Annotated in this window: 49 protein-coding genes (2 of these 49 running past the window's edge); 32 read left to right on the forward strand and 17 right to left on the reverse strand. The window is 69.2% G+C overall.

The genetic code is table 11. The features are described from left to right. On the reverse strand, positions 1–637 hold the 5' portion of the coding sequence (locus M2352_RS18675; RefSeq protein WP_264666014.1) for a universal stress protein. 200 nt of this gene lie to the left of the window's left edge; 637 of the gene's 837 nt are visible here — the first part of the coding sequence; its start codon is at positions 635–637; its stop codon lies beyond the left edge, outside the window. Between the two features lie 32 nt (positions 638–669). Continuing rightward, the gene (locus M2352_RS18680; RefSeq protein ID WP_264666015.1) at positions 670–1362 is read right to left on the reverse strand and encodes a TetR/AcrR family transcriptional regulator; all 693 of its coding nucleotides are present in this window, start codon (positions 1360–1362) and stop codon (positions 670–672) included. Between the two features lie 139 nt (positions 1363–1501). Between M2352_RS18680 and M2352_RS18685 the strand changes: the two genes are divergently transcribed. Together M2352_RS18685 and M2352_RS18690 are read left to right on the forward strand one after the other, a co-directional pair. Continuing rightward, positions 1502–2725: an efflux RND transporter periplasmic adaptor subunit gene (locus tag M2352_RS18685; protein WP_264666016.1), complete on the forward strand. Its 1224-nt coding sequence runs from the start codon at positions 1502–1504 to the stop codon at positions 2723–2725. A 15-nt stretch (positions 2726–2740) separates the two neighbouring features. Next, complete coding sequence (locus M2352_RS18690; protein WP_264666017.1) at positions 2741–5875, forward strand: efflux RND transporter permease subunit; 3135 nt, start codon at positions 2741–2743, stop codon at positions 5873–5875. A gap of 68 nt (positions 5876–5943) precedes the next feature. On the opposite strand, the gene M2352_RS18695 is transcribed toward M2352_RS18690, so the two are convergent. Beyond that, positions 5944–6675, reverse strand: coding sequence for a GntR family transcriptional regulator (locus tag M2352_RS18695; protein ID WP_264666018.1), 732 nt, complete (start codon positions 6673–6675; stop codon positions 5944–5946). Positions 6676–6869: 194 nt separating this feature from the next. On the opposite strand from M2352_RS18695, the gene tcuA reads away from it, so the two are divergent. From tcuA to M2352_RS18725, 6 genes are all read left to right on the forward strand, one after another. Further along, positions 6870–8267 carry an FAD-dependent tricarballylate dehydrogenase TcuA gene (gene tcuA, locus M2352_RS18700; protein ID WP_264666019.1) on the forward strand — a complete coding sequence of 466 codons (1398 nt, stop codon included), beginning with the start codon at positions 6870–6872 and terminating at the stop codon, positions 8265–8267. Beyond that, positions 8254–9363 carry a tricarballylate utilization 4Fe-4S protein TcuB gene (tcuB, locus tag M2352_RS18705; protein WP_264666020.1) on the forward strand — a complete coding sequence of 370 codons (1110 nt, stop codon included), beginning with the start codon at positions 8254–8256 and terminating at the stop codon, positions 9361–9363. The genes tcuA and tcuB overlap by 14 nt, the downstream gene beginning before the upstream one ends. Before the next feature lie 44 nt (positions 9364–9407). Then, positions 9408–10727 (forward strand): MFS transporter, encoded by a 1320-nt coding sequence (tcuC, locus tag M2352_RS18710; protein ID WP_264666021.1) that lies wholly within the window; start codon positions 9408–9410, stop codon positions 10725–10727. Between the two features lie 161 nt (positions 10728–10888). After that, positions 10889–11461, forward strand: coding sequence for a GNAT family N-acetyltransferase (locus M2352_RS18715; RefSeq protein ID WP_319802051.1), 573 nt, complete (start codon positions 10889–10891; stop codon positions 11459–11461). Positions 11462–11515: 54 nt separating this feature from the next. Next, entirely contained in the window at positions 11516–13852 is a 2337-nt protein-coding gene (locus tag M2352_RS18720) for an Orn/Lys/Arg family decarboxylase (RefSeq protein WP_264666022.1), read from the forward strand. An 88-nt stretch (positions 13853–13940) separates the two neighbouring features. Continuing rightward, entirely contained in the window at positions 13941–14711 is a 771-nt protein-coding gene (locus M2352_RS18725; RefSeq protein ID WP_264666023.1) for an SDR family oxidoreductase, read from the forward strand. 10 nt (positions 14712–14721) lie between these two features. Here the strand turns inward: M2352_RS18725 and M2352_RS18730 are convergent, their stop codons facing one another. The 6 genes from M2352_RS18730 to M2352_RS18755 form a co-directional block, all read right to left on the reverse strand. Then, positions 14722–15510, reverse strand: a complete 789-nt coding sequence (locus tag M2352_RS18730) for an SDR family NAD(P)-dependent oxidoreductase (RefSeq protein ID WP_264666024.1) — start codon at positions 15508–15510, stop codon at positions 14722–14724. Between the two features lie 30 nt (positions 15511–15540). Further along, positions 15541–17256, reverse strand: a complete 1716-nt coding sequence (locus M2352_RS18735) for an FAD-dependent oxidoreductase (RefSeq protein WP_264666025.1) — start codon at positions 17254–17256, stop codon at positions 15541–15543. A gap of 109 nt (positions 17257–17365) precedes the next feature. Then, complete coding sequence (locus M2352_RS18740; protein WP_264666026.1) at positions 17366–18163, reverse strand: shikimate dehydrogenase family protein; 798 nt, start codon at positions 18161–18163, stop codon at positions 17366–17368. Between the two features lie 18 nt (positions 18164–18181). Next, on the reverse strand, positions 18182–20755 hold the full coding sequence (locus M2352_RS18745) for a branched-chain amino acid ABC transporter ATP-binding protein/permease (protein ID WP_264666027.1): 2574 nt from the start codon (positions 20753–20755) through the stop codon (positions 18182–18184). Continuing rightward, positions 20752–21621, reverse strand: a complete 870-nt coding sequence (locus tag M2352_RS18750) for a branched-chain amino acid ABC transporter permease (protein WP_264666028.1) — start codon at positions 21619–21621, stop codon at positions 20752–20754. Before M2352_RS18750 ends, M2352_RS18745 begins: the two co-directional genes overlap by 4 nt. 142 nt (positions 21622–21763) lie before the next feature. Next, positions 21764–23023: an ABC transporter substrate-binding protein gene (locus M2352_RS18755; protein ID WP_264666029.1), complete on the reverse strand. Its 1260-nt coding sequence runs from the start codon at positions 23021–23023 to the stop codon at positions 21764–21766. 173 nt (positions 23024–23196) lie between these two features. Between M2352_RS18755 and M2352_RS18760 the strand changes: the two genes are divergently transcribed. The 8 genes from M2352_RS18760 (at position 23197) to M2352_RS18795 (ending at position 32339) form a co-directional block, all read left to right on the forward strand. Beyond that, positions 23197–24330: a Gfo/Idh/MocA family protein gene (locus M2352_RS18760; protein ID WP_264666030.1), complete on the forward strand. Its 1134-nt coding sequence runs from the start codon at positions 23197–23199 to the stop codon at positions 24328–24330. A 69-nt stretch (positions 24331–24399) separates the two neighbouring features. Next, positions 24400–25275 (forward strand): IclR family transcriptional regulator, encoded by an 876-nt coding sequence (locus tag M2352_RS18765; protein WP_264666031.1) that lies wholly within the window; start codon positions 24400–24402, stop codon positions 25273–25275. Continuing rightward, on the forward strand, positions 25272–27011 hold the full coding sequence (locus M2352_RS18770; protein WP_264666032.1) for an FAD-dependent oxidoreductase: 1740 nt from the start codon (positions 25272–25274) through the stop codon (positions 27009–27011). Before M2352_RS18765 ends, M2352_RS18770 begins: the two co-directional genes overlap by 4 nt. A 34-nt stretch (positions 27012–27045) precedes the next feature. Then, positions 27046–27660, forward strand: a complete 615-nt coding sequence (locus tag M2352_RS18775; RefSeq protein WP_264666033.1) for an NIPSNAP family protein — start codon at positions 27046–27048, stop codon at positions 27658–27660. A gap of 14 nt (positions 27661–27674) precedes the next feature. Next, entirely contained in the window at positions 27675–28493 is an 819-nt protein-coding gene (locus M2352_RS18780; protein ID WP_264666034.1) for a sugar phosphate isomerase/epimerase family protein, read from the forward strand. 4 nt (positions 28494–28497) lie between these two features. Next, a complete protein-coding gene (locus M2352_RS18785; protein WP_264666035.1) occupies positions 28498–29313 on the forward strand; it encodes a universal stress protein in 816 nt (271 codons plus the stop codon). Between the two features lie 13 nt (positions 29314–29326). Beyond that, entirely contained in the window at positions 29327–30226 is a 900-nt protein-coding gene (locus M2352_RS18790) for an NAD-dependent epimerase/dehydratase family protein (protein WP_264666036.1), read from the forward strand. A gap of 427 nt (positions 30227–30653) precedes the next feature. Further along, on the forward strand, positions 30654–32339 hold the full coding sequence (locus M2352_RS18795) for a CHASE3 domain-containing protein (RefSeq protein ID WP_264666037.1): 1686 nt from the start codon (positions 30654–30656) through the stop codon (positions 32337–32339). A 50-nt stretch (positions 32340–32389) separates the two neighbouring features. Here M2352_RS18795 and M2352_RS18800 read toward each other — a convergent pair whose 3' ends face one another. From M2352_RS18800 to M2352_RS18815, 4 genes are read right to left on the reverse strand one after another with little or no spacing between them, the layout of a single operon-like run. Next, positions 32390–33163, reverse strand: a complete 774-nt coding sequence (locus M2352_RS18800) for a glucose 1-dehydrogenase (RefSeq protein ID WP_264666038.1) — start codon at positions 33161–33163, stop codon at positions 32390–32392. Next, positions 33160–33975, reverse strand: a complete 816-nt coding sequence (locus M2352_RS18805) for an SDR family NAD(P)-dependent oxidoreductase (RefSeq protein WP_264666039.1) — start codon at positions 33973–33975, stop codon at positions 33160–33162. Before M2352_RS18805 ends, M2352_RS18800 begins: the two co-directional genes overlap by 4 nt. 3 nt (positions 33976–33978) lie before the next feature. Further along, positions 33979–34311, reverse strand: a complete 333-nt coding sequence (locus M2352_RS18810) for an NIPSNAP family protein (RefSeq protein WP_264666040.1) — start codon at positions 34309–34311, stop codon at positions 33979–33981. After that, positions 34308–36074, reverse strand: a complete 1767-nt coding sequence (locus tag M2352_RS18815; RefSeq protein ID WP_264666041.1) for an FAD-dependent oxidoreductase — start codon at positions 36072–36074, stop codon at positions 34308–34310. The genes M2352_RS18810 and M2352_RS18815 overlap by 4 nt, the downstream gene beginning before the upstream one ends. A 163-nt stretch (positions 36075–36237) precedes the next feature. Here M2352_RS18815 and M2352_RS18820 point away from each other — a divergent pair, with 163 nt between their 5' ends. Then, a complete protein-coding gene (locus tag M2352_RS18820; RefSeq protein WP_264666042.1) occupies positions 36238–37146 on the forward strand; it encodes a helix-turn-helix domain-containing protein in 909 nt (302 codons plus the stop codon). A gap of 7 nt (positions 37147–37153) precedes the next feature. Here M2352_RS18820 and M2352_RS18825 read toward each other — a convergent pair whose 3' ends face one another. Next, entirely contained in the window at positions 37154–38044 is an 891-nt protein-coding gene (locus tag M2352_RS18825; protein ID WP_264666043.1) for an alpha/beta hydrolase, read from the reverse strand. Positions 38045–38060: 16 nt separating this feature from the next. Next, positions 38061–39713, reverse strand: coding sequence for an autotransporter outer membrane beta-barrel domain-containing protein (locus M2352_RS18830; protein ID WP_264666044.1), 1653 nt, complete (start codon positions 39711–39713; stop codon positions 38061–38063). Positions 39714–39968: 255 nt separating this feature from the next. On the opposite strand from M2352_RS18830, the gene M2352_RS18835 reads away from it, so the two are divergent. The 7 genes from M2352_RS18835 to M2352_RS18865 all read left to right on the forward strand — a co-directional run bounded on the left by M2352_RS18835 (position 39969) and on the right by M2352_RS18865 (position 48919). Further along, on the forward strand, positions 39969–42209 hold the full coding sequence (locus M2352_RS18835) for an ATP-binding protein (RefSeq protein WP_264666045.1): 2241 nt from the start codon (positions 39969–39971) through the stop codon (positions 42207–42209). After that, a complete protein-coding gene (locus M2352_RS18840) occupies positions 42206–42907 on the forward strand; it encodes a LuxR C-terminal-related transcriptional regulator (protein ID WP_264666046.1) in 702 nt (233 codons plus the stop codon). Before M2352_RS18835 ends, M2352_RS18840 begins: the two co-directional genes overlap by 4 nt. Before the next feature lie 340 nt (positions 42908–43247). After that, positions 43248–44060: an amino acid kinase family protein gene (locus tag M2352_RS18845; RefSeq protein ID WP_264666047.1), complete on the forward strand. Its 813-nt coding sequence runs from the start codon at positions 43248–43250 to the stop codon at positions 44058–44060. 14 nt (positions 44061–44074) lie between these two features. After that, positions 44075–44908: an amino acid kinase family protein gene (locus tag M2352_RS18850; RefSeq protein WP_264666048.1), complete on the forward strand. Its 834-nt coding sequence runs from the start codon at positions 44075–44077 to the stop codon at positions 44906–44908. A 165-nt stretch (positions 44909–45073) separates the two neighbouring features. After that, positions 45074–46090 carry a putative 2-aminoethylphosphonate ABC transporter substrate-binding protein gene (locus M2352_RS18855; protein ID WP_264666049.1) on the forward strand — a complete coding sequence of 339 codons (1017 nt, stop codon included), beginning with the start codon at positions 45074–45076 and terminating at the stop codon, positions 46088–46090. A 77-nt stretch (positions 46091–46167) separates the two neighbouring features. Continuing rightward, positions 46168–47226, forward strand: coding sequence for a putative 2-aminoethylphosphonate ABC transporter ATP-binding protein (locus M2352_RS18860; protein ID WP_264666050.1), 1059 nt, complete (start codon positions 46168–46170; stop codon positions 47224–47226). A gap of 4 nt (positions 47227–47230) precedes the next feature. After that, positions 47231–48919 (forward strand): putative 2-aminoethylphosphonate ABC transporter permease subunit, encoded by a 1689-nt coding sequence (locus M2352_RS18865; RefSeq protein WP_264666051.1) that lies wholly within the window; start codon positions 47231–47233, stop codon positions 48917–48919. Positions 48920–48927: 8 nt separating this feature from the next. Here the strand turns inward: M2352_RS18865 and M2352_RS18870 are convergent, their stop codons facing one another. Beyond that, positions 48928–49830 carry a LysR substrate-binding domain-containing protein gene (locus tag M2352_RS18870; RefSeq protein ID WP_264666052.1) on the reverse strand — a complete coding sequence of 301 codons (903 nt, stop codon included), beginning with the start codon at positions 49828–49830 and terminating at the stop codon, positions 48928–48930. Between the two features lie 93 nt (positions 49831–49923). Here M2352_RS18870 and M2352_RS18875 point away from each other — a divergent pair, with 93 nt between their 5' ends. Genes M2352_RS18875 through pbfA form a run of 4 tightly spaced genes read left to right on the forward strand, consistent with a single transcriptional unit; the run spans position 49924 to position 53516 of the window. Continuing rightward, complete coding sequence (locus M2352_RS18875; RefSeq protein WP_264666053.1) at positions 49924–51033, forward strand: 2-aminoethylphosphonate--pyruvate transaminase; 1110 nt, start codon at positions 49924–49926, stop codon at positions 51031–51033. A gap of 11 nt (positions 51034–51044) precedes the next feature. Continuing rightward, positions 51045–51875, forward strand: a complete 831-nt coding sequence (gene phnX / locus M2352_RS18880; RefSeq protein WP_264666054.1) for a phosphonoacetaldehyde hydrolase — start codon at positions 51045–51047, stop codon at positions 51873–51875. Next, positions 51872–52069, forward strand: a complete 198-nt coding sequence (locus M2352_RS18885; RefSeq protein WP_264666055.1) for an FAD-dependent oxidoreductase — start codon at positions 51872–51874, stop codon at positions 52067–52069. Before phnX ends, M2352_RS18885 begins: the two co-directional genes overlap by 4 nt. 13 nt (positions 52070–52082) lie before the next feature. After that, on the forward strand, positions 52083–53516 hold the full coding sequence (pbfA, locus tag M2352_RS18890) for a (R)-1-hydroxy-2-aminoethylphosphonate ammonia-lyase (protein ID WP_264666056.1): 1434 nt from the start codon (positions 52083–52085) through the stop codon (positions 53514–53516). On the opposite strand, the gene M2352_RS18895 is transcribed toward pbfA, so the two are convergent. Beyond that, positions 53480–54199, reverse strand: a complete 720-nt coding sequence (locus M2352_RS18895) for a GntR family transcriptional regulator (RefSeq protein ID WP_264666057.1) — start codon at positions 54197–54199, stop codon at positions 53480–53482. The two genes, pbfA and M2352_RS18895, sit on opposite strands and share 37 nt — an antisense overlap. 189 nt (positions 54200–54388) lie before the next feature. On the opposite strand from M2352_RS18895, the gene M2352_RS18900 reads away from it, so the two are divergent. The 4 genes in view from M2352_RS18900 to M2352_RS18915 are tightly spaced (at most 45 nt apart) and all read left to right on the forward strand, a layout consistent with a single transcriptional unit that may run on beyond the window. Continuing rightward, positions 54389–55183 carry an ABC transporter ATP-binding protein gene (locus M2352_RS18900; protein ID WP_264666058.1) on the forward strand — a complete coding sequence of 265 codons (795 nt, stop codon included), beginning with the start codon at positions 54389–54391 and terminating at the stop codon, positions 55181–55183. A 45-nt stretch (positions 55184–55228) separates the two neighbouring features. Further along, complete coding sequence (locus M2352_RS18905; protein WP_264666059.1) at positions 55229–56227, forward strand: ABC transporter substrate-binding protein; 999 nt, start codon at positions 55229–55231, stop codon at positions 56225–56227. Continuing rightward, the gene (locus tag M2352_RS18910) at positions 56227–56991 is read left to right on the forward strand and encodes an ABC transporter permease (RefSeq protein WP_264666060.1); all 765 of its coding nucleotides are present in this window, start codon (positions 56227–56229) and stop codon (positions 56989–56991) included. Before M2352_RS18905 ends, M2352_RS18910 begins: the two co-directional genes overlap by 1 nt. A gap of 39 nt (positions 56992–57030) precedes the next feature. Continuing rightward, on the forward strand, positions 57031–57671 hold the 5' end (the start) of the coding sequence (locus M2352_RS18915) for a DUF3604 domain-containing protein (RefSeq protein ID WP_264666061.1). 1717 nt of this gene lie beyond the right edge of the window; 641 of the gene's 2358 nt are visible here — the first part of the coding sequence; it begins with the start codon at positions 57031–57033; the stop codon falls past the right edge of the window.

Genomic DNA, 57671 nt, shown 5'->3' on the forward strand with positions numbered 1-57671 from the left:
GGGCCAGATGACGGGACATGTCGGCGCCGGGGTCGGCGCCCAGCGGGCCGTTCAGGTGCCCGTCGGGAACCACCGCCAGATGCACCGTTTCCGCCGCCATCAGGAAGGGCATGGCGTGCGCGATGGCCGTCGTCGCCTCGCGGCTGCCGTTCCACCCCACCACGATCCGGCGGGGCAGCCGCTCCGGTGGCCAGTCCAGCGGCAGCAGCAGCGTCGGGCGGCCCGAGGCGAAGATCACCTCCACCGCCAGGCCGACCACCCGCTTGCGGCCCGTGGACCGCGGCGGCGGACCGACGATGGCGAGGCTGGCGTGACGGGCGTGCAGCATCAGCCCGTCCTCGTCCTCGTGGGTCGCCACCCGCCATTCGGCGCTGAGACCCGCGGCGGCGGTGATGGTGTCGAACCGCTGCTGCGCATGGGCCGCCGCCGCGTGGGTCGCGGCGTGGTGCCGGCGCAGCATGGTCTCCAGCCCGGCGCCGCGGGCAAAGGCGTTGGCGGGGACGAAATCCAGCCGCCCGGCGGCGAACACCGCGGTCAGGTGCGCCTGCCACCGTTCCGCCAGGGCGGCGGCATAGGTCAGGCGGGCGGTCTGTTCCTGTTCGTCCTCGATGAAGACAACGATGTCCTTGGGCGCCACGGCAATCCTCGGCAAAGCTTGGGGTGAGAAACTCAGTGACCGGCGGGGCCGATACCGTGGAGAACCATGCGCACGCAGGCGCGCACATAGCGCTCCACCTCGTCCATCGCCACCGGGGCGTCGGGCAGGATCAGCCGCTTCAGCAGCAGATGCCCCACCACCATCCCGCCGAACGCGCGGGCCGCCACCGCCGGGTCGTCGATGCGCAGGTGCCCCGCCGCCGCCAGATCCTGGAAACAGCGGGTCAACTGTTCGTCGGTCTGTTCCGGGCCGACGTGGAAAAAGGCTTCCACCAGATCGGGGATGCGCCCGCCCTCGGAAATCAGGGTGCGCAGGATCGCCATGGTTTCCGGCGTGTATAGGGTGCGGGCCAGATGCAGGCCGAACCGGGTCAGCCGCTCCTCCGCTCCTTCCGCCCCGGTGCCGGACGGGCGGGCGGGGGTGCGGGCCATCCCCTCCACAACCTGGGCGCAATGCTCCTCCATCATCGCGCGGAACAAGCCTTCCTTGTCACCGAAATGCTTGTAGAGCGTGGTGCGCGACCCGCCGGCCTGACGCAGCACATCGGTCAGGGAGGTGGCGGCGAACCCCTTTTCCACGAACAGCGCGGCCGCCGCGTCCAGCAGCGCCCGGCAGCGCGCCCAGCCCCGCGGGCGCGCCGGTGCCGCCGCGGCGGCTGCCGCCCTTGGGCCGTGTCTGGTATGGTTCAGCCCTGTTCCGGGCATGACAGAACCCCCTTGCGCGGTGCATCGTCCAGAATGTATCGTCCAGTACAGTGTACTGTATGAGACAGTACGTCTGGACGTCAAGGCCGGCCGGGGACAGGCCCGATCAGGGATACGGACGAGGGACAGGGACTGAACGATGGTCAAACCCAACCGAGCGATTCATCTGGCGCTTCTGGCGGCCCTGGCCGCCGCGCTGGCCGGCTGCCAGGACAAGAAGCAGGCTGCCGGCCCGGCCCCCGCCCCCGGCCCGGCAGAGGTGACCGTCACCACCATCCAGCCACAGGATCTGCCCGTCACCACCGAACTGCCGGGCCGCACCGCCCCGTTCCGCGTGGCGGAAATCCGCCCCCAGGTCAGCGGCATCGTGCTGAAGCGCTTCTTCCAGGAAGGCAGCGACGTCAAGGCGGGCGAGCAGCTCTACCAGATCGACCCCGCGACCTATGAGGCCGCACTCGCCAGCGCGCAGGCCGACGTGCAGAAGGCGGAGGCGAACCTGCAGGCCGCCCGCAACAAGGCCGGGCGCTACGGCGATCTGGTCAGGAACAGCGTGGTCAGCAAACAGGATTACGACGACGTTCAGGCCACCTTGAAACAGAACGAGGCGCAGTTGGCCGCGGCCAGGGCCTCGCTCAATCTGGCCCAGATCAACCTGAATTATACCAAGGTGTTCGCCCCCATCTCCGGCCGCATCGGCAAATCGTCGGTGACCGAAGGGGCGCTGGTCACCGCCAATCAGGCGACGGCGCTGGCCACTGTCCAGCAGTTCGATCCCATCTATGTGGACGTGACCCAAACGGCGTCGCAGTTGATGGCACTGCGCGAGGCCATGGAAAGCGGGCGCATCCGCCCGGCGGAACCGGGGAAGATCCCCGTCTCCCTGCTGCTGGACGGCAGCGGCACCCCCTACCCCATCCGGGGCGACCTGCAGTTCGCCGGCGTCACGGTGGATCCCGGCACCAGTTCGGTGCAGTTGCGCGCGGTCTTCCCCAACCCCAAGCAGGATCTGCTGCCCGGCCTGTTCGTGCGGGCGCGCATCGAGCAAGGCATCGCGGCGGGGGCCATCACCGTGCCCCAGGCCGCCGTCAGCCGCGGCCCCGACGGGTCGGCGCGGGTGTGGGTGGTCGGCGACGGCAACAAGGTGGCGCCGCGCACCATCAAGACCGAACGCCCCGTCGGCAACGCCTGGCTGGTGTCCGAGGGGCTGACGCCTGGCGAGCGCATCGTGATCGAAGGGCTGCAAAAGGTGAAACCGGGGGCGGAGGTCAAGCCGGTGCCCCCGCCCAACACCGTGGCCGCCCTGCCCGACGGGGCGGGACCAAAGCTGCCCGACGGGGCCGGACCGAAGCCGGCGGCGAAGTAAGGCGGGACCATCCCCATGTCGAAATTCTTCATCGACCGCCCGGTCTTCGCCTGGGTCATCGCCATCGTCATCATGATGGCCGGCGCGCTGGCCATCCTGCGGCTGCCCGTCGAACAATACCCCAAGATCGCCCCGCCCACGGTGTCGATCACCGCCAGCTACCCCGGCGCCTCGGCCAAGACGCTGGAGGACACGGTCACCCAGGTCATCGAGCAGAAGATGACCGGGCTGGACAATTTCCGCTACATGGCGTCCACCAGCGACAGTTCGGGCAACGTCACCATCACCTTGACGTTCGAGCCGGCGGCCAACCCCGACATCGCCCAGGTGCAGGTGCAGAACAAGCTCCAGCTTGCCGTGCCCCTGCTGCCGCAGGAGGTGCAGCAGCGCGGGCTGCAGGTGTCCAAGGCCGGCAACGACTTTCTGATGGTGGCCGGCTTCGTGTCGTCCGACGGGCGGCTGACCCAGGGGGACATCGCCGACTATGTGACCTCGAACCTGCAGGACATCATCAGCCGCGTGCAGGGCGTGGGCGACGTCACGGTGTTCGGGCCGCAGCATGCCATGCGCATCTGGATCGACCCCGACAAGCTGAACAGCCATCAGCTCACCACCACCGACATCACCACCGCGGTCAAGGCGGAAAACGCGCAAGTCTCCGCCGGCCAGTTGGGCGGTGCCCCCGCCGTGCCCGGCCAGCGCATCAACGCCACCATCACCGCCCAGTCGCGGATGCAGACGCCCGAACAGTTCGGCGCCATCCTGCTGCGGGTGAATCCCGACGGGTCGCAGGTGCGGCTGCGCGACGTGGCACGGATCGAGATCGGGTCGGAAACCTATGAGATCGCCGCCCGCTACAACGGCAACCCCGCCGCCGGTCTGGGCATCAAGCTGGCCACCGGCGCCAACGCGCTGGACACGGCGGCGGCGGTCAAGGCGCGCATCGCCGACCTGTCCGCCTTCTTCCCCGCGGGGCTGGAGGTCATCTACCCCTATGACAGCACCCCGTTCGTGCAGCTGTCGATCCACGAGGTGATCAAGACGCTGGTCGAGGCCATCGTCCTGGTGTTCGTGGTGATGTACCTGTTCCTGCAGAACTTCCGCGCCACGCTGATCCCGACCATCGCGGTGCCGGTGGTGCTGCTGGGCACCTTCGGCATCCTGTCGTCGTTCGGGTTCTCCATCAACGTGCTGACCATGTTCGGCATGGTGCTCGCCATCGGCCTTCTGGTGGACGATGCCATCGTGGTGGTGGAAAACGTCGAGCGCGTGATGAGCGAGGACAAGCTCGCCCCCCGCGACGCCACCCGCAAATCCATGGACCAGATTACCGGCGCCCTGATCGGCATCGCGCTGGTGCTGTCGGCGGTGTTCGTGCCCATGGCGTTTTTCGGCGGGTCGGCGGGCGCCATCTACCGCCAGTTCTCGCTGACCATCGTGTCGGCCATGGGGCTGTCGGTGCTGGTGGCGCTGGTGCTGACCCCGGCGTTGTGCGCCACCCTGCTGAAGCCGCTGCCCGAGGGGCACGGCCATCACCGGGGCGGATTCTTCGGCCTGTTCAACCGCGGCTTCGACGCCACCTCGCGCGCCTATGTCGGCGGCGTGCGCGGGGCCGTGGGGCGGATCGGGCGCTATTTCTTCGCCTATCTGCTGATTTTGGGCGGGCTGGGGTATCTGTTCATGCAGATCCCGTCGTCGTTCCTGCCCACCGAGGACCGCGGGCAGCTGTTCGTGCTGTGGTCGGCCCCGCCCAACGCCAGCGCCGAACGCACGGCGGAAACCGCCGCCGCCGTCACCGACTATTTCCTGACCCGCGAAAAGGACACGGTGGAGGGGCTGTTCACCATTGTGGGATTCAACTTCGCCGGGCGCGGGCAGAACTCCGGCATGGCCTTCGTCCGCCTGAAGGACTGGAGCGTGCGCCCGTCCCCGGCGCAGAAGCCCCAGGCCATTGCCGGGCGGGTGATGGGCGCCATGTCCAAGCTGAAGGACGCGGTGGTCTTCGCCTTCCTGCCGCCGTCGGTGCCGGGTCTGGGCAACGCCACCGGCTTCGATCTCCAGCTCGTGGACCGTGGCGGGCTGGGGCACGACCGGCTGATGCAGGCGCGCAACCAGTTGCTGGGCATGGCGGCGCAGAATCCCAAACTGGTGGGCGTGCGCCCCAACGGGCTGGAGGACACGCCGCAGTTCCGGCTCGACGTGGACCGGGAAAAGGCCGCGGCCCTGGGGTTGTCGCTCAGCGACATCAACACCACCCTGTCGGTGGCGTGGGGGTCGTCGTACGTCAACGACTTCATCGACAACGGCCGGGTGAAGAAGGTCTATCTGCAGGCCGACGCCCCGTACCGCATGCAGCCCAGCGACATCAACCGCTGGTACGTGCGCAACGCATCGGGCCAGATGGTGCCGTTCTCCGCCTTTTCCATGGGGCAATGGATCTACGGCTCGCCGAAGCTGGAGCGGTACAACGGCGCGTCCTCGGTCAACATCCAGGGATCGGCGGCACCGGGCATCAGCTCGGGCGAGGCGATGGCCGAGATGGAAGCCATGATGACCAAGCTGCCCCCCGGCATCGGCTATGAATGGACCGGCCTGTCGTTCGAGGAGCGGCTGAGCGGGTCGCAGGCGCCGGCCCTCTATGCCCTGTCCATGATCATCGTGTTCCTGTGTCTGGCAGCGCTCTATGAAAGCTGGTCGGTGCCGGCGGCGGTGATCCTGGTGGTGCCGCTGGGGGTGATCGGGGCGGTGACGGCGGCCCTGCTGCGCGGCCTGCCCAGCGACGTGTATTTTCAGGTCGGCCTGCTGACCACCATCGGCCTGTCGGCCAAGAACGCCATCCTGATCGTGGAGTTCGCCAAGGCGCTGTACGACCAGGGCATGGACCTGAAGGACGCCGCCATCGAGGCGTGCCGCCAGCGTCTGCGCCCGATCATCATGACCTCCATGGCCTTCATCCTGGGCGTGCTGCCGCTGGCGATCGCCAGCGGGGCCGGGTCGGAAAGCCAGAACGCCATCGGTGTGGGCGTGATGGGCGGCATGATCTCGGCCACCGTGCTGGCGGTGGTGTTCGTGCCGGTGTTCTTCGTCCTGATCTACCGCCTGTTCGTCCGCCGCGCCGCCCCGGTGCCGCAGCCGGCGGCGGGGGACTGACGGCAAAGCAACGGTGTTTTTCCATGCGGCCGGTTCGAACCTTTCCGTTCGAACCGGCCGTCTCTTTTTTATGAGCCGCCCGGCGTATCGGCGCCCCACGCCGCCTCTTCGGCCATGATTTGCAGGCGGGCCTGCTGGGCGGCGCGGATGTGGGTGCGGGCCACCCGTTCGGCCCGTTCGGGATCACGGGCGCGGATCGCCTCCACGATCGCCTGATGCTCGGGGTGGGCCGCCGTACGGCGGCCGGGCAGAAGAAACGTGGTCTTGCTGAGCAGCGACAGCGGATCCTGCAGCGCGTTCAGCGTTTTCAAAAGATAACGGTTGTGGGCGCTGCGGTAGATGGCTTCGTGGAAACGCCGGTTGTGTTCGGCCATGGCCGCGGCATCGTCGGCGAAGCGTTCCTCCATCAGCAGCAGATGTTCAAGATTGGCGATTTCCGCATCCGACGCGTGGCGGGCGGCCATGGCCGCGGCGGTGCCCTCCAGCACGTCGCGCATGGAATAGAGTTCCATGATCATCTGATAATCCAGGCGCGCGACGACGATTCCCTGGCGCGCCTCGTACACCAGCAGCCCTTCGGATTCCAGCCGGTGCAGCGCTTCGCGCACCGGGGTGCGGCTCATTTCCAACTGGCGTGACAGCTCGTCTTCGAGGATGCGGTCCCCCGGCGCGTAGTGGCCGGTGCGGATCGCCTCGCGGATCTTGCGGTAGGCGACGACGCTGAGCGGCACTTTGGCCGTCACCTCCTCCAGCGCTGCGCTCTGGGGGGTGGCGTCCTTCGGCTTGGGTGCGCGGGCCACGGCTGAATGCTCCTGCTTCCTGTTGCCGGGGCACGATAAGGCTTTTCCGTACATCGGTATACAAAAGTATCGCGCCCGTGCGGTGGCCGGCGGCGGCGGTGCGCGCCCACGCCCAATCATGGAATTGACGGCTTGCGCACCAGCGTATACAAGCGTGCACAAAGAACGACGAACGCACACTGGGATGGGCGCTCATGGCGGATTTTTCAAAAACCTACGATGTTCTGGTGATCGGCGGCGGCAACGCGGCGCTGTGCGCGGCGATTTCGGCGCGCAAGCAGGGGGCCAGCGTGCTGGTGCTGGAACACGCCCCGCGGGCCTTCCGCGGCGGCAACAGCCGGCACACCCGCAACCTGCGGGCCATGCACACGGCGCCGACCTCGGTGCTCACCGAGTCCTACGGCGAGGACGAGTATTGGGAGGATCTGGTCCGCGTCACCGGCGGCAACACCGACGAGACGCTGGCGCGCATGACCATCCGCGCCACGGCACAGGTGCTGCCGTGGATGGAGGCGTGCGGCGTGCGCTTCCAGCCGTCCCTGAGCGGGACGCTGAGCCTGTCGCGCACCAACGCCTTCTTTCTGGGGGGCGGCAAGGCGCTGCTGAACGCCTATTACACCACGGCGGAACGGCTGGGCGTGGAGGTTCTCTACGACACCGAGGTGGTGTCGCTGGATCTTGACGACGGCCTCGTCCGGTCGGTGTCGGTCACCAGCCGCGGCTTTCCCGCCACCGTCCGGGCCAAGGCGGTGGTGGCGTCGTCGGGCGGTTTCCAGGCGAACATCGGCTGGCTGAAACGCTATTGGGGCGACGCGGCGGACAATTTCATCATCCGCGGCACCCCCTATGCCAAGGGCCGGATTCTGGAAAACCTGCTGGCCCAGGGCGTGCAGCAGGCGGGCGACCCCACCCAATGCCACGCGGTCGCCATCGACGCGCGGGCGCCGGCCTTCGACGGCGGCATCGTCACCCGGCTGGACTGCGTGCCCTTCAGCATCGTCGTCAACCGCGATGCCCAGCGGTTTTATGACGAGGGCGAGGATTTCTGGCCCAAGCGCTACGCCATCTGGGGCCGGCTGGTGGCGCAGCAGCCGGGGCAGATCGCCTATTCCATCATCGATTCCAAGGCGGCCCACCTGTTCATGCCGTCGGTGTTCCCGCCGGTGACGGCGGACAGCATCGCCGAACTGGCGGCCAAGCTGGGGCTGGACCCGGCAGCATTGGAACGGACAGTCACCGATTACAACGCCGCGGTTCAGACCGGCACCTTCGACACCACCCGTCTGGACGATTGCCGGACCGAGGGGCTGACCCCGCCCAAGACCCATTGGGCGCGCACCGTCGATACGGCGCCCTTCACCGCCTATCCGCTGCGGCCCGGCATCACCTTCACCTATCTGGGCGTGAAGATCGACACGCAGGCCCGCGTGCAGATGCAGGACGGGCGCCCGGCAAAGAACCTGTTCGCGGCGGGCGAGATCATGGCCGGCAACATTCTGGGGCGCGGCTATCTGGCGGGTTTCGGCATGGCGATCGGCACGGTGTTCGGCCGTATCGCGGGGAAGGAGGCGGCGAGCTATGCGCACCACTGAGGCTTTGGAAGACGCCCGCCGGGCGATGGAGATCTGCAACGCCTGCCGGTATTGCGAGGGCTTTTGCGCGGTGTTTCCGGCCATGGAGCAGCGGCGGGATTTCACCAACGGCGATCTCAGCTACCTCGCCAACCTCTGCCACAATTGCCGCGGCTGCTATCACGCCTGCCAATACGCCCCACCCCACGAATTCGGCATCAACCTGCCCAGGAGCTTTGCCGAACTCCGGGCGGAAACCTACGAGGAATACGCGTGGCCGCAGCCGGTGGCCAAACTGCTGCGCCGCAACGGCCTGGTGGTGTCGGTGGTCACCGCCCTGGCCCTGGCCGGGGTTCTGCTGGCCGCCATGCTGCTGCGTTCCCCTGGCCTGCTGTACGGGGTCCACACCGGCCCCGGCGCGTTCTACGCCGTCATCCCCCACGATGCCATGGCGGTGCTGGGATCGGTGACGTTCCTTTACGCATTGCTGGCGCTGGCCATGGGGTTCGCCAATTTCTGGCGCGATGCCGGGGCGCGGGATGCCGATCCGCTGCGCCGCCGCCCGCTGGCCCAAGCGCTGTCGGACATCCTGACCCTGCGCCATCTGGGCGGGGAGCACGGCTGCAACGACCGTGACGAGACGTTCTCCACGGTGCGGCGGCGGTTTCACCACGCGCTGTTCTACGGCTTCTTCGCCTGCTTCGCGTCCACGGGCGTGGCGACGCTCTATCATTTCCTGTTCGGGTGGGAAGCCCCCTACGGCGTCTTCAGCCTGCCGGTGCTGCTGGGCACCGCGGGCGGGCTGGGCATGGTTGTCGGCACGCTGGGGATGCTGTGGCTGAAGCTGGCGGGCGATCAGGCCCCCACCGCCCGGACGCTGCTGGGCACCGACGTGGCCTTTCTGGTGCTGCTGTGCATGACGGCGCTGACCGGCCTGCTGCTGCTGGCCGTGCGGGCGACCGGGGCCATGGGCATGGCGCTGGCGGTGCACCTGGGCTTCGTCCTGTCGCTGTTCCTGCTGATGCCCTACAGCAAATTCGTCCATGGCGTGTACCGCTCGGCGGCTCTGCTGCGCTACGCGCTCGAAAACGGTGCGGGCCGTGACTCCGGTCACTGACCCGGCCCCCCAATCCTGAAAAAACAAAGTACGGGAGAAACGCAGTGCTGACACCCGCAGAGCGCCGAGCAAAAATCGGTGCCGTCCTCCGCGTCTCGAGCGGTAATTTTCTCGAGATGTACGATTTCATGGTTTACGGCTATTACGCCAATTACATCGCCAAGACCTTCTTCCCCTCCGACAGTGAATTCGCCTCGCTCATGCTGTCGCTGGCGACGTTCGGGGCGGGGTATCTGATGCGCCCGCTGGGTGCGATCCTTCTCGGTTCCTACATCGACCGCAAGGGGCGGCGCACGGGGCTGATCCTGACGCTGGGGCTGATGGCCATCGGCACCGTCACCATCGCCGTGACACCGGGCTATGACGTGCTGGGACCGGCGGCACCGCTGCTGGTGGTGATCGGACGCTTGTTGCAAGGGTTGTCCGCCGGCGTCGAACTGGGGGGCGTGTCGATCTATCTGTCGGAAATCGCCACGCCGGGCAACCGCGGCTTCTATTGTTCGTGGCAGTCGGCCAGCCAGCAGGTGGCGGTGATGTTCGCGGCCCTGATCGGGGTGGCGCTCACCACGATCCTGCCGCCGGAAGAGATGGTCCTGTGGGGCTGGCGCGTGCCGCTGCTGATCGGCTGCATGATCATTCCGCTGATCCTGTTCCTGCGCCGCTCGCTGCAGGAAACCGAGGAGTTCCAGCACCGCAAGCACCGCCCGAGCGCCGGCGAGGTGCTGCGCGTCATCGCCGCCAACTGGCGGCTGGTGGGGATCGGCATGATGCTGTCGGTGATGACCACCACCACCTTTTATCTCATCACCGCCTATACCCCGACCTTTGGCCGGCAGGCGCTGCATCTGGCGGTTCAGGACAATCTGCTCGTCACCTTGTGCGTGGGCCTGTCGAATTTCCTGTGGCTGCCCATCGGCGGGGCGCTGTCCGACCGCATCGGGCGGCGGCCGCTGCTGCTGCTGATCCCGGCCCTGGCCCTGGTCACCGCCTATCCGGCGATGTCGTGGCTGGTGGCCGACCCCAGCTTCGGCAAGCTGCTGCTGGTGGAACTGTGGTTCTCGTTCTTCTTCGGAATCTACAACGGCGCGATGATCCCGCTGCTGGCGGAAATCATGCCGGTGGAGGTGCGCACCGCCGGTTTCTCGCTGGCGTTCAGTCTGGCGACCGCGGTTTTCGGCGGCTTCACCCCGGCGGTGTGCACGTACCTCATCGAGACGACCGGCAACCGGGCGTCCCCCGGCCTGTGGCTCAGCCTGGCCGCGGGCATCAGCCTGATCGCCGCGTTCGCCGTGCGCAGCCGGGCCAGGGCGGCACAGGACGCCAACCGGCTGGCCGCCGCCGCGGCCATGGCCGGCGGGGACTGAGAACCAGCCTCGGACGAAAAATGGGTTCCGTGGAATGGGGTGGGCCGGTTGCGGCCCGCCCCAAACTGTTTTCAGCCGTCCACGAACCCGCCCCACCGTCACACACCTGTCATGACCATCTTGTATGGTCGCCCCGGCAAACCCAGGCCGAGGTCGCACCGGTGGTCCAGTCGTCACCCCCGCCCATCATCATCCGCCCCTCCACCGAAGAGGATGTGGCGGCGATGCTGGACATCTACAGCTATCACATCCAGCACGGGCTGGGTCCGTTCGACATCGAGCCGCTGCACGCCGACGAATTGAAACGCCGGCGCAAGGTGATGCTGAAACGCCGGCTGCCCCATCTGGTCGCCGACGCCGGGGGCGTGGTGGCCGGCTATGCCTATGCCGCCCCGTTCCGCAAGCGCCCGGCGTACCGCTACACGGTCGAGCACTCCATCTATATCCACAAGGATTATCAGGGGCTTGGCATCGGCCGCCGGCTGCTGCCGGCGCTGATCGAGGCGTGCACGACCGCCGGCTGCCGCCAGATGGTGGCGGTGGTGGACAGCGCCAACACCCCCTCCTTGCGCCTGCACCTGTCCTGCGGCTTTCAGCAGGCGGGCATCCTGACATCCGTGGGCTTCAAGTTCGGGCGCTGGACCGACAGCGTGTTCATGCAGCGCGCCTTGGGCTTCGCCGACATCGCACCGCCCGACGACCACCACGGCGGCATGGTCCAGGCCGGCGACTGACGCCCCCGTCCCTTCTGATTTTTCCGTCTTCTCCCAACACCGGAGCCTCCTGGCATGGACTTCTTCCGCCGCTTCACGTTCCTGGTCTGCGCCCCGGCCTTCGAGGCCGACGAACTGGAGGGCATCCGCCTTCAGCAGATCACCGCCGAGATCGAACGGATGGGGTTCGAGGTGATCCGCGCGCGCCGGGTGGACGACGCGGAACTGGCCATCCGCACCGACGCCGCCATCGGCTGCATGGTGGTGGATTGGGGCAAGCGCGGGCTGGACGGCAAGACGGCAGCCCTGATCGCGCTGGCCCGGCGGCGGGGCCTGGAGATGCCCATCATCCTGCTGGTCCGCCGCCAGCGGCTGGAAAACATCCCCGTCGATGTGCTCAATCAGGTGGACGGTTACGTCTTCCTGGCCGAAGAAACGCCGGAATTCATCGCCAAGAATCTGGTCAGCCGGCTGAAGCAGTACGCCGACACGCTGAAGACCCCGTTCTTCGGCGCGCTGGTGGATTACGCGGAGGAGGGCAACCAGCTGTGGACCTGCCCCGGTCACAACGGCGGCATCTTCTACAGCCGCAGCCCCATCGGGCGCATCTTCGTCGAACATCTGGGCGAGGCGGTGTTCCGCGACGACATCGACAATTCGGTGCTGGAGATGGGCGACCTGCTGGTCCACGAGGGGCCGGCGCTCCAGGCGCAGAAGGAGGCGGCGCGCATCTTCGGGGCCGAGCGCACCTATTTCGTGCTCAACGGCACCTCGGCGTCCAACAAGATCGTGCTGTCGGCGCTGGTGGCCGAGGATGATCTGGTGCTGTTCGACCGCAACAACCACAAGGCCGCCCACCACGGCGGGCTGTTTCTGGGCGGCGGCATCCCGGTCTTTCTGGAAACCGGCCGCAACGCCTATGGCCTGATCGGCCCCATCGACCCGGATGCGCTGGACGAGGAGCGCATCCGCGACAAGATCCGCCGCAACCCGCTGGTCAAGGATCCCGATGCGTGGCGGCGCGAGCGCCCGTTCCGCGCCGCGGTGATCCAGCAGTGCAGCTACGACGGCACCATCTACAACGCCGAAGCCATCCTGGCGAAGATCGGCCACCTCTGCGACTACATCCTGTTCGACGAGGCGTGGGCGGGGTTCCTGAAGTTCCACCCGCTGTTCAAGGGCCATTTCGCCATGGGGCTGGACGGGCTGGGCGACAGCCACCCCGGCATCATCGCCACCCAATCGACCCACAAGCAGCTTGCCAGCTTTTCCCAGGCGTCGCAGATCCATGTGAAGGACAGCCACATCAAGGGCCAGCGCCGCCGGGTGGAGCACCGCCGCTTCAACGAGACCTTCCTGCTGCACGCCTCCACCTCGCCGTTCTACCCGCTGTTCGCGTCGCTGGACGTCGGCGCGCAGATGATGAAGGGCCGCTCGGGCGAGGTGCTGTGGGACGACACCATCCGGCTGGGCATCGAGCTTCGCAAGAAGATCCGCGCCATCCGCCGCGAGTTCGAGGAGCGCGAGACCGACCCCGCCCGCCGCTGGTTCTTCGACCCCTTCGTGCCCGACCGGGTGACGGTGAACGGCGAAGCCGTGGCGTGGGAGGACGTGCCCACCGACGCGCTGGCCGCCAACGTCCGCCATTGGGAATTCGGCCCCGGCGACCATTGGCACGGCTTCGCGCGGGTGGAGCCGGGCTATGCCATGACCGATCCCAACAAGCTGACCCTGCTGACCCCCGGCTTCAACCGGCAGACGGGGGCCTATGAGGATCACGGCATCCCGGCCCCGGTGCTGGCGCAGTACCTGCGCGAAAACCGCATCGTGCCGGAAAAGAACGACCTGAACTCCATCCTGTTCCTGCTGACGCCGGGGGTGGAATCCAGCAAGGCCGGCACGCTGCTGAGCGGTCTGGTGGCGTTCAAGCGGCTGCACGACGACAACGCCCTGCTGGACGAGGTGATCCCGGAATTCGTCGCCCGCCGGCCCAAGCATTATTCCGGCCGCCGCCTGCGCGACCTGTGCAACGCCATGCACAGCTTCTACCGCGAGCGGGGCACCAGCACGCTCCAGCAGAACATCTTCAAGCGCGAGCACCTGCCGGAAATGGCGATCCCCCCGCGGGAGGCGGTGCGGCATCTGGTGCGCAACAACGTGGATTACCTGCCCATCGACCAGGTGATGGGCCGCATCGCCACCACCCTGTTCGTGGTCTACCCGCCCGGCATTGCCACCATCGTGCCCGGCGAACGGCTGGACGAGCGCGCCCGCCCGATGATCGCGTATCTGCAGATGTTCCAGGAGGGTGCCAACCGCTTCCCCGGTTTCGACAACGAGATCCAGGGCCTCTACCGCGAGACGGAAGCCGACGGGCGCATCCGCTTCTACACCTACGTCGTGCGGGAGTAAGGCCGGCGGGTGTGGCGGTTCTCGGCAAGAAAGCGTATAGATCAGCGCTCACTTCTGAAACAAACCGCCATACCCGAGGGAGGCTCCGTTGACCGAACCCACGCCCCACCCCACCCCGGCCCAGGACGTGGTTCTGGTCACCGGCGGCAGCCGCGGCATCGGCGCCGCCGTGGTGCGCAAGGCAGCGGCGCTGGGGTACGCCGTCGGCTTCAGCTATGTGCAGGACACCGCCGCCGCCGAAACGCTGGTGGCGGAACTGACGGGGGCCGGGGCGCGGGTCCACGCGGTTCAGGGCGACGTGGCCGACCCCGCCTTCGCCCCCCGCTTCTTCGACGCGGCCACGCGCGCGTTGGGCACCCCCACCGCGCTGGTCAACAACGCCGGCATCACCGGGCGCCACGGCCCCTTTGCCGACTTGCCGCTGGAGGTGATGCGGCGGACGCTGGACGTGAACCTTCTGGGCACTCTGATGATGGCGCAGCAGGCGGTACGGCGGTGGCAGGCGGCGGGCATCCCCGGCCGCATGGTCAACCTGTCGTCCGCCGCCGCCACCCTGGGATCGCCCGGCGAATACGTGCATTACGCCGCCACCAAGGGCGCGGTGGACACCCTGACCATCGGTTTGGGCAAGGAGGTGGCACCGCTGGGCATCCGGGTGAACGCGGTGGCGGCGGGCACGGCCTACACCGGCATCCACGCCGCCGGCGGCGTCCCCGACCGCCCGGCCCGCGTGGTCGGGCGCGTGCCGCTGGGCCGCATCGCCGAACCGGACGAGATCGCCGACGTGGTGCTGTGGCTGCTGTCGCCGGAATCCGCCTATGTCACCGCGACCGTGGTGCGGGCGACGGGGGGATTGTAGCCGGACGGGATCACTTCCCCGCCCGCGGCAACCCCGGCATGTGCCCCAGGATCGAACTGGAGAAACCGCCGTCCACGGTCACATTTTCCCCCGTCACGTGGGCGCTGCGCAGCAGGAAGGCCACCGCGTCGGCCACGTCGTCGGGTTCGGCCACGCGGCGCAGGGGCACCAGACCGGCGCGGCGTTCCGCCACCTCGGCATTCGCATAGATGTGGCGGGTCAGCGGCGTGCGGGTCATGCCGGGGGACACGGCGTTCACCCGCACCCCCTGCGGCCCCCATTCCTGCGCCAGTTGCCGGCACAGCATGATGAGTGCGGCCTTCGACGCGGCATAGGCACCGCCGTTGGGATGGGGATGGACGCCGGACATGGACGCCACCGCCACCATCGCCCCGCCGCTGGCGGTCAGGGCGGGAAACGCCGCCTTCGCCAGCAGCCACGGCGCCCGCACGTTCACCGCAAACACCCGGTCCCAGTCGGCCACATCCGCCGCGGCCAGCGGCCCGCCCGCCCCCATCAGACCGGCGTTGGACACCAGCGCGTCCAGACCGCCGCAGAAATCCACCGCCGCGGCCACCACACGGGATGCGGCGTCCGGGTCGGACAGTTCCGCTTCCAGCGGCAGGACACGCGCCCCCATCTCCTGCAAGGTGGACACCAGCTCGTCCACATCCGGGCGGAAGCTCCGCACCGTCAGCACGATGGCGGGGGTTTCCCCCCGCATCACCGCATCCGCCGCCAGCCGGCGGCACACCGCCCCGCCGATCCCCTGGCTGCCGCCCGTCACCAGCGCGCGCATGGCCTGTCTCCCTGTCGTCTGTCTCACGGGTCACGCGGCCCGGCGGGCGGCGTGGCGGGCGGCGATGTAGGCGAAGACCAGCCCCGGCCCGATGGTGATGCCCGGTGCCGGATAGACCCCGCCCATGATGGAGTTCATGTCGTTGCCGATGGCGTACAGCCCGCCGATGGGCCGGTCGTCCGTACCCAGCACCTGGGCGTCGGCGTCGGTGACGAACCCCGTGGCCGCCCCGATGTCGCCGGGGTAGAGCCGCACGGCGTAGAACGGCGCCTGCCCGATGGGGCCGAGGTTGGGGTTGGGCAGACCGCGGGTGCCGTCGCCGTTGACCCGGTGGTAATCGGTGGTGCCGCGGCCAAAGTCGGTGTCGATGCCGGTCTGGGCAAAGCGGTTCATGGACGCCACCGTCTCCGCCAGCCCGGCGGCGTCGATGTCCAGCCGGCGGGCCAGATCGGCCAGCGTCGGGGCCTGCACCAGATAGCCTTCGTCGATGAACGGTTCCAAGCCCTTTCCGCCGGGGCGCACCATGCCCAGCCCATAGCGGCGCAGGCCGTCGGCGTCGGTGATGAGGTAGGCCGGGACCGTCGGCACCGTCTTGTGCGATTCATACATGGCCCGCACGAACAGGTGGTAGGAGGTGGATTCGTTGACGAACCGCCGCCCGGCCTTGTTCACCGTCACCGTCCCCGGCTTGCCGCGGTCGAGGATGAAGTGGGGGAACACCGCCTGGGTGCCGTCGGGCCGGCGGCGCACCGACATGGGCGCCCAATAGGAATTGTCGAGGTTGGCCGTGCCGTAGCGCCCGCCCGCCGCCAGGGCCAGATCGTGCATTTCGCCGGTGTTGCCGGGGGCGATGGGGCTGTGTTCGGGCACCGGGGCGTGCAGCATCTTGGCCCGCAACTCCTTGTGCCGGCTGAACCCGCCCGACGCCAGGATCACGCCGCCGCGCGCCAGCACCGTGCGCCGCGTGCCGCCGCGGCTGAGCGTCACGCCGTCGATGGTATCGCCGTCGCGGTTCAGGCTCTCCACCGTGGTGCCCACCAGAATGTCCACCCCCCGCGCGTTCAGGGAATAGAGCAGGCGCGCGATCAGCGCGTTGCCCATCACCAGCCGTGTGCCGCGCGGGTGACGCAGCCGGTCCGAGGCATGGCGCCCGATCAGCTTCAGCGCGTGGCGGAAGGAGGCGAAGGATTTGGTTAGCTTCAGCAGATGGCCGATGTCGTCGCGGTCGATCATCATGCCGCCCAGCACGGTGAATTCCGGGATCGGCGGGCGGATCAGCGCGAAGTCCCGCCCCAGCCGCCGCCCGTCGAAGGGCAGCGGTTCCAGCGCGCGGCCGCAGACGGTGGAGCCTTCCAGTTCCGAGATGTAGTCGGGGTGGACCGGGCGGGCGCGGTATTTGACCTCGGAATTCGCCTCGATCACCTCCACCGCCTTCGGCCCGGCCTCCAGGAAGGCGCGGCGCAGGGCGGACGAGGAATGGTTGCCCACCGCCAGATCCAGGAAGCGGGCGGCCTTCTCCACGCTGTCCTTGGTGGGGGTGCTGGCCAGATGATGGGTGTTGGGCACCCAGGTGGTGGCGGCGGAATAGGCCGTCGTGCCACCGACGAAGGGGGTGCGCTCCACCAGCAGCACCTTCAGCCCTTCGATGGCGGCGAACAGGGCCGCGGACATCCCGGCCCCCCCGGCGCCGACGACAACCACGTCGTACACCGCCCCTTCGACGATCTTTTCCAGCTCTACGGTCATGGCACGGCTTCTCCGTTCCCGCCACACGAGGACGGCGGCGGGGTGTGTTCGACAAAGTGAGGAATGGTCTGTGAATCCCCCTCTCCCCGGGGGGAGAGGGGGGATTTCTTTAATCCGCCGGCTGGAGCAGGTGATCCACCATGCGGGCCAGCAGGGTTTGGAACATGTCCTTGCCCACCTGGGTGTTGCACCCCAGACGGCGCGCCGCTTCCACCAGCGGGCTGGCCGGGGGGGCGGTGATGACGCAGCCGACGAAGGTGGACGGCGACAGCCGCTCCACCATCACCGGCAGCGGGTCTTCCGGCTTCATGCCCATGGGCGTGGCGTTGGCCACCACATCGAAGCCCGCCGGGTCGGGTGATCCCACGCGCACCCGCCCCGGAAAACGCTCAGCCAGACGGCCCACCAGCGTGTCGAGACGGGCGGTGTCGGCGTCATAGATCGCCAGTTCGCCCGCCCCTTCCTCCAGGAACGACAGGGCGATGGCGGTGCCGGCGCCGCCGGCCCCCACCAGCAGCACCCGCTTGCCCGGCAGGTCCACGCCCTTGGCCTTCACGCTGCCGACGAAGCCCAGCCCGTCCACCATGTCGCCGTACCAGCCGTCGGACGTGCGGCGCATGACGTTGACGGCACCCAGGAATTGGGCGCGCTCGGTCAGGCGGCTGCAATGGCGCGCACAGGCGAACTTGTGCGGGACGGTGACGATCAGACCGTCCACGTTGCGGGCCAGCGCCACCCCCGCCATGAAGCCGTCGAGATCGGCGGGCGTGACGTTGATGGGGGCCAACAGGGCGTTCGCCCCCCGTTCGACGAAGGATTGGGTGACGAAGGCCGGCGACTGCACCTGGGCGATGGGATCGCCCAGGATGAAGTGCATCCGCGTCGCACCACTGAGGTTCGGTTGCATGGGACAGATTCTCCGGGTTCAGGACCGGGATGCGGCCACCGGGCCGGTCCCGTGGGAATGGGTGTTGTCATCGCCGTGGACGATGCCGAGCAGGCGCTGTTGCAAGGCAACGTCGCGCTCCAGCACCTCCGCCGCCCCTTCGAAGGCGACGCGGCCGTTGACCAGCACATAGGCGCGGTCCACCAGCGGCAGCACGGTTTCGGCGTGGTGTTCGACGATCACCATGCCGACGCGCCCGCGCAGCTTGGCCACCGCCTCCATCACCTCCTTCACCACCGCGGGCGCCAGCCCTTCGAACGGCTCATCCAGCAGCACCACGCGGGCCGGCACCATCAGGGCACGCGCGATGGCGACCATCTGGCGTTCGCCGCCCGACAGGTTTTCCGCCTTGGCCTTCTGCCGCGCCTCCAGCCGGGGGAACAGTTCGTACGCCTCGGCCACCGAGATGCCGCCGGGACGTTCGGCAAGGCGCAGGTTCTCATACACCGTCAGGTTGGGGAACAGGCGGCGCCCCTCCGGCACCATCGACACGCCCATGCGGTTGATCTCGTAGGGCTTGGCGCCGGTGATGTCGCGCCCGTCGAAATGCACCGTGCCGCCGCTGATCTGGCACGCCCCCATGATGGCGCGCAGGGTCGTGGTCTTGCCCACCCCGTTGCGGCCCAGGAGAGCCAGCGCCTCGCCCTCGTTGACGACCATGGACAGGCCGTCGAGGATGCGGCTGCCGGCATAGCCCGCCGACAGGTTGTCCAGCCGCAGCAGCGGGCGCGGAGCCACGGCAGGGGCCGCGGTGCGCTCGATGCGCGGGGCGGCGGCCACGGTGTCGTCGTCCTTGGACTTGCCGAGATAGGCGGCCACCACGTCGGGGTTGGCGGCCACGTCCGCCGGGCGCCCGTCGGCAATGAGGCGGCCCTGGTGCAGCACCGTCACCCGGTCGGACAGCGACAGCACGCGGTCGATGTCGTGCTCGATCAGCAGCACGGCGTGACGGCTGGCAAGCTGACGGATCAGGGTGGACACCACCACGCGGTCGGCCTCCGCCAGACCGGCCAGCGGCTCGTCGAGCAGCAGCAGCTTGGCGTCGGTGGCGAGCGTGATGGCGATTTCCAGCAGACGCTGTTCACCGTGGGACAGGTTGGTGCAGGGTTCCGCCGCGCGGTCCTCCAGCCCCACCGCCGCCAGCAGCGACCATGTGCGGGCGTTCACGTCGTCCAGATCGTGGGCGTCGCGCCACAGGTTGAAACGCGCCGGGCTGCGGGCCTGCACCGCCACGCGCACGTTCTCGAACACCGTCAGATTGCGGAACACCGACAGGATCTGGAACGACCGGCCCATGCCCAGACGGATGCGGCGGTGCATGGGCAGGCGGGTGATGTCATGCCCGTCGAACACGATGCGTCCGGCATCCGACGGCAGCACGCCCGTCAGCATGTTGAAGAAGGTGGTCTTGCCCGCCCCGTTGGGGCCGATGAAGCTGTGAAGCTGGTTGGGCATCACCTCAAGGCTGATGTTGTTGGCGGTGACCAGCGAGCCGAAGCTCTTGCTCAGCCCCGTGATCGCCAGCAGCGGGCGGTTGGGGTCGGCGTGGGTCTCGGCACTGCGGTAGGGGGCGATCACGTCGGGGCGGCGCGGGATGCCGGCGCGGGTCAGCGTCCAGCGCTCCCGCCGCAGCACGCGCTGCGCCAGCCCGTGGATGCCCTCCGGCGACAGCAGGGCGAAGGCCATGACGATGGGGGCGAAGATCAGCCACCAATGCTCGGTCAGGCTGCTCAGCTTGTCTTCCAGCAGGATGAAGGCGATCGCACCCCACAGCGGCCCGAGGAAGTGATGCACGCCGCCCAGCACCGTCATCAGCAGGCTGTCGCCCGCGTGCTGCCAGCTCAGATTGTTGGCATAGGCACCCTGGAGCATGAAGGCCAGCAGGCCGCCGGCATAGCCGATCACGCCCGCGGAGATCACGAACACCACCAGCTTCAGCCGATAGGTGTCGTAGCCCAGGCTGATGACCCGCTGTTCGTTGTCGCGCATGGCCTGCAGCGTGCGCCCGAACGGCGCGTGGACCAGCCGCCACAGGAACCACACCGCCAGCGCCACCGTGACGATGGTGAAGACGTGGAACGCCGGCATGGCCGCCAGCATCGGGCGCGGCACGTTCTGCAGCCCGTTCTCGCCCCCCGTCACCGCGGTCCATTTGAAGGCGATCTCGAAGGCGATCTGCGAGCAGGCCAGCGTCAGCAGCGAAAAGTACAGGCCCCGCCGCTTCAGCACCACCAGCCCCAGCACCAGCGCCAGCACGCCGGAGAAGGCCACCGTCAGCGCCAGCCCCGTCACCTCGCCGCCGAAGGCGCCGAAACCGTGGATCATGGCCAGCGCCGCCACATAGCTGGCGGTGCCGAAGAACACCGACGCCCCGAACGGCACCAGCCCGGTGTAACCCAGCAGAAGGTTCACGCCCAGGCCATAGAGCGCGTAGATGGCGATCTGCGTCACGCGGCTGAGCGGGGTGCCGGTGAGTTCCACCGCCACCGACAGCCCGGCCAGCACCAGGACCAGAACGGTCAGAGGATGAGAGAGATACGTGCGCGCGGTCATTCGAAACGCTCCCAGCGCTCGCCGAACAGCCCGCGCGGGCGCACCAGCAGGATGACGGCCATCAGCACGTACATCGCGGCGGCCGAGGCTTCCGGCATGAACTGAATGGTCAGGGCGGTGACGATCCCCACCAGAAGGCCGGCGACGATGGCCCCCAGGTACGAACCCAGACCGCCGATGGTGACGATGACGAAGGCCGGCATGATGGCCCCCGCCGCCATGGACGGCGTGATGGTCCACAAGGGGGCGGCCAGCACCCCGGCGCAGCCGGCCAGGAAGCAGCCCAGCCCGAACACGCCCGTCAGCACCCGCGGCAGGTTGATGCCCAGCATCCCCACCATTTCCGCGTCACGGCTGCCGGCGCGCAGGATGCGCCCGAACGGCGTGTGGTTGAGGAACAGCCACAGCCCCACCAGCAGCGCCATGGTCACCACCAGCACCGCCAGACGGTATTTGGTGATGAGGATGGGGCCGTATTCGACGATGCCGGCCAGGAACGGCGGCGGGCTGAACGGGTGGCCGCCGGCCCCCCAGACCAGCCGCACCAGCGCCTCGATCAGCAGCGAGAGCGCGAAGGTGAGGATCAGGCCGATCAGCGGTTCCTTGCCGTACAGGCGGCGGATCAGCAGGAATTCCACCGCCATGCCCAGCCCCCCGACGATGAAGGGGGCCAGGATCACCGCCGGCCAGCCGAACCATTGATAAAGAGACAGCGCGAAATAGGCCCCCAGCGCAAAAAACGCGCCGTGGGCGAAATTCACCACGCCGAGAAGGCCGAAGATGATCGACAGACCGACGGCGATGAGCACGTAGAGAAAGCCCAGCACCAGACCGTTGGCGATCTGCGGCAACAGGATATCAAGCATCGTCCGTTCCTTTGAGGAACCGGCAGCCGCCGGCAAGAGTTGCGCGCACCCGTTCGCGGGTGCTGCGCAACGCTCCCGTCGTCAAAAGAGACCCGTGATGTCAGGCGGCTGTCCGCGGGCCGTCAGGCCCGGAGGGTGATCTTTACAGGGATTCCATCTGGCAGCCGATTTCCTCGCGGCTGCCGAACTGCGCCTCCAGGTCTTCCGCCCGCTCGGGCGACACCTTCAGCACGTCCATCCAATCCCACTTGTCGGTGATGGTGTCCTTCACCTTCACCACCAGCATCTTGCGCAGCATCTGGTGATCCCAGGTGCGGTAATGGGCGGGGATGCCGCCCTCGTCGATGCTGACGCTTTCCAGGCCACGGACGATGGACGCACCGTCCAGCCCCTTGGCCTGTTCCATCCCCAGCAGCAGCGAGCGCATGGAGAACCAGCCCAGCCACGCCTTGTCCGACGGCGGCTTGCCGTGGGCCTTGGCGTAATCGGCGGTAAAGGCGCGGTCTTCCTTGGTGTTGTTGGGGTCGCTGAAATGCCACGGCTTGCCGTAGATGCCGGTGGCCGCCGCCGGGCCGATGGACCACAGGTCGGAATCGCCGATGATCGGGCAGGCCACCGGGATCTTGCCCTTCATGCCCATGTCGGCGAACTGCTTGAGGAAGGCCGACAGGTCACCGCCCGGCAGGCCGGCCACGATCACGTCGGGCTTGGCCTGGCGGATCTTGAGCAGGAAGGAGCTGAAATCGGTGGTGCCCAGCGGCGTCATATCGACGCCGGCTTCCCGGCCGCCGAACTGGTCGAGCTGCGCCTTCATCTGTGCGTACACATCCTGGCCATAGGCGTAGGAGGCGCAGATGAAATACCACTTCTTGCCCACCGTGGCCAGATAGGGGGCCAGCGCCCGGCTCGCCACCGGGGTGGTGGTCAGCACGCGGAAGGTGAAGGGGTTGCATTCCTTGCCCGTGATCTCGCGGGCCGCGGCGTTGGGCGTGATGTAGGGCATGCGCAACCGCTTGGCGATGGCCGCCATGGCGAGCGACGTGCCGCTGTTGGTGCCGCCCAGAATGGCGGAGACCTTTTCCTCTTCCACCAGCTTCTGGAAATTCTGCTGGGCCGCCTGGGGGCTGGGTTCGTCGTACCACACCAGATCGACCGGGCGCCCCAGAACCTGCCCCTTGGCCTGGGCCAGCGCGATGCGGGCACCGTTGACCAGCATTTCGCCCTGTTCGGTCCAGGTGCCCTGCTTGGCAAAGACCATCCCCAGCTTCAGCGGGGTTTCCCCGCGCGCCGACAGGATGAAGGGGCCGCCCGCCGTCAGCGCCGCCGCACCCAGAGCCACCTTCCCGGTATCCGCCAGGAAATGCCGCCGGGTCCGGCCGGACCCGTTCGCATTCTCGGACATACGCATCTCCTCTCTCTCAAGACATTTTATTGCCGGGCGGCCGTAACCGCCTTTCTTGTTGGTGAGGAGGTTATAGCTTGAAACTGGAACGCCATTCCAGTATCAAATTTGAAAAATGAAACGGCGTTCCAGTTTTGCGCCGCACCAAACCATCCCAAGGAGGAAGCGCCGTCATGACGGACGCTGGAACCAACGCAACCACCGCCACCGCCGCCCCGGATGTGCGTCTGGCGCTGATCGGTGCCGGGGCCATTGGGCGCATGCACATGGATGTTCTGGCCCGCGGCGGGTGCGGCACCCTGTGCGGCATCGCCGATCCCAGCGACTCGGCCCGCGACCTGGCGGCGCAGGCCGGCGTGCCGTGGTTCGCCGATCACCGCGACCTGCTGGAGTCCGTGCGACCCGACGGCGCGATCGTCGCCACGCCCAACGATTCCCACGCGCCGGTGACGCTGGACTGCATCGCCCGCCGGGTGGCGGTGCTGGTGGAAAAGCCGGTGGCCGAAACGGTGGAGGCGGCGCGCACCATGGCCGCGGCGTCCAGTGCGGCGGGCGTGCCGGTGCTGGTCGGCCATCACCGCCGCCACAACCCGATCATCCGCCGCGCCCGCGCCGCCATTCAGGACGGGCTGCTGGGCCGCCCGGTCAGCGCCACCGTGATGGCGACCTTTCTGAAGGGCCAGTCCTATTTCTCCGCCGCGTGGCGGCGGCAGGCCGGCGGCGGGCCGGTGCTGATCAACATGATCCACGACATCGACCTGCTGCGCTTCCTGCTGGGCGAGATCGCCGAAGTCCACGCCATCCGCTCCAACGCCGTGCGCGGCTTCGACGTGGAGGACACGGCGGCGGTGGTGTTCCGCATGCGCTCGGGCGTGCTGGCCACCGTCACCCTGTCCGACACCGCGGCCTGTCCGTGGAACTGGGATCTGCTGTCGGGGGAATGGGATTCGCTGGTCAAGAGCGAGGGCGCCGATTCCCACTTCATCACCGGGACCGAGGGGTCGCTGACCCTGCCGCGCCTGACCTTCCACCATTACCGCGGGGTGACGGGGGAACCGGGGTGGCGCTCGCCGCTCAACACCGAAACCCTGCCGGTGGAGCACGGCAGCCCCTATTTCCTCCAGCTTCGCCATTTCGCCCGCGTGATCCGGGGAGAAGAGGCGCCGGTCATCACCGCCGCCGATGCCGCCCGCACGCTGGCCGCCGCCACCGCCGTGCTGACCGCGGCCGATTACGGGCCGCAGGTGTTCGCCGACGACGGGCTGTCCACCAGCCCCGCCGTGTTTGGAGAGCGGGTTTGCCTTTGACCGCCGCCTTGCGTTATCTGCCGGGAGCCCCCTTTCCGATCCCTCTGAACGAACAGGCAGGATTCAACCATGGCGCGCACCTCCACCGATTCGACCCAGCCGGCCGCCCGCGACCGCAGCGGCATCCTCGACCGCGTTCTGGCGATCATCGAACTGCTGGCCAGCAACACCCAGGGGCTGCCGCTGCATGAAATCGCCGCCCGGCTGGACATCCCGCGCAGCGCCGCCCACCGGCTGCTGAACGACCTGATCGAACAGGGGTACGTGTGCCAGGACGGCGACCGCGGCGATTACATGCTGACGGCCAAGCTGGTCTCGCTCAGCTTCACCTATCTGTCCGGGTGCGGGGTGGTCGATCTGGCCCAGCCGATCCTGGACCGGCTGGCGCTGAAGACGGGCGAACTGGTGCGGCTGTCGGTGGTGGACACCGACCGCCTGACCTGGGTCGCCAAGGCGCAAGGGGCGCGCACCGGCCTGCGCTATGACCCGGACATGGGGATGGAGGCGCCGCTCTACTGCACCGCGTCCGGCTTCGCATGGCTGTCGTGCCTGCCCGACGACGAGGCGATGGCGCTGATCGAGCGGCAGCGCGCCCGCATCCCCGACCATGACGAAGGCCCCAACCGCCCCCGCAGCGACGCCGAGATCCTGGAGCACCTGCACCAGACCCGGCAGCGCGGCTACAGCATGACCATCGAAACCTTCGCCGCCGGCATGAACGCCATGGCAGCACCCGTGCGCCGCCGTGACACCGGGCAGGTGAAGGGTGCCATCAGCGTTGCCGGCCCGCACGTGCGGGTCAGCGAACAGCGTCTCCACGACATGGCCCCCGACCTGCTGGCGGCGGCGGCGGAACTGGCCGCCACCGGCCTCGGTTCGCCGGCGTTCAGCCGTCCGCGGCGTGACCGCGACGGGGCCGACATCTTCATCGGACCAACCCCATGACCCTGCCCCCTGCTGTCTTAGCCTCTCTTCACGCCCCGCCCCCGCCCGACTGCGACGTTCTGGTGGTGGGGTCCGGGGCCGGCGGCCTGTCGGTCGCCGTCACCGCCGCGTGGCGCGGCCTGAACGTTCTGGTCGCCGAAAAGGAATCCGTGCTGGGCGGAACCACCGCCTGGTCCGGCGGCTGGCTGTGGATACCCCGAAACCCCCTGGCGGTTGAGGCCGGCATCCGCGAGGATGCGAGCGAACCGCGGCTCTACCTGCAATCCATCCTCGGCAACGCCTTCGACCCCGCCCGCATCGACGCCTTTCTCGAACACGGGCCAAGGATGGTGGCGTTCTTCCGCGAACACACGTCGGTGCAGTTCGTCGCCGGCAACGCCGTGCCCGATTTCGACGATTCCATGCCGGGCTCGGCGAACGGCGGCCGGTCGGTGTGCGGCGCCCCGTTCGACGGGCGCGACCTGGGGCCGATGGTCCACGCGCTGCGCCGCCCGCCCGAGGAGATGACGCTGCGCGGCATGGGGCTGGCGTCGGGGGCCGACCTCTGGCACTTCCTCAACGCCCGCCGGTCGCTGCGCTCGGCGCTCTACGCCGGCAAGCGGATCGGGCGCCACGCGCTCGACGTGGTGCGCCATGGCCGCGCCATGCAACTGGTGAACGGGGAGGCGCTGGCCGGACGCCTGCTGAAATCGGCCCTGGATCTCAAGGTATCGTTCCGCACCGACGCCCCCGTGGTGCGGTTGCTGACCAACGACGACGGGTCGGTGCGCGGTGCCGTGCTGCGCACCCCCGGCGGCGAGCGGGAGGTGGTGGCCCGGCGCGGCGTGGTGCTGGCCGCCGGCGGCTTCCCCCACGACGCCGAACGGCGCCGTGCGCTCTACCCCCACGCCCCCACCGGGCGGGAACACTGGTCCGCCGCCCCGCCGTCCAACACCGGCGACGGGCTGCGGCTGGGCGAGACCGCCGGTGCGGCGGTGGACGACACCCTGTTCGACGCCGGGGCGTGGGCGCCGGTGTCGCGGGTGCCACGGGCCGACGGCAGCGTGATGAACTTCCCCCACCTGGTGGACCGCGGCAAGCCGGGGCTGATCGCCGTCACCGCCGACGGACTCCGCTTCTCCAACGAAGCCAATTCCTACCACGCCTTCATGCGCGACTTCTTCCGCGCCGTCCGCCCGGAGCACGAGGCCGCGGCGTGGTTCATCTGCGACCATAAATTCCAGCGCCGCTACGGGCTGGGCGCCGCCAAGCCGTTCCCGGTGCCGCAGGGTCCGTTCCTGCGCTCAGGATACCTCAAGCGCGGGTCCACCATCACCGAACTGGCGGCGGCCTGCGGCATCGACCCGGTGGGGCTGGCCGCCACCGTGACCAGCTACAACCGCCACGCCCACGACGGGCACGATCCCGTGTTCCACCGCGGGGAATCGGCCTACAACCGCGCCCAGGGCGACCCGGCCAACCTGCCCAACCCCTGCGTGGCGCCCATCGAGACCGGCCCGTTCTACGCCGTGAAGATGGTGCCGGGCAGCCTGGGCACCTTCAGCGGCCTGCGCACCGACGAAAACGCCCGCGTGCTGGACGGGGCGGGGGCGCCGATCCCCGGCCTCTACGCCGCCGGCAACGACCTGTCCAGCATCATGGGCGGCCATTACCCCAGCGGCGGCATCACGCTCGGCCCCGCCATGACCTTCGGCTATCTGGCGGCCCTGCACATGAGCGGCACCGCCGCCGCCTGACCCACCCCGATTTCCTGAAAAAACGAGGATTCCCATGGAACGCTATGAATTGGCGACGCTCACCGTCAACCTCGGATCCGCAATCAAAGCTGGTGAAAATGCCGCAGAATTCTGCAAAAGCGGAGAGGCCGGCGGCAATTTCCTCGGTTGCTGGGTGACCGAGATCGGCAAGCTCAACCAGATTTTCGTGCTGCGCGGTTTCCAGACCGCCGCCGAGGCCGACGCCGAGCGCCGCCGCACGCTCTTGCACAGCAACCCGTTCCACAGCGCCGACCTCATGACCGGCCTGACCCTGGAAAGCATGATCCCCTTCCCCGATCTGCCGCCGGTGGAGCCGGGCGCCTTCGGCCCGATCTATGAGTTCCGCACCTATGTGCTGAAGCACGGCGGCATCGCGCCGACGCTGGAAGGCTGGGCGGAAAAGCTGCCGGCCCGCACCGCCATGTCCAAGCTGCTGCTGGCCATGTACCCGGTGGACGGTTCCCCCCGCATCACGCACATCTGGCCGTGGGCCAGCCTGGAAGAGCGGGCGCGCATCCGGGCGGAATCGGTGAAGGTCGGCGCATGGCCGCCCAAGAGTGCCGTGTGGGTCAGCCCGGACATGACCTCCACCATCGCCCTGCCCCACGCCGTGTCCCCCCTGACCTGAACGGAGCGCCGGCCATGGCCCCCATCTTTTCCCTGGCCCATCTGACGGTGCTGGATCTGGCCCCGCCGCAGATGGTCGCCCTTGCCGCCCGCGTCGGGTATCAGGCCATCGGCGTGCGCCTGCTGCCGGCCACGCCGGGCGGTGCCGCCTATCTGCTGGACGATCCCGCCATGCTGCGGGAGACGATCAAGGCGTCGGAGGACACCGGCGTCAAGATCTTCGATCTGGAGATCATCCGGCTGGAGCCGGCGACCGACGTGTCGTCCTTCGGGAAGTTCTTCGAGACCGGGGCGGCGCTGGGGGCCAAGGCCATCCTGACCGCCGGCAACGATCCCGATGAGGCGCGGCTGACCGACACCTACGCCGCCTTCTGCGATGCCGCCGCCCCCTATGGGCTGACGGCGGATCTGGAATTCATGCCGTGGACGGACGTGCGCGACCTCGCCACCGCCATCCGCATCGTCAAGGCCGCCGATCGGCCCAACGGCGGCATTCTGGTGGACGCCCTGCACTTCGACCGTTCCGACAGCCGGCTGGAGGATCTGACCGGCCTGCCGCGGTCCTGGCTGCACTACGCCCAGATGTGCGACGCCCCGGCGGAAAAGCCGGCGACGGTGGAACAGATGATCCACACCGCGCGGGCCGAGCGTCTGTTCCCCGGTGACGGCGGCATCGACCTGCCGGCCATCTGGGAACGGCTGCCGTCGGACCTGCCGGTCAGCCTGGAAATCCCCACCGACACCCTGGCCCGCACCGTCGGTCACGAGGAGCGCATCCGCCGCGCCCTGACCGCGGCGAAAGCGGTGCTGGCCCAAGTCCCGGAAAGGGTGTGAGGCCATGACCATCAAGACCCTGCTGGTCCATCTGGACCACGACGACCCGTCGGCGCGGCTGGATCTGGCCGTGTCGCTGGCCCGCCGGCACGACGCCCGCCTGATCGGCCTGTTCGCCGAACGGGCCAAGGCCCACACGGTGGGGGTGGTGGCCCATTGGCCCACCCCCGCCTACCGCGCCGCCTCCGCCGACAGCCGCGCCCGGTTCGAGGCCGCCACCGCGGGCCTCCGCGCCCAATGGCGGGACGCCGACCGCGGCGGTGCGGCGGAGGTGATCCGCGCCGTCAGCGCCGCCGCCCACACCGCCGATCTGGTGATCCTGGCCCAGGACGCCGGCGATGGGCAGCACCACGCCGCCGCCCCCACCGGCATGGCGGAACAGGTGGTGCTGAACGCCGGGCGCCCGGCGCTGGTGATCCCCGGCTCGGGCCGCTTCACCGAGGTGGGCCGCCGCCCGCTCATCGCCTGGAACAACAGCCGCGAGGCGGCGCGGGCGGTGCGCGATTCCCTGCCCCTGCTCCGCGGTGCGGACGAGGTGGTGGTGGTGTCGTTCGCCGGCAAGGACGGCGGGGAGGACGACGGCGGGTCCGCCGACTGCCTGGCCTATCTCGCCGACCACGGCATCGCCGCCCGCGCCGAACGGCTGGTGGTCGAGGGGGTGGGCGTGATGGACATGCTGCTGAGCCGGGTGTCCGACTGCGGTGCCGACCTCTTGGTGATGGGCGGGCACGGGCATTACGCCTTCCCCCACCTGCCGCGTGGCAACGGCGCGCGCCATGTGCTGACCCACATGACCGTACCCGTCCTGATGTCCAACTGAGGGAGGGAATCCCGTGCGCGTTCTCGTCACCGGCGGCAACGGCTTCATGGGCGCGTGGATCATCCGCCGCCTGCTGGCCCGCGGCTGCCACGTCCGGGTGTTCGACCAGACCGAAGACCGCCGGCTGGTGGACGCCGTGGCCGGCCACGGCGCCGCCCACGGCGTCACCCATGGGGTCTCATGGCACACGGGCGACATCGCCCGAAGCGCCGACGTGGCCGCCGCCATGGACGGCTGCGGCGGGGTGGTCCATCTGGCCGGGGTGCTGACGCCGTTCTGCGCCGCCGACCCGGTGCGGGGAGCGGAAATCAACCTGATCGGCACGCTGAACGTGTTCGACGCCGCCATCGCCCACGGGCTGGACCGGGTGATCTACACCAGCAGCGCCGGGGTGTTCGGCCCCGACGATCCGGTCAACCCGGCACCGGCCAGCCACTACGGCGCCTTCAAGCTGGCGTGCGAGGGCAGCGCACGCGCCTATTGGACCGGGCGGGGGATGCCCAGCGTCGGCTTCCGCCCCTTCATCGTCTATGGGCCGGGGCGGGAAACCGGGGTCAGCGCCGGCCCGACGCTCGCCTGCCGCGCCGCGGCACAGGGGGAGAGTTATACCATCCCCTTCACCGGCACCGTCGGCATGGTCTATGTGGAGGATGTGGCCGCGGCCTATGAATCCGCCCTGTTCGGCCCCTGCACCGGCGCCCGCGTGGTCAATCTGGCGGGCGAACCGGCCTCCATGGACACCATCGTCGCCCTGATCCGGGACCAGATCCCGGACGCCGCCCTTTCCTGCGCCGGGCCGCCGCTGCCCATCACCCCCGGCGTGGTCTCCGACCCGATGGATGCACCCGCGACCCCGCTTGCCGAGGGTCTGGCCCGCACCATCGCCTTCTACCGACAGGTGGCTGCGCACTGACGTCCACGCGCCACCAACCTTGCCCCCGTCCCGGCGCGGTTCCCCGGCTGCCCCGTCTCCTCCCTGGGGACAGCCTGGGCCCTCCCCGCGCGCTACCGGGACGGGGGCATTTTTCTGTGATGGCATTGCTGCATTCAAATGAATGAAAGAGACTGCATAGCTCACGAAAGCAATACGACAGATCATGCTCCTGTAGCATTACTATGATAAATGCATAGATCATCAATCGAAAGATTGATAAGGATCTCTATGACTTGAGAATCGTCTAGACTCTCAAGCCACATCGATATATAAACGGCATTATAAAATAAAAATTCATAGATAGCACATAATGGGTAATGCCCATTATTTTTGCGATGTGGCTGAAGTCCACTCTTGATCGACTTTTAAACGTGCCTTCTCCACCGCAGAAATCAGGAGCCTGACAATGGAAACCTTCAAGAATTGGCCGCTTCCCAAGAAGCTCCTTGTCGTGTTTTCATTTTTGGTTTCAATATCGCTGGCTGTTTCTCTGACAACTTACGCCAATTTATCAAGTATTGAGAAATCAAATAATTGGAATAGCCACAGCCATGAAGTCTTGGAAACAAGCGAGAAAGCCATTTCCTTCATAATAGACCAGGAAACTGGCCTTCGTGGATACATCATAGCAGGAAACGAAAAATTTCTTGATCCGTATTTGTCTGGGCGTCAGAATTTCTCGAAATCTTTTGAACGTTTGAAAGACCTGACATCCGACAACCCCCTTCAGCAGCAACGGCTGAACGACATCCGCGGTCATGTCGAAAAATGGTGGTCCGATATTGCGGAGCGGGAAATATCGCTGATGGCGAAGCCCGAAACCCGCCCGCAGGCCAGCGCGCTGGAGGCGTCGGGCGCCGGCAAGGCATACATGGATTCCATCCGTGAAATCTTGAACACCTTCGACGATGCCGAGCGGGCCTTGCTCCAGAAACGGGCCGAGGAACAAGCCCGTGCCTTTTCGCTGTGCTACACGTTCAATCTGCTTGGCGGCGGCATCCTGCTCGTCATGGCCGCCGGCATGGGCTTCCTGCTCACGCGCAGCATTGCCACACCGATCCGCACCATGACGGCGATCATGAAGGAATTGGCCGCCGGCAACGACAACGTGGATGTTCCCGGCCTGGGCCGCCGCGACGAGGTGGGCACCATGGCGCAGGCGGTCGAGGTCTTCAAAAGAAACGCCATCGAACGCAGCGCCCTGGAGGAACGGGAAAGGCAGGAACAGGCCCGGCGTGCGGAACGGGCCCGGACCATCGAAACCCTGACGGCGCGCTTCGACAAGACCGTGACGGAAACCCTGGGCGTCGTGGCCGGGGCCAGCACCGAGCTTGAGGCGACGGCCACATCCCTGTCCTCCACGGCGGGGCATTCCACCGCGCAGGCCACCGCCGTGGCCGCCGCCGCCGAACAGACGTCGGCGAATGTTCAGACCGTCGCCACCGCAACCGAAGAGCTGTCCTCGTCCATCCGGGAAATTGCCCGCCAGATCGCCGAAGCCGCCTCAATCTCCGAGGAGGCATCGAGCAAGGCCGCCGTCACCAACCAGCTGGTGACCAGCCTGGCGGCCGCCGCCGACCGGATCGGCGAGGTGGTCCGGCTGATCAACGACATCGCCAGCCAGACCAACCTGTTGGCGCTGAACGCCACCATCGAGGCCGCCCGCGCCGGCGAGGCCGGAAAGGGGTTCGCCGTGGTGGCCAACGAGGTGAAGAATCTGGCCAACCAGACGGCACGGGCCACCGACGACATCAGCCAGCAGGTGACGGCGGTGCAGGAGGAAACCCGCAACACCGTTGCCGCCATTCAGGACATCTCCACCACCATCGAGCAGATCCGGCGGATCTCCACCGGCATTTCCTCGGCCATCGAGGAACAGGGGGCCGCCACCGCCGAAATCGCCCGCAACGTGCAGCAGGCGGCCCAGGGAACCCAGCAGGTGAGCAGCAACATCGACGGCGTTTCGCAAAGCGCCGCCGCCACCGGCACGGCGGCCCAGCAGGTTCTGTCCTCCGCCGGCCAATTGTCCAAGAACGCCGACCACCTGCAGCGCGAGGTCGAGGAATTCCTCACATCGGTGCGGGCGGTCTGAGGCGGCTTCTTCGGGGCGCCCGTCACGGCACCCCGAAGAAGCCGCATGCCTCAGCCGGCGGCGTCTCCGGCATCGCCGAACGCCTGCCACCCGCCATCGACGGTGAGCGTGGTGCCGGTGATGTAGCCGGCCTGGGGCGAGGCCAGGAACCACGCCGCCTCGGCGATGTCCATGGGATCGGCCACCCGGCCCAGCGGAATGCGGCGCTTCAGCCGGGCCATGTCGATCTTGCCCGTCTGCTCCAACCGGCGCACCAGATCGGTGCCCACGTACCCCGGTGCGACCGCGTTGACCCGGATGCCGGCCCCCGCCCATTCGCACGCCATGGAGCGGGTCATGGACAGGATCCCCGCCTTGGCCGCGCCATAGGCATTGCGCCGCGGCAGCCCCACCAGCCCGGCGATGGAGCCGATGTTCACGATGGCCCCGCCGCCGTGGCCCATCATCACCCGCACCGCTTCCCGCGAAGCCAGGAAGGTGCCGGTCAGGTGAATGTGCAGGATGCGTTCGAACGTGCCCACCGTCTGCTCCAGCGTCGGCAGCAGGCTGTCGCCGATGCCGGCGTTGTTGATCAGCGCGTCGATACGACCGTAACGTTCGGCCACCGTTGCCACCATGGCCGTCACATCCTCCTCCCGCGCCATGTCGGCGGTGACGGCCATGTGACCGCCGGGGGAGAGGTCTTCCAGTTCGCCGGCCCGCTCGATGGCGCGGTCATGGTCGATATCGACGATGGCGATGCGGTGGCCCCCGGCGGCGAAGCGCCGGGCCATGGCCCAGCCGATACCGTCGGCGGCACCGGTGATCAGCGTGACGGGGGTCATCGGGCGGCTCCTTCATAACCGGGGCGGGGGATCAGGTTCATCAGGCCGCGGGTGAAGCCGCCGTCCACGGTGACCGCCTCCCCGTTGACGTAGCTTGAGCGCGGGCTGGCCAGAAAGGCGACGGCATCGGCGATGTCCTGCGGCTGGCCGATGCGGCGGGTGGGCACCACGGCACAGCGCGCCGCCATCACGCCCGGCGCCTCGTAGAAGCTGCGGGTCATGGGGGTCTGGATCATGCCGGGAGCCACCACGTTGCTGCGCACCCCCTGCGGCCCCCATTCCAGCGCCAGTTGCCGCGACAGCATCGCCACCCCGGCCTTGCTGACGCTGTAGGCGCCGCTGAACCCCTGGGGGTGGTCGGCGGCGATGGAGGCGATGTGGACGATGCTGCCCCGCCCCATCGCCCGCATTCCCGCCCCGAACACCTGTGCAGCGAGGAAACAGCCGGTCAGGTTCACCGCCAGAAGCGCGTTCCATTCCTCCAGCGGCAGGTCCGCCAGCGGCCCCGGACGCAGCAATGCGGCGTTGTTCACCAGCACCCCGCACGGCCCCAGCGTGTCCGCGATGCGCGCCGCCGCGGTCTCCAGGCTGCCGCGGTCCGACACGTCGCAGGCCAGCGCCAGGGCGGAGCCGCCCGACGCGATGATCTCCCCCGCCGTCTCGTGCGCCGGGCCTTCGGAACGGTCGAGCACCGCCACGCGGGCACCGGCGGCCGCCAACGTCACCGCCACCGCCCGCCCGATGCCGCCGCCCCCGCCGGTCACGGCGCACACCGTGCCGGACAGACCCAGCCAATCCTGTTGCTCGGCCATGGCTTACCCCTCCCGCCCGGTGACAGAGGGCAGCAGCGCCCGCCGGACGATGCGGTTTTCCTGCGCCACGATCAGCGAGCCGGACGCCTTCAGATACGCCGGCCAGTCGGGGTCGGCATTGCGCGCCTCGCACCGCCGCTCCATGTCGGCCAGGCTGTCGTATTCCCACAGATGGACCACCTGGTTGAGCGGCCCGAGGTCGCTGACATAGAAGCCGATGGGCGGGTTCAGGTGGCGGAGCTGCACCGGCATCGCCAGCCGGTCGAAGATCTCCAGGAATTCCGGGATGCGCCGCAGGGCGATGGTGTAGGTTCGCAGATCGACAACGGGCTTCATGCGGTGATCTCCGCAGAGGTGGGGGCGGCGGCGGGGGTGGTGTCGGGCAGTGTGATGGCGTCGCCGGCCAGATGCCGGCCCAGCACATAGCCGAAGGTCATGATCGGCCCCAGCGTGATGCCGGCGCCGGGGTAGTTGCCGCCCATGATGCTGGCGGCGTCGTTGCCCACGGCGTACAGCCCGGCCACCGGCGCCCCGTCCTGCCCGATCACCCGCCCGCAGCGGTCGGTGCGCACCCCGGCGAAGGTGCCGAGGTCGCCCATCAGCAGCTTGACCGCGTAGAACGGCCCCTGCCGGATCGGCCCGACGCACGGGTTGGGATGGTGGTCGGGATCGCCGAGATAGCGGTTGTAGGCGGTGGTGCCACGCCCGAAATCCGGGTCGCTGCCCTGGCCGGCGGTGCGGTTGTAACGCTCCACCGTGCGTTCCAGCCCGGCGGCGTCGATGCCGGTGGCGCGCGCCAGATCGGCCAGCGTCCGCCCCCGCACCAGATAGCCCGACCGCAGATAGAGGCTGAGCGGCAGCGGGAACGGCTTGGCGAAACCGATGCCGTATTTGCGCACCGTGGGATGGTCGCAGATCAGCCACGCCGCGGTTTCCCGCTCGCCCGCGCAGGTGCGGATCATCGCCTCGCCCACGTCGTGGTACGAATGGCTTTCGTTGACGAAACGCTCGCCCCGGCGGTTGACGGCGATGACGCCGGGCTTGAAGCGGTCGATCAGGTGGGGGAATACCCCGGTCGTGGTGGCCGACAGCCGCACCTTCGACACCGGAATCCACGCCGCCGGGTTGGACAGCCGCTCCACGAACGCCGCCCCGGCCCCCAGCGCCATGCGCACCCCGTCGCCGGTGTTGGCGGCGGGGGCCGGCGACACATGCTCGCCGCCGCGCTGCACATGGGGGAAGTGCTTGGCCCGCAGCGCCGCGTCCTGGGGGAAGCCGCCGCAGGCCAGCACCACGGCACGGTCGGCGGTAATGCGCACGTTGCGGCCCTGGTGCTCCACCACCGCCCCGGTCACGCGGCCATCGGTGCGGATCAACTCGCGGGCCGGCGCCTCGGTCCAGATGGGAATGCCGAGGTCCAGCGTCGATTTCGCCAGCCGGGCGGCCAGCGCGTTGCCGCTGGTCAGCCGCATCCCCCGCCGGTGCAGCAGCAGGTCGCGCCCGTGCCCGGCCAGCCGGCGGATGACGTACAGCAGCGACGTCAGCGACTTGGTGGCGTTGAAGAAGTGCTTCACCTCGTTGCCGGAATTGAACATCATGCCGACGAAGGTGATGGTGCGCAGCGGCGGGCGCAGCCGTTTCAGCTCATCCCCCAACTGGCGGGCGTCGAACGGCTTGGCCAGCACCGACCGGCCCCCCGCCACCCCGCCCGGCGCGTCGGGGTGATAGTCGGGAAAGGTCTCGGCGGCGGTGAACGACACGTCGGTTTCCCGCTCGAAGAACTCCAGCATCTGCGGGCCGTAGGTGAGGAAGGTTTCCACCCCCTCGGCGTCGTAATGGGCACCGGCCTCGTGGCGCAGATAGGTGCGGGCGGCGTCCGGCGTGTCCTTCACGCCCGCGGCCTTGCATTGGGGGTTGCCCGGCACCCACAGGAAGCCGCCGGAAAACGCCATGGTGCCGCCGAAATAACGGTCCTTTTCAATGACGATGACGTTCAGGCCGCGTTTGCGCGCGGTGATGGCGGTGGACAGGCCACCCGCGCCGGCCCCGATGACGAGCACGTCGCAACGCGCCTCGTCCTGGCACTTTTGCGTGGACATGGTTTGGGGTTTCCTCTTGGAAAACGGCGGCGTGGCCGGTGTGTCCGGGCGGCACCGCTCGCATTTTTTCCAAGGATAGCGATGAGGGATGGACGAGGGCCATGCACGGAACCCAGAATCTCTGGTACTTTTTCCCGTCACCCACTTTTTTGCTCGGATACCCATGGCCCGCCCAGCCGGCATCGAACGCACGGGGATCGAACGCTACGGCCTCTACGGCGAACCCGCGCGGGAGGCGGAGGTGCGCTTCATGCACGTGGAGCGCATCGCCAAGCGCAGCGGCGCCCATCAGTGGTCGATCCGCCCCCACGCCCACGCCGATCTGCACCAGATCCTGCTGCTGACCGGCGGCGGCGGGGCCATGCCGGCGGAAGCGGCGGTCCACCGTTTCACCGCCCCGGCCCTGGTGACGGTGCCGGCGGGGATGGTCCACGGCTTTGAATTTTTCCCCGGCACCGACGGGCTGGTGGCGACGGTGGCGGAAACCTTCGTCACCGACGCCACCCGCGGCGACCCGCTGATCGCCGATTTCCTGAAAGCGCCCTTCGCCCTTGGCCCCGCCGGCCCCGAACTGGCCGCCCACGCCATCCCCGATGCGTTCGAGGCGCTGGCGGCGGAATTCACCTGGGCCGCCCCCGCGCGCATGGTGATCGTGGAGGCGCACCTGATCCGCATCCTGGTCGGCGCCGCCCGGCTGGCGCTGAACCACGGCCCGGTGGAACGGCAGGAACCGTCACCGGACACGGTGCTGGTGGAACGGTTCCGCCGGCTGATCGAGCAGCATTACCGCGACTCCCTGTCCCTGCCCGATTACGCCGCCCGGCTGGGGGTGACCGACAGCCGCCTGACCGCCGCCTGCCGCCGGGTGCATGGGGAACCGGCGGTCAAGCTGATCCTGCGCCGCCGGCTGGTGGAGGCGCAGCGGTCGCTGCTCTACACCAACCTGACGGTCAGCGAGATCGGCTTTTTCCTGGGCTTCCAGGATCCGTCCTATTTCTCCCGCTTCTTCCTGAAGCTGACCGGCGAATCCCCCTCGCAGTACCGCGCGCGGCGGCGGACGGAAGGGGGGTGAGCGGTCCCTAACGGGCACCGCAAACGGGCAAGGGCCGCGCCACCAGCATGGGCCACGCCGCGGCCCAGCCGCCGGTGTGGCCCGCCTCCACCCGTTCCAGGGCGATGCAGGACGGGGAACCGCCCGCGGCCCCCAGCGCACCGGCAAAATCCACGGCGATACCCGGCGGCACCACCCGGTCGCGGAGGCCGGAGAAATGGATCTGCGGCACCCGCGCCAACCGCCCCGCCTGGGCCGCCGGCGACAGGGTGCCGGGGGGTGTTTCCACCCCATGCAGCCGGTTCACCCACGCCGGCTCCAGATTGCCGGCCACCGTGCGCAGGCTGGCCACGTCGTCCCGGCGGGCGGCCAGCAGGGCGGCCAGGGCGCCGCCGCCGGAAAACCCGACGAGGTGCAGATGTCCGGCCCCTGCCCGCTCCTTCAGGATACTGGCCGCCTGATCCACGGCGGCCAGGGTGGCGGCGGTGAAGCGGCGCTCGGTCCACCAGCGGGGATCACCGCACAGGGGCTGCGGCTGCACCGCCGCCCCGCGGTACTGGCAGGGGCGGGCCAGCACCGCCACAGCCGGGGCCGGATCCAGCGCCGCCAGACGCAGCGCCACCGGCTCCACCGGCGTGGGATCGGGGGAGGGATGCGCGCGGTCCAGCCACGCCAGCCCGTCCCCCTCGATGTAAAGGGTCAGCGCCGGCGCACGCACCGGCCGCTGCCAGACGGCCAGTTCGAACGGCCCGGCGGGGACCGATCCAGGCATCAGCCCCGCCGCCGCCGCCAGGGCGTCGGCGCTGTCCCGCCGGGCTGCCGGCCCGGCGCAGGACGCCACGGCCAGGACCATCGGCAGCACCGCCCCCCACCCGCTCCGCGGAGAGGAACGGCCCCCATGCCGCCGCCGTCCGGCCATGGCGCCCGTCTCCCGGTCAATACTGGATGCGCACGCGCACCCCGCCGCCGTGGGCCTGGAAATCCTCCCTCAGCCCATAGGTGTAGGCCAGATTGACCGTGACGTTGCTGGCGGTGGCGAGATCCAGACCCAGGGTGACATCACCGCCGAAACGGGCGGGATCGGCCCCGCGGGTGACGAACGCCGCGCTGCCCGCCGGCAGGAACCGGGCCGTGGTCTCGGGCCGCTTGCCGATGACATCATAACTGGCGACGGCCTGGAGATAGGGGGTCCAGGTCAGCCCATCGCCGGTGTGGTCATAGGACACCCGCCCGCCCAGGCTGCCGGTCAGGGCGTTGTTGCGGGTGTCGTCCACCGACAGGTTCAGCGCCCCGGCCCCGGTTTCGGTGTAGCCGTTGACCCGGCTGTGGACATAGGCAAGCCCGGCCATGGGCGTGGCCTGCCACCCGCCGCCCAGCGCCAGCGGCACGCCGCCGTCCACCCGCACGCCCACCTGCCAGCCGCGGTAATCGGCGTCGGCGGCCTGTCCGGTCAAGGGGATGGAGCGGCGGCTGTCGTAGCCGCTGATGCCGGCGCTGACCTGCCCCACCACATAAAAGGATGGGGCCTCGTACTGGGCGTAGAGGCTGGCGTTGCCGCCCTTCACGCTGGTGCGGTCACCGCTGGATCCGCCCCGCCCGTCGATGGCCGAGGCGAGATAGGTCAGGGCCAGCCCCACGCGGGTCTGGTCGGCCACCCGCACGTCGGCGCCCACCGCCACGCCCAGCGTGCGGTCGAGGTAACCGTCCTGCCCGTCGCGGTGATCCTGGCGGGCGCCATAGCCGAACGGCTGCACCCACAGCCCCAGCCCGTCCGTCAGGTCGCCGGTGGACACCCCGGCCCCGCCGCGCACCGACAGCGCCCGGCCCAGAACCGTGGTGGCGACCGCCTTGGCGGTGGCGACGGCGTTGGTGGCGGTGGCCGACGGGGTGGCCGGCTGAAGCTGGCGGGCCGCCGCGGCGCGGTCGGCGTCGCTGGCCAGCGCCGACAGCGCCAGGAACACCGGCTCCAGCCCGGCGGCGGGGTTGCCGGCCAGCCCCTGAAGCGCCAGCGCCACGCCGTCGCCCGGCATCAGCGCCGACAGCGCCCCGGACTGAACCCACGCCCGCGTCTGCTCCGCCGCCGTCCGCGGCGTGACGGTCACGCTGGTCACCGTGTTGTCCGGCAAGGTGGCCGTCTGGGTGACCGTGGTGCCGGTCGTGGTGCCGGTCGTGGTGGTGGTGGTGGCCGTCGTCGTCGTGCCGGTGGTGGTGCCGGTCGTCGTGGAACTGGACGACGAGGAGCCGCCCAGCGCGTTCTGGCAGGCGCCGGACCCGGTGACCGCCTGGGTCGCGGTGTTGACGCGGCAGGTCACCGCCTCCGTCACGCCCTTGTAGGTGTAGGTGCCCTGATACACGATCTCCGACGCGGAATAGGAGATGTTGGTGTAGTTGACCACCATCGGCTGCGTGAAATCCGGTCCGCCGCTGACCGTGACGCGGATCGAGGTGGGGCTGAGGACCGCCGTCTCGATCGTCGTGCCGTCGGGACGGGTGACGGTGGCGGTGGCCTGCGCCAGCGCGTCCGGCCCGTTCGCCGCCGCGGTCAGCAACACACCCGCCATCAGACCGCTGCGCACCAGTGATGCCATGCCCATTACTCCCCCAAGCCCGGCGGCGGTAAGGCCGTCCGTCTCCGTTAATCCGATTGGGCCGGGCTTATCATGGCAACCGCCGGCGGCTGTATCCCCGGAACAGGGGATGTCCCAAGCGTCAAAGCGGCAAGATGTAGCAATCAAAAGAGAAATTTTATGATGGTCGGCGGGTGCGATGCGGTATCCTGGGCTTACCGTTCCTTAACCAATCCACCCTTGGACCGGATATCCTTAACCAAGAACGAGGGGGACATGACGGTCCGCCGTTGGGGCAGCCCGGTCGGCAGCCCGGTCGCGATGATGGTCGCGGCGACGCTGTTCGCCCTGTTGTGCGCCGCTGCGGCCACGGGGCTGGCGGTCCTTCAGCCATCGCTGGGGCTGTGGCTGCAGGCCGGCGACGGCGAGGACGGGAGCGTGATCGTGGATGTGGAACACAGCCGCAACGGGGCGGCGGTGGCCGCGGCCTTCGGCGGGCGCCCGGCAGCCCCGGTGCGGCTGGCGGCCATCGGGCCGGCGGGCGGTGACGGCGGGCCGTTGCACCCGCTGACCGCCGAGGATGTGATCCCGGAGCCGGACGTGCTGCCCACTTACGCGGTTCTGGCGGATTTCTTCGGGCGGCAGAGCCTGTACGCCGGCCTGCTGCGCCGGGGGCCGGTGATCCTGCTGCTGCGCGACGGCACGGGCGCCGAGCGGCGGGTGACGGTCACGCCGGACGAGCGGCGGGACGTGGGCTCCCTGCCGCCGGTGTTCTGGTTCCAGGTGGCGGTGGGCGTCGTCGGGCTGCTGATGAGCCTTTGGGTGTGGGCCTTGCGCCCCGGTGACCGGGGGGCGCGGCTGTTCGCGCTGGTGGGGCTGTCCATGCCGGGATTCACCCTGCCCGCCGCGGTCTACAGCACGCGGGAACTGGCCCTGGACGGCACCCTGTTCCGCGTGCTGTCGGATATGAACGCTGCGGGCGCCATGACCTTCGGCGCGGCGATGATCGGGGTGTTCCTCAGCTACCCCCGGCGCATCGCCGGGCCGGTGGCGCTGGCGGCGCCGTTCGCCGTGTTCGGGGCGTGGCTGCTGGCCCATCTGCTGCGGCTGCCCGAAGGGCACGGCGACGGCGCCCATCTGCCCACCCTGCTGGAGATGCTGTGCATCGTCGGCGCCATCGCGGCGCAATGGTGGGCCACCCGCCGCGACCCGGTGGGGCGGGCGGCGCTGTCGTGGCTGGGGCTGTCGGTGGTGGTGGGGGCCGGGGCCTTCGTCACGCTGATGTCGGTGCCGATGCTGACCGGGACCGAGGCGCCGATCCCCCAGGGCTATGCCTTCGGTTTCTTCCTGCTGATCCACGCCGGGCTGACGCTGGGGCTGCGGCGGTACCGGCTGTTCGAACTGGGGGACTGGGCGTTCCGGGTGATGCTGGCGGCGCTGGGGCTGGTGGCGCTGCTGCTGCTGGACATGGTGCTGGTGGCGGCCCTGCGGTTCGACCAGAATCTGGCGCTCGGCCTGTCACTGCTGGCGGTGGGGTTCCTGTACCTGCCGCTGCGCGACGTGCTGATGCGCCGCCTGGTGGGCACGCGCACCATCCCCGACCACGAGCTGTTCGCCGCGGTGATCGCGGTAGCCTTCACCGCCACCCCCGAACGGCGGGTGGCGGCGTGGAGCGGGCTGTTGCGCCGCCTGTTCGATCCGCTGGAGATGGAGCCGGCGGCGGCGCCCGTCCCCCGCCCGGTGGTGGCCGGCGACGGGGTGGTGCTGGAAATGCCGCCCACCGCCGGGGCGCCGGGCCTGCGGCTGCGCTATCCGTGGGGCGGGCGCGGGCTGTTCACCCCGGCGCAGCTTTCCATGGCCACGCGCCTGTGCGAACTGATGGCCCGCGCGGAAAGCGGGCGCGAGGCGTACGTCCGCGGGGCCGCCGCCGAGCGGCAGCGGATCGCCCGCGACCTGCACGACGATCTGGGCGCCCGGCTGCTGTCGGCCCTGCACCAGCCCGACCTGGACCGGTCCCGCGGCATGGTGCGGGAGGCGATGGCCGATGTCCGTACCATCGTCCGGGGCCTGAGCGGGGAGCGGCAGCCGCTGGGCCAGGTGCTGGGCGACCTGCGCCACGAAACCGTCCAGAGGCTGGAGGGCTCCGGCATCACGCTCCGCTGGCCGGTGGCCGCCGAGCCGGACCCGGCGGAAGACCTGCCGCTGGATTACGCCACCTGCCGCACCTTGACCGCCACGGTGCGGGAGGCGGTGAGCAACGCCATCCGCCACGCCGGCGCCACGGCGCTGGACGTGTCGGTGGACGTGAGCGGCGGGCGGGTGACGGTGGCGGTGACCGACGACGGAACCGGATTCGGCCCGTCCCGTCCCATCGGCACCGCCGCGGCGGGGAGCGGGTTCGGGCTGGGCAACATGGCCGTCCGCGCCGCCGAACTGGGGGGCCGGCTGGACATCACGGCAACGGAAAGGGGGACGCGCATGGAACTGTCGCTCGCACTCCCGGGGACGGCCCCGTGACGGCGCCCCTGTTTTCCGCCAACGGACCGCCGCTGGCCGGGCTGGTGGTGGAGGACGATCCCGGTGCCCGGCCGTGGCTGGCCGATTGCCTGCGCAGCGCCTTCGGCGGCATCCCCGTGGCGACCGCCGGAGGGGTGGCGGCGGCCAAGGCGTGGCTGGCCGGCCGGGCGGCGGACGGAACGGGCGGCAACCTGATCGCGCTGATCGACCTGGGCCTGCCCGACGGGTCGGGGATCGAGGTCATCCGGCTGCTGGCCGACGAAAAAAACGCCGGCGGCGGCACCGCGGTGCCGGTGGTGACCACCATCTACGACGACGATGCCCACCTGTTCGAAGCCATAGCCGCCGGTGCCGCCGGCTATCTTCTGAAGGACCGCAACACCGCGGTGATGGTCGATTATCTGCGCCGGATCCAGGCGGGGGAGCCGCCGCTGTCCCCATCGCTGTCCCGCCGGATTCTGGAACATTTCCGCCACCAGCCCCCCGCGGCGCCCTCCGTCCCGGCGGACACGCTGACCCCGCGGGAACGGGACGTGCTGGCCCTGCTGGGCCGCGGCCTGCGCTCCGCCGAGGTGGCGGGGGTGCTGAAGCTCAGCGAACACACGGTCGCCAGCCATGTGAAGGCCATTTACAGCAAGCTCAACATCTCCTCCCGCGCCGAAGCCGCGCTGGAGGCGCGCAACCGCGGGCTGGCGTAAGCGCCGGTGCGTGCCCGGGTACGGCATCACATTATATCTTATTAAATATAACGAGAATCCGTTTGACGATTTTTCGGAGATGGATCACTTTTTCCATCATTGCCCAGCTATACAATCGGTCTGCCCATAATGCCGTTTGACGGAAGCAATGCCTGCGGAAAGGGTTATGTCCCTTATCCCCGGATCGCCCATCGGCCGTCCCGGAAACACCCCTGGCAGCCAGCCTAGCGTTTAAGGGGCGCACTAAAAAAATTGGTGGGGAAGCGACGGTTCCCCGGTGGTCCCCATGGGCCTGCCGGCTGGCGTTGGCGTGTATCGAAACGACGAAAGGAAGGCCCTCATGGCCAATTCGACGGCAGAGCTTGAGGCTCTCCTCATGCAACGGTCGCTGACCGACGCCCAGCTTCTGGCGGCGGCGGAAGCGGCGGCGGATTTCCGCATCCTGCCCGACGCCACCGTGATCAAGATCGGCGGCCAGAGCGTGATCGACCGCGGCCGCGCCGCCCTCTATCCGCTGGTGGACGAAATCGTCGCCGCCCGCAAGGAACACAAGCTGCTGATCGGCACGGGTGCCGGCACCCGCGCCCGCCATCTCTATTCCATCGCCGCCGGGCTGAACCTGCCGGCGGGCGTGCTGTCGCAGCTCGGCGCCTCGGTCGCCGACCAGAACGCCATCATGCTGGGGCAGTTGCTGGCCAAGCACGGCATCTCCACCGTGGGCGGGGCCGGGTTGTCGGCGGTTCCGCTGTTCCTGGAACAGGTGAACGCCGTGGTGTTCAGCGGCATGCCGCCCTACGCCCTGTGGATGCGCCCGGCGGCGGAAGGGGTGATCCCGCCCTACCGCACGGACGCCGGCTGCTTCCTGCTGGCCGAACAGTTCGGCGTCAGGTCGATGATCTATGTGAAGGACGAGAACGGCCTTTATACCGCCAACCCCAAGACCTCCCCCGATGCCACCTTCATCCCCCGGATCTCGGTGGATGAGATGAAGGCGGCGGGCCTGCAGGACTCGATCCTGGAATTCCCGGTGCTCGACCTGCTGAAGCAGGCGCGCCATGTGCGCGAGGTTCAGGTGGTGAACGGCCTCGTGCCCGGCAACCTGACCCGTGCGCTGGCCGGCGAACACGTCGGCACCATCATCACCGCGAGCTGACCAGGATCACCGCCATGTCCGAACAGACCAACAGCATCAAGCACGTGGCCTCCCCGCTCGCGCGCCAGACCCTTCTCGACGGCTCGCTCACCGGCCCGGTGGCCGGCGTGCGCCCGATCCGCCTTCTGCCCTGGCTGCAGGTGGTGAAGATCGGCGGCCGCTCGATCATGGACCGCGGGGCCGCGGCGATCCTGCCCATCGTGGACGAGATCCGCACGCTGCTGCCCGAACACCGGCTGCTGATCCTGACCGGGGCCGGGGTCCGCGCCCGCCATCTCTACGGCGTCGGCCTGGACCTGGGCCTGCCGGTGGGGTCGCTGGCGCCGCTGGCGGCCAGCGAAGCCGGGCAGAACGGCCACATCCTGGCCTCGCTGCTTGCACCCGAGGGTGTTTCGTATGTCGAGCATCCGACCATCGCCAGCCAGTTGGCGATCCACCTGTCCGCCGCCCGCGCGGTGGTGGGCAGCGCCTTCCCGCCGTACCACCACCATGAATTCCCGGCCTCGCGCATTCCGACGCACCGGGCCGACACGGGCGCCTTCCTGCTGGCCGACGCGCTGGGGGCCGCCGGGCTGACCATCGTGGAGGATGTGGACGGCGTTTACACCGCCGATCCCAACGGTCCCGAGGGGGAGAAGGCAACGCTGCTGAGCGACACCTCCGCCACCGAGCTTGCCACGCACGGCGGCACGCTGCCGTTCGACCCCGCCCTGCTGGAGGTGATGGCCAACGCCCGCCATCTGGAACGGGTGCAGGTGGTCAACGGTCTGGTTCCGGGCCGGCTGACCGCCGCGCTGCGCGGCGAACATGTGGGCACGGTGATCCGTACCGGCACCCGCCCCGCCTGACGGGAAAACCGGGCCGGAGCCTTCCCGCTCCGGCCCGCCGCGCTTCGGTGACGCCCCGGCGGCGGCTGTCACTGAACATTAACGCAAGCGGCAGCCGGACCGGCGGTACAAGACGGGCACCCAACAACCGCCCTTCACACCGCACTCTGGGAGCACCGGGCCGCCATGACCGTCCGTCTTGCCCTTGCCGCCGCCGCCGCGGTCCTTGCCGCCGCCGGCGCCAACGCCGCCACCAAGCTCACCGTCTACACAGCGCTGGAACCCGAACAGCTCGGCCCCTACAAAAAGGCGTTCGAGACCGACAACCCCGGCATCACCATCCAGTGGGTGCGCGATTCCACCGGCGTGGTCACCGCCAAGCTGCTGGCGGAAAAGGCCAACCCCCAGGCCGACGTGGTGTGGGGCCTGGCCGCGTCCAGCCTGATGATCCTGGACCAGCAGGGGATGCTGGACGGCTACGCCCCCGCCGGCCTTGCCGGCATCAAGCCGGAATTCCGCGATGCCAAGGCCCAGCCCACCTGGGTCGGCATGGATGCCTGGATGGCTGCCCTGTGCTTCAACACCGTCGAAGCGGCCAAGAAAAACCTGCCCAAACCCGAATCGTGGGCCGATCTGGCCAAGCCGGTCTACAAGGGGCAGGTGGTGATGCCGAATCCGGCGTCGTCGGGCACCGGCTTCCTGGCCGTGTCGGGCTGGCTGCAGATCATGGGCGAGAAGCCGGCGTGGGACTACATGGACAAGCTCCACGACAACATCGCCGTCTACACCCATTCCGGCTCCAAGCCGTGCAAGATGGCGGCGGCGGGTGAATACCCCATCGGCCTGTCCATCGAATACACCGGCGCCCAGCAGAAGACCAAGGGTGCGCCCATCGACGTGATCCTGGCCAAGGAGGGCACCGGCTGGGACATGGAGGCCACCGCCATCGTCAAGGGCACCAGGAACCCGGACGCCGCCCGCGCCCTGGCCGATTGGGCCTCCACCGCCAAGGCCGCCGCCCTCTACACCCAGTATTACGCCGTGGCGGCGGTGACGGGGGTGGCGAATTATCCCGCCAATTACCCGGCCGACGCCGAAGCGGCGATGATCAAGAAGAACGACTTCACCTGGGCCGCCAGCCACCGCGACGCCATCCTGGCGGAGTGGAGCGCGCGCTACAACGCCAAGTCCGAGCCGAAATAACTCCCCCAGCCCGCCCCGCCGCGGTTCCCGCCCACGGGGGCCGCGGCGACGGCCGTTTTTGCGTGTATGAGGGTGCCATGACCGCGACGCCGTACCTGCGCCTGTCCAACGTCGTCAAAAGCTTCGGCGCCTTTCAGGCGCTGAAGGGTGTTTCGCTCGACGTCGGGCGGGGCGAATTCGTCTGTTTCCTGGGGCCGTCCGGCTGCGGCAAGACCACCTTGCTGCGCATCATCGCCGGGCTGGATCCGCAGACGGCGGGAACGGTGGAAATCGCCGGGCGCGACGTGTCGCGGCTGCCGCCGTCGGCGCGCGATTACGGCATCGTGTTCCAGTCCTACGCCCTGTTCCCCAACCTGACCGTCGCCCGCAACATCGCCTATGGCCTGAAGCTCAAGCGCAAGGCCGAGGAGGAGCGGGTGCGGGAGCTGCTGGCCCTGATCGGGCTGCCCGACATCGGCGCGAAATTCCCCGCCCAGCTTTCGGGCGGGCAGCAGCAGCGGGTGGCGCTGGCCCGCGCGCTGGCACCGTCCCCGGGCCTGCTGCTGCTGGACGAGCCGCTGTCGGCGCTGGACGCCCAGGTGCGGCTGCACCTGCGCCGGCAGATCCGCGAGCTTCATGGACGGCTGGGCATCACCACCATCATGGTCACCCACGACCAGGAAGAGGCGCTGACCATGGCCGACCGCATCGTGGTGATGAACCATGGTGCGATCGTCCAGACCGGCACGCCGGGCGCCATCTACCGCGAGCCGGCCACCCCCTTCATCGCCGATTTCGTCGGTACCATGAATTTCCTCAACGGCACCGTGGATGACGCCGGGCGCATCCGGCTGGGGTCGGTGCATCTGGACAGCGGCCAGCCGCTGACGCCGGGGGCCGAGGTCACCGTGTGCGTGCGGCCCGAGGATGTGGTGATCCACCGCCCCGGCCCGGTCAACACCATCGACATGCGCATCGAATCCATGGAATTCCTCGGCCCCTCCCACCGGGTGCGGCTGGCCGCCGACGGGTTCGGGGTGCCGCCGCTGACCGCCGATTTCTCGGCCAACCTCGTGCGCGACCACCGGCTTAGCCCCGGCGACCGGCTGCCGGTGACCCTGCCGGCGGAACATCTGCGCGTCTATCCGGCGGCGTGATCCCATGACGGCGAACGCACACCCCATACGGATGAAACGCACCGGCGATGCCCTGGTCCTGGATGGGGCGCTGGTGCTGCTGGGCCTGTTCCTGGCCGCCTTCATCGTGCTGCCGCTGACGATGGTGGCGCTTCGCAGCGTGCACGACCGCAGCGACGTCTTCGTCGGGCTGGCAAATTACGCTGCCTTTCTCCACACGCCGTCGCTGGCGCAGTCCATCGGCAACAGCGTGACCATGGCGCTGGTGTCCACTGCCATCACCACGGTTCTGGCCTTTGCCTATGCCTTTGCCATCACCCGCACGGCCATGCCGGGCAAGGGGGTGTTCAAGGCGCTGGCGCAGATCCCCATCCTGGCGCCGTCGCTGCTGCCCGGCATCTCGCTGGTCTATCTGTTCGGCAATCAGGGGCCGCTGCGCTTCCTTTTGATGGGGGAGAGCATCTACGGCCCCATCGGCATCGTGCTGGGGGAGGTGTTCTACACCTTTCCCCACGCGGTGATGATCCTGACCGTGGCCCTGTCCACCGCCGACGCCCGGCTGTACGAGGCGGCGGAATCCCTGGGCGCCGGGCCGCTGCGGCGGTTCCTCACCATCACCGTGCCGGGCGCGCGCTATGGGCTGATTTCGGCGGTGTTTGTGGTGTTCACCCTGGTCATCACCGATTTCGGCGTGCCCAAGGTGGTGGGCGGCCAGTACAACGTGCTGGCGACCGACGTCTACAAACAGGTGGTCGGCCAGCAGAATTTCGGCATGGGGGCGGTGGTCGGCATGGTGCTGCTGCTGCCGGCGGTGCTGGCCTTCGCCGCCGACTGGATCGGCCAGCGCCGGCAGACCGCCCTGCTGTCGGCCCGCTCCGTCCCCTATGTGCCGCCGCGCCGCCCGTGGTGCGACGGGGCGATGTTCGCGCTGTGCGTGGTCATCGCCGGGCTTTTGGCGGGGATTCTGGGCACGGCGGCCTTTGCCTCCCTGATCCGGTACTGGCCGTACGACCTGACGCCGACGCTGGCCCATTACGCCTTCGGCGACGTGGACGAGACGGGGTGGCTGTCCTATGGCAACAGCCTGATCCTGGCCGGGCTGACGGCGGTGACCGGCACCATGACCGTGTTCGCCGGGGCCTATCTGGTGGAACGCGGGCCGGCGCACACAGGCATCAAGGCAGTGGTGCGGCTGCTGGCGATCGTGCCGCTGGCGGTGCCGGGAATGGTGCTGGGGCTGGCCTATATCTTCTTCTTCAACCACCCCGCCAACCCGCTGAACGCGCTCTATGGCACCATGGGGATCCTGGTGCTGTCCACGGTGGTGCATTTCTACACCGTCAGCCACCTGACCGCCGCCACCGCGCTGAAGCAGTTGGATGCGGAGTTCGAATCCGTCTCGGCCAGCCTGAAGGTGCCGGTGTGGCGGACCTTCTTCCGGGTGACGGTGCCGCTGTGCCTGCCGGCCATTCTCGACATCGCGCTCTATTTCTTCGTGAACGCCATGACCACGGTGTCGGCGGTGGTGTTCCTCTACGCCCCCGACACCAAGACCGCCTCGGTCGCGGTGCTGAACATGGACGACGCGGGCGAAATCGCCGGGGCGGCGGCCATGGCGATGATGATCGTCGTCACCTCCGCCGCCGTGCGTCTGCTGCACACCGCCCTGACCCACGGGCTGTCCCAGCGCACCCAGACGTGGCGCAAACGCTGAAAAAGCCCTTATCCCGGCGGTGAGGAGGGAACGGCAGCCCCCGTCCTCTCCCGCGCGATGTCCAGAAAGGCGCGCACCACCGCCAGCCGGCGGCGTTCGCGCAGGCAGATCACGTATTCGTCCATCTCCAGCGCCGCACCGGCCACCGGCACCAGCGCCAGCCGCGGGTCGCCGGTGAATTCCGCCGCCGAGATGAAGCCCACGCCCAGGCCCGCGGCCACCGCCTCCACCACCGCTTCGCGGCTTTCGATGTCCAGGGTGTCACCCATGGGCAAGGCCGCATCCTCGAACGCCCGTTCGATCAGGCGGCGGGTGACCGATCCCGGTTCGCGCAGAATCAGCCGCTGCCCCCCCAGATCCTTCAGCGACACCCCCCGCCGCCGGGCCAGCGCATGGGCACGGGGCAACAGCGCCTGCACCGGGTCGCGGCGCAGCGGCAGCACGTGCAGCCGCGAATCGCCGGGGGCGTCGGCCAGCACCGCCACGTCGATGCGCGTGTCGAGCAGCCCCGCCAACAGGGTTTGCGTGTTGCCGACGGTCAGGGAGATCCGCGGCCCCGGATGCCGCTGGGTGAAGGCGGCGATCAGGGGCATGGCGTGCACCGGCCCGTCCGCCCCCACCGTCAGCGACCCCGCCTCCAGCAGCCGCGCGCCGGCCAGCAGTTCCAGCGCCTCCTGCTCGGCGGCGAACAGGCGGCGGGTGACGGCGAACAGCGCCTCCCCGATGGCGGTGGGGGTGACGGTGCGGCGCGAACGGTCCAGCAGCAGAACACCGTGCGCCTCCTCCAGCGCCTTCACCTCTTGCGACAGGGTGGGCTGGGTGACGTTCAGCAGCCGGGCCGCCTTGGTGAATCCCCCCTCCGCCGCCACCGTGTGGAAGGCGCGGAGCTGGGCGATGTTCATGGATTTCATCTATGGGACCATAGGCAGAATGGATTGGAGTTATGATGCCCGCCGACGGCAGAAAGGTCCACCCCACCGCCCCCCATAAGGAGGAGAGGCGCGATGCCCGCTCCCTTGCTGCTCACCCCCGGCCCCCTGACCACCACGCGCACCGTGAAGGAGGCGATGCTGCGCGACTATGGTTCGCGGGACGGGGAATTCATCGCCATCAACACCCGCATGCGCGCCCGTCTGGCCGAACTGGTGGACGCCGCCGGCACCCATGTGGCGGTTCCGGTCCAGGGGTCCGGCACCTTTGCCGTGGAGGCCATGATCGGCACGCTGGTGCCGCGCACGGGCCGGCTGCTGGTTCTGGTCAATGGCGCCTATGGCACGCGCATGGTGCGCATCGCCGAGGTGGCGGGCCGTTCCGTCACCAGCATCGAAACGGCGGAGAATGTGCCGGTGTCCCCCGCGGCCCTGGATGCAGCCCTGGCCGCCGACCCGGACGTGACCCATGTGGCCGTCGTCCAGTGCGAAACCACCGCCGGCCTGCTGAACCCGGTGGACGAGGTGGCGCGGGTGACCGCCCGCCATGGCCGCCGGCTGCTGATCGACGCTATGAGTTCGTTCGGCGCCCTGCCCCTGTCGCGCGCCGCCGTGCCGTTCGAGGCGGTGGCCGCCTCGTCCAACAAGTGCCTGCAGGGCGCCCCCGGCTTCGGCTTCGTGATCGTGGACCGCGATGCGCTGGCCGCCGCCGCCGGCAACGCCCACGCCCTGACGCTGGACCTGCACGACCAGTGGCGCGGGTTCGAGACGAACGCCCAATGGCGCTTCACCCCGCCCACCCACGTCATCGCCGCCTTTGGCCAAGCCCTGGCCGAGCACGAGGCCGAAGGCGGGGTGGAGGGGCGTGGCCGCCGCTACGCCGCCAACTGCCGCGTGCTGGTGGACGGGATGCGCGCACTGGGGTTCGAAACCCTGCTGCCCGACGCGGTGCAGGCACCAATTATCGTCACCTTCCGCATGCCCGCCGACCCGGCGTTCGCGTTCGACCGCTTCTACGACGGGCTGCGGGACCGGGGCTTCGTGATCTACCCCGGCAAGCTGACGGTGGCCGACAGCTTCCGCATGGGCTGCATCGGCGACCTCGGCCCCGCCCACATGAGCGCAGCACTGGACGCGGTGAAAGCAACGCTGTCCGCGATGGGCGTGGCCTCGGGCCGCCCGTGAGGAGATCTGTGATGACTTATACCTACAGCCGCCGCTACACCGGCCCCCTGCGCGCCGTGATCCTGGACTGGGCCGGCACCACCGTGGATTTCGGCTGCCAAGCCCCCACCGCGGCTTTCACCGCCGCGTTCGCCGGCTTCGGCGTGCTGATCACGCTGGCCCAGGCCCGCGCGCCCATGGGGATGCCCAAGTGGAACCACATCCGCACCATCCTCGGCATGGGGCCGGTGGCCGCCGCCTGGACCGAGCGTCATGGGGCGGCCCCCACCGACGCCGATGCCGACGCCATCTATGACCGCTTCCTGCCGCTGCAGGTGGATGTGGTCGCCAACCACGCCGACGTCATCCCCGGCGTGATCGAGACCGTGGCGGCCCTGCGCGCCCGCGGTCTGGCCATCGGTTCCACCACCGGCTACCCCCGCCCGGTGATGGATGTGGTGATGAAAGCCGCCGCCGACCAAGGCTACGCCCCCGACGTGACGGTGTGCGCCGGCGAAACCCCCAGCGGGCGCCCCGGCCCGTCCATGGCGCTGAAGTGCCTGATCGACCTCGACGTCTCCCCGGTGGAGGCGTGCGTGAAGATCGGCGACACCGTGGTGGATGTGGAAGAGGGCCTCAACGCCGGCCTGTGGACCATTGCCGTCACTGAAACCGGCAACGAGGTGGGTCTCCCCCTTGCGGACCTCGCCGCCCTGCCGGCGGCGGAGCGGGCGCGGCTGGCCGGGGCCGCCGCCGATAAGCTGGCCCGTGCCGGCGCCCATTACGTGGTGCCCAGTCTGGCCGACGCCCTGCCGCTGCTGGACGTGATCGAGGCGCGCCTGCGCCGCGGGGAGACGCCGTGACCCTGCGGCCCGAGACCGTCGGCGCCGTGATCGTCGGCGGCGGCATCCTGGGTCTGTCGGCGGCGTGGCACCTGACCCGTTCCCACACCGGGATGTCACACGCCGGGATGCGGGTTCTGGTGCTGGAACGCAACGGGCTGACCACCGCCGCCACGGCGCAGGCCGCCGCCCGTTCGGGCAAGACCTCCGGCTGAAGGAGCCATCCCCATGACCATCGACCAAAGCGAAGGCGACAGCAACACCTCCACCCGCCGCGCCCGCTGGGCCGCCGAAACCGTGGGGCCGCGGTCGCGGGATCTGGTGGCGCGGGACGCCGGGGTGTACCTGCGCCAAGCCCTGTCCACCCCCTGCCTGTCGGCGGTGCGCAAGGCGGAAGGCATCTGGATCGAGGATGCCGACGGGCGCCGGTTCATGGATTTCCACGGCAACAGCGCCCACCACATCGGCTATGCCCACCCGCGGCTGGTGGCGGCGCTGAAGCGGCAGATGGACGATCTGAGCTTCGCACCACGCCGCTTCACCTGCGAGCCGGCGGTGGAACTGGCCGAACGGCTGGCGGCCCGCGCGCCCATGGGGCCGGGGTCACGGGTGCTGCTGGCGCCCGGCGGGTCGGAAGCCATCGAGATCGCGCTGAAGATCGCCCGCCTCGCCACCGGGCGGCACAAAACCATGTCGTTCTGGGATGCCTTCCACGGCGCCGGCTTCGGTGCCGCCAGCGTCGGGGGGGAGGCGCTGTTCCGCTCCCACGGGATCGGGCCGCTGCTGCCGGGGACCGAGCATGTGGCGCCGTTCGCCTGTTTCCGCTGCCCCTACGGCTTTCCCAGCGCCAGCGCGCGGCCCGATCTCGACGCCTGCCGCATGGCGTGCGCGCGGATGCTGCGCTACGCGCTGGACAAGGAGGGCGACGTGGCGGCGGTGATCGCCGAGCCGGTGCGCGCCGTGCCCTACCTGCCGCCGCCGGGATTCTGGGCGGCGGTGCGCGCCGCCTGCGATGCGGCGGGGGCGTTGCTGATCTTCGACGAGATTCCCACCGGGCTGGGCAAGACCGGCACCTTCTTCAGCCATGAACCCTATGGGGCCGTGCCCGACATGGTGGTGCTGGGCAAGGCGCTGGGCGGGGCCATGCTGCCGGTTGCCGCGGTGATCGCCCGCGGCGGGCTGGATGTCGCCGCCGACCGCGCCATCGGCCACTACACCCACGAAAAGAACCCGCTGCTGGCCCGCGCCGCCCTGACCACCCTGTCCATCATCGACGACGACGGGCTGACCGAACGTGCCGCGGACCTGGGCCGCCACGCGCAGGAAAGGCTGCGGGATCTCGCCGCCCGCCACCGCGGCATCGCCGAGGTCCGGGGGGCTGGCCTGCTGCTGGGGGTGGACCTGGTGGACAGCGACGGCGCCCCCGATCCCGACCGGGCCGACGCCGTGCTGTATGCGTGTCTGGAAGCGGGGCTGAGCTTCAAGGTGACCATGGGCAACGTGCTTACCCTGTCGTCGCCGCTGACCATCGGGCGTGACGATCTGGACCGGGCCATCGGCATCATCGGCGATGCCCTGGACCGGACGGCGTGGGGGGAGGCCGCTCCTGGGCATCCACCGGGCCCCTACCCCTCCCAGCGGTGGGACAGCACGAAGCTGTAGCGTTCGGAGCGGACGTGAAAGACCGAACGGTCGGCACAGCCACCGTCGGCGAAGACCGAGCGCCGGCCCATCACCAGAACCGGCGCCCCCACCGCCAGACCGAGCGGCACCGCCACCGCCTCGCCCGCCGCGTCGGCCTTCAGCTCGATGTCGGCGCCGCCCACCGGCTTGCCCAGCACCTCCTGTAGAATTGCATAGATCGGCTTCTGCCCGGCGGCCTGCCAATCGACGGCCTCCAGCGCCGGGGGCAGCAGGCTGCGGCCCAGCGCCACCGGCTCGCCGTCCACCCGGTGCAGGCGGCACACCTCCAGACAACGGGGGCCGAAATCACCGCGCAGATCCGGCGGCGTGGGCACCATCACCGCCGACAGCAGCCGCATGTCCGCATCCAGCCCCTGCAAGCGCAGCGATTCGTGAAAGCTGCGCAACCGGTCCAGCGGATGCTGGACGCGCTTGCCCACCGTGAAGGTGCCCTTGCCCTTGCGGCGTTCGATCAGCCCTTCCGCCTCCAGCCGGTCGAGCGCCAGCCGGACCGTGACCCGGCTGACGGCGAAACGGGCGCCGATGGCACTTTCCGTCGGCAGCCGCCCCGACGGCTCGAACCGGCGGGCGGCGATTTCGTCGCGCAGCCGGCCGGCGATCTGGCGGTACAGCGCCGTCGCATTGTCTCGCACCAGGGCCACCCTGCCCCTCCCCCCGATTGACCGATGAACGCCGTCTTGATGCCACCGGCACGGGGCCGGCTCAAGCCCGCACGGGCCGCCACGGCCCGGTGTGGGATGGGTGATGATTCCCTAGTTATCCCATATTGTATTATATGTATTATATTGTATTATCTCTTAGAGATGGTTGAACGAAGGGGAAGCACGCGAATGGACCGTGAAATACACGCCATCCCGTCCGCCGGCGCCGCCTTCCATGTGGAGGGGGTGGATTTCGCCTATGACGACGGTCACCCGGTGTTCCGTTCGCTGTCGCTTTCGGCCCGTCCGGGGGAATTCGTGGCGCTGCTGGGGCCGTCGGGCTGCGGCAAGACCACGCTGCTTAACCTGCTGTCCGGGTTCCTGCCGCCCAGCGCCGGGCGGATCACCATCGACGGCGAAACGGTGACGCCGGAAATGCCGGCGCTGGGGTACGTCTTCCAGTCGCCCCAGCTTTTTCCCTGGCTCGACGTGCTGGGCAACGTGCGCTTCGGCCTGCGCATGGCCGGGCGGCTGTCCGACGCCGAACAGAACGGCAAGGCCATGGCGGCGCTGTCGCTGGTGGGGCTGGAGGCCGCCGCGCACAAATTCCCCCACCAGCTTTCCGGCGGCATGCAGCAGCGGGTGGCGCTGGCCCGCGCGCTGGTGCTGGAACCGCGCCTGCTGCTGATGGACGAACCCTTTGCCGCGCTGGACGCCATCACCCGCGCCACCCTGAACGACGAGTTGCTGCGGCTGTGCGGCCAGTTGGGCCAGACCGTGCTGTTCATCACCCACGACGTGGAAGAGGCCGCGTTCCTGGCCGACCGCGTGGTGGTGCTGGGCATCGCCCCGGCGGGCATTCACAGCGAGCTGACCATCGGCCTGCCCCGCCCGCGCCGGCTGCGCGACACCCGCCGGCTGGACCGCTTCACCACCCTGACCGACACGCTGCTGGACCGGATTTCCGCCATCGCCGCCGCGTGACCCGCCCCCCGGCACAAGAGGCCGCAAACGATGAAGGGATCACAGATGAAACGGACGATCATCACGGCATGCGCCGCCGTCACGGCCCTGCTGACCGGCTTCGGCCCAGCGGACGCCGCCGAAAACCGCCCGCTGCGGGTCGGCTGGGTCTTTGCCATGGCCAACGCCCCGGCCCTGGTCGCCGACCGCAAGGGTTTTTATGCCGAAGAGGGGCTGACGGTGGACGCCAAGCCCTTCGGCGACGGGCCGGTGATTCAGCAGGCGCTGGCCGCGGGCGAACTGGACGCCGCCTACATCGGCGCGCCGCCGGTCTATCAATGGGCGGCCCGCGGCCTGGACAGCCGCATCCTCGCCAAGGTGAATTACGGGCAGGCCGCCGTGATCGCCGCCGCCCCCGGCATCCGCACCCTGGCCGACCTGCGCGGCCGCCGGCTGGCCGGGGTGGCGCGCGGCAGCGGGATGGACGTGCTGCTGCGCGGCTTCGTGCTGAAGGACGCCGCGGGCCTCGACCCCGACCGCGACCTGTCGGTGACCGCCATGCCGGTGGGCACCATGAACGCGGCCCTGGACGGCGGCACCGCCGACGCCGCCTTTGCGTGGGAGCCGTTCATCAGCCAGCAGGTTCTGCGCGGCGGTGCCCATGTGGTGTTCGACGTCAATCAGGCGCTGCCCGGCTATCCCTGGTACGTGGTGATGGCGCCGGTGAAGACCCTGGCCGAGCGGCCCGACGATGTGGTGCGGCTGCTGCGCGCCCACGCCAAGGCCATCGCGTGGCTGTCCGATCACCCGGCGGAAGCCGACGCCCTGATCGCCGATGCCTTCAAGTTGGAGCCGGTCAAGCGCGCCGACGGCACCGGGATTCCTGCCACCGCCGTCGCCGCCGAGGCGCGCAAGCGGCTGGGCTGGTCGGACCGGCTGGAGGACAGCGACCTCGCCTTCATCCAGCGGCTGATGGATTACTCCCTGGCGCTCGGCTTCATCCCCGGCCCCATGAAGGCGGCGGATATCGTCGATACCTCCTATCTGCGCCGGGCGGGGCGCTGATGGGCGCGCAAACCTCCCGCGGGCCGGGCTGGAATTACGGGTGGGCGGCCTTTCCGGCGCTGCTGCTGGTGTGGAGTGCCGCCGCCTGGAACCTGCCGCCCTATGTGCTGCCCCAGCCCTGGGCGGTGGCGGCGGAGGCGGTGCGCTGGTTGGACAGCGGCCAACTCGCCGCCCATGTGGGCGCCAGTCTGGTGCGCGAGGCCGGCGGCTTCGCCGCCGCCGTGCTGGGTGCCCTGGCCCTGGGGCTGGCCGGTGCCCTGTCGCCGGGGTTCCGCGCCTTCGCCGCCCCCCTGACCGGGCTGTTCATGGCGATCCCCCCCATCGCCTGGGCGCCGCTGTCGATGATCGTCTTCGGGCTGGGCTACACCGCCATCACCATGGTGATCGTGGTGGCCGCCCTGTTCCCCATGGCGGTGACCGTGCAGGAGGGCTTTCTCGCCATCCGCAACGGCAACCTGCGCGCCGCCCGCGTGCTGGGCGCCCGACGATGGCAATTGCTCCGCCATGTCTATCTGCCGGCTTCGCTGCCCTTTCTGACGGCGGCCCTGCGCATCGGCTTCAGCCAGGCGTGGCGGGCGCTGGTGGCCGCCGAGATGCTGGGCGCGTCCCAGGGGATCGGCTGGATGGTCGCCATGGGCGGCCAGATCGGCAACGCCACCCAGGTGCTGCTGGGCGTCGTCATCATCGGCCTGACCGCCTGGATCACCGAAAGCCTGGTCTTCCGCCGCATCGAACGGCGCTACCGCCACTGGCACCACGCCTGACCCCGCCCCCTCCCTCCCCGCGCATAAGGAACCATCACCGTGACCACCCCCCGTCACACCGCCCCCGCCGGGCTGTACGAACGCAACAAGGCCCGCCCCTTCCTCGGCTCCACCCGCTGTTCACACAGCCGGCTGGTTGCCGGGGAATGGACGGAACTGACGCTCGTCTACGAGGTGGGCGCCTCGGGCCTTGCCGATGGCGCCGGCATCAAGCTGGCGATGAAGTTCTATTCCGACTGGGCGCTGTTCCAGACCAGCGACCCGCAAGCCGCCAACTATGTCTCGGCGGAGTACGAGGCGGGGCCCCTGGTGCCGGGGCAAAGCCCGGCCACCGTCCAGGCGCTGAAGGTGCGTTTCGACCAGAAGGGTCACGAGCGCCCCTATCAGAAGGCCATCGTCATCGACGTGATCGACGGCTATCTCAACCCCGGCGACCGCATCGTGATCCGGCTGGGCGACCGGCGCCGGGGCGGACCGGGCACGCGGGTGCAGAGCTTCGTCGAGCAGGGGTTCCGCTTCCGCGTGTTCATCGACCCGCTGGGCAGCCAGAAATACGCCGAGGTGCCGGGCGACTGCGTGCTCGACATCGTGGCCGGCGCGCCCGCCGTCCTGCGTCTGGTGGCGCCGCGCCTGACCGCGCCGGGGCCGGTGACGGTGCGGCTGCGGGCCGAGGACGTGTG

The organism is Azospirillum fermentarium (genome assembly GCF_025961205.1).
In the GTDB taxonomy this organism is placed as follows: Bacteria; Pseudomonadota; Alphaproteobacteria; order Azospirillales; family Azospirillaceae; genus Azospirillum; species Azospirillum fermentarium.

What these genes read in the sequence shown, in the direction of transcription:
- M2352_RS18680 (WP_264666015.1), bottom strand. Translation starts at nt 1,362, where the DNA reads ATGCCCGGAACAGGGCTGAACCATACCAGACACGGCCCAAGGGCGGCA.
- M2352_RS18685 (WP_264666016.1), top strand. Translation starts at nt 1,502, where the DNA reads ATGGTCAAACCCAACCGAGCGATTCATCTGGCGCTTCTGGCGGCCCTG.
- M2352_RS18690 (WP_264666017.1), top strand. Translation starts at nt 2,741, where the DNA reads ATGTCGAAATTCTTCATCGACCGCCCGGTCTTCGCCTGGGTCATCGCC.
- tcuA (WP_264666019.1), top strand. Translation starts at nt 6,870, where the DNA reads ATGGCGGATTTTTCAAAAACCTACGATGTTCTGGTGATCGGCGGCGGC.
- tcuB (WP_264666020.1), top strand. Translation starts at nt 8,254, where the DNA reads ATGCGCACCACTGAGGCTTTGGAAGACGCCCGCCGGGCGATGGAGATC.
- M2352_RS18720 (WP_264666022.1), top strand. Translation starts at nt 11,516, where the DNA reads ATGGACTTCTTCCGCCGCTTCACGTTCCTGGTCTGCGCCCCGGCCTTC.
- M2352_RS18730 (WP_264666024.1), bottom strand. Translation starts at nt 15,510, where the DNA reads ATGCGCGCGCTGGTGACGGGCGGCAGCCAGGGGATCGGCGGGGCGGTG.
- M2352_RS18735 (WP_264666025.1), bottom strand. Translation starts at nt 17,256, where the DNA reads ATGACCGTAGAGCTGGAAAAGATCGTCGAAGGGGCGGTGTACGACGTG.
- M2352_RS18740 (WP_264666026.1), bottom strand. Translation starts at nt 18,163, where the DNA reads ATGCAACCGAACCTCAGTGGTGCGACGCGGATGCACTTCATCCTGGGC.
- M2352_RS18745 (WP_264666027.1), bottom strand. Translation starts at nt 20,755, where the DNA reads ATGACCGCGCGCACGTATCTCTCTCATCCTCTGACCGTTCTGGTCCTG.
- M2352_RS18750 (WP_264666028.1), bottom strand. Translation starts at nt 21,621, where the DNA reads ATGCTTGATATCCTGTTGCCGCAGATCGCCAACGGTCTGGTGCTGGGC.
- M2352_RS18755 (WP_264666029.1), bottom strand. Translation starts at nt 23,023, where the DNA reads ATGTCCGAGAATGCGAACGGGTCCGGCCGGACCCGGCGGCATTTCCTG.
- M2352_RS18760 (WP_264666030.1), top strand. Translation starts at nt 23,197, where the DNA reads ATGACGGACGCTGGAACCAACGCAACCACCGCCACCGCCGCCCCGGAT.
- M2352_RS18765 (WP_264666031.1), top strand. Translation starts at nt 24,400, where the DNA reads ATGGCGCGCACCTCCACCGATTCGACCCAGCCGGCCGCCCGCGACCGC.
- M2352_RS18770 (WP_264666032.1), top strand. Translation starts at nt 25,272, where the DNA reads ATGACCCTGCCCCCTGCTGTCTTAGCCTCTCTTCACGCCCCGCCCCCG.
- M2352_RS18775 (WP_264666033.1), top strand. Translation starts at nt 27,046, where the DNA reads ATGGAACGCTATGAATTGGCGACGCTCACCGTCAACCTCGGATCCGCA.
- M2352_RS18780 (WP_264666034.1), top strand. Translation starts at nt 27,675, where the DNA reads ATGGCCCCCATCTTTTCCCTGGCCCATCTGACGGTGCTGGATCTGGCC.
- M2352_RS18785 (WP_264666035.1), top strand. Translation starts at nt 28,498, where the DNA reads ATGACCATCAAGACCCTGCTGGTCCATCTGGACCACGACGACCCGTCG.
- M2352_RS18795 (WP_264666037.1), top strand. Translation starts at nt 30,654, where the DNA reads ATGGAAACCTTCAAGAATTGGCCGCTTCCCAAGAAGCTCCTTGTCGTG.
- M2352_RS18800 (WP_264666038.1), bottom strand. Translation starts at nt 33,163, where the DNA reads ATGACCCCCGTCACGCTGATCACCGGTGCCGCCGACGGTATCGGCTGG.
- M2352_RS18805 (WP_264666039.1), bottom strand. Translation starts at nt 33,975, where the DNA reads ATGGCCGAGCAACAGGATTGGCTGGGTCTGTCCGGCACGGTGTGCGCC.
- M2352_RS18810 (WP_264666040.1), bottom strand. Translation starts at nt 34,311, where the DNA reads ATGAAGCCCGTTGTCGATCTGCGAACCTACACCATCGCCCTGCGGCGC.
- M2352_RS18815 (WP_264666041.1), bottom strand. Translation starts at nt 36,074, where the DNA reads ATGTCCACGCAAAAGTGCCAGGACGAGGCGCGTTGCGACGTGCTCGTC.
- M2352_RS18820 (WP_264666042.1), top strand. Translation starts at nt 36,238, where the DNA reads ATGGCCCGCCCAGCCGGCATCGAACGCACGGGGATCGAACGCTACGGC.
- M2352_RS18825 (WP_264666043.1), bottom strand. Translation starts at nt 38,044, where the DNA reads ATGGCCGGACGGCGGCGGCATGGGGGCCGTTCCTCTCCGCGGAGCGGG.
- M2352_RS18830 (WP_264666044.1), bottom strand. Translation starts at nt 39,713, where the DNA reads ATGGCATCACTGGTGCGCAGCGGTCTGATGGCGGGTGTGTTGCTGACC.
- M2352_RS18835 (WP_264666045.1), top strand. Translation starts at nt 39,969, where the DNA reads ATGACGGTCCGCCGTTGGGGCAGCCCGGTCGGCAGCCCGGTCGCGATG.
- M2352_RS18845 (WP_264666047.1), top strand. Translation starts at nt 43,248, where the DNA reads ATGGCCAATTCGACGGCAGAGCTTGAGGCTCTCCTCATGCAACGGTCG.
- M2352_RS18850 (WP_264666048.1), top strand. Translation starts at nt 44,075, where the DNA reads ATGTCCGAACAGACCAACAGCATCAAGCACGTGGCCTCCCCGCTCGCG.
- M2352_RS18855 (WP_264666049.1), top strand. Translation starts at nt 45,074, where the DNA reads ATGACCGTCCGTCTTGCCCTTGCCGCCGCCGCCGCGGTCCTTGCCGCC.
- M2352_RS18860 (WP_264666050.1), top strand. Translation starts at nt 46,168, where the DNA reads ATGACCGCGACGCCGTACCTGCGCCTGTCCAACGTCGTCAAAAGCTTC.
- M2352_RS18865 (WP_264666051.1), top strand. Translation starts at nt 47,231, where the DNA reads ATGACGGCGAACGCACACCCCATACGGATGAAACGCACCGGCGATGCC.
- M2352_RS18870 (WP_264666052.1), bottom strand. Translation starts at nt 49,830, where the DNA reads ATGAAATCCATGAACATCGCCCAGCTCCGCGCCTTCCACACGGTGGCG.
- M2352_RS18875 (WP_264666053.1), top strand. Translation starts at nt 49,924, where the DNA reads ATGCCCGCTCCCTTGCTGCTCACCCCCGGCCCCCTGACCACCACGCGC.
- phnX (WP_264666054.1), top strand. Translation starts at nt 51,045, where the DNA reads ATGACTTATACCTACAGCCGCCGCTACACCGGCCCCCTGCGCGCCGTG.
- pbfA (WP_264666056.1), top strand. Translation starts at nt 52,083, where the DNA reads ATGACCATCGACCAAAGCGAAGGCGACAGCAACACCTCCACCCGCCGC.
- M2352_RS18900 (WP_264666058.1), top strand. Translation starts at nt 54,389, where the DNA reads ATGGACCGTGAAATACACGCCATCCCGTCCGCCGGCGCCGCCTTCCAT.
- M2352_RS18905 (WP_264666059.1), top strand. Translation starts at nt 55,229, where the DNA reads ATGAAACGGACGATCATCACGGCATGCGCCGCCGTCACGGCCCTGCTG.
- M2352_RS18910 (WP_264666060.1), top strand. Translation starts at nt 56,227, where the DNA reads ATGGGCGCGCAAACCTCCCGCGGGCCGGGCTGGAATTACGGGTGGGCG.